Origin of the sequence: Flavobacterium terrisoli, from assembly GCF_030167905.1 — a bacterium.
Lineage (GTDB): Bacteria > Bacteroidota > Bacteroidia > Flavobacteriales > Flavobacteriaceae > Flavobacterium > Flavobacterium terrisoli.
Map to the genome: position 1 here is coordinate 1 of NZ_JARGNA010000004.1, position 57,671 is coordinate 57,671.

Here is a 57,671-nt window from a genome sequence, read left to right on the forward strand (position 1 = left end):
TAGCCCCGATGATTTGAAATTAAAAGAAGGACAGCCAGTGGCTGTCAGGTATTTTGCTTTAGCAAATTTATAAAATCCGAATGTCCACTGGGCATTCTCCTCTTAATATCAAATGTAGCGCGGACAGTGGGAGCAGAAGTGAAAGAATGCAAGATGGCCTGCTTCTCAAAATAAAAAAAATCCAATCAAGTAAACTTGTTGGATTTTTAATTTTAAAACGCAAACTGCGTTTGATGTGGAGCCGCCGAGAGTCGAACTCGGGTCCAAACAAGCAACTAAAGAGCTTTCTACACGCTTAGTCTTTACTTAGGTTTTCGACATCAGACTATGCTAAAGACAGCGATCCGATGCTTAGCTCTATGAGTATCAGAAAGGATTCAGAACATTACCTTTCCTAGGTTTACATTTACGGTTCCCCTAAGCCAGACGCCATAAACCAGGGCTTCTGAGAGGAATCCAGCTTCCCAACCTTGTTGGGACGAGGCAAATCTTACTATAATTCAGATTAAGCAGCTAAAGCGTAATTATTTTCGCCGTTTATAAGTTCGTACCCTTGGATTTACGAGCAAATGGTACCATGCTCGACGTGCTTACTGTTCAATTCGACTTGCTGTCAAAACCAGTCGGCCCCAGTTTTTTTATCCTGATTGTCAAAAATCAGGCCACAAAAGTAGTCAATTATTCGTCATTATCATCATTCAATTTGAACGGATAATCACCAAAAAGTGCGGCAAGCCTTTTGGATTGGTAAGTTTTCTTTGTATACTTATTGGAAAGCGTGATAATGGTAACTTTTTCTTTTCTCAGGTTGATTAAGGAAGAAGTGTTTCCGTGCCACCAACCATTGTGATAGAAAAACGGTTCGCCTTTATCAAATTCCATCATTCTAACTCCAAGCCCGTAGTTTCTTTTGCCTTTGCTTTCATAACTGTAGCCTTGGTATGTTTTTTTCAATAAGTCTGCATTAAGGAAGAATGGGGCATAACGGGCGGTATCAAACTTTAATATGTCTCTTGGGGTTGAGTAAATGTTTTTATCACCATAAACGGCATCCAGATAATCCGTACCAATTTCAACATTATTTCCTTTATAAGATGGCACTATATTGTCTCGATCTTTTTCAAATTCGCACACATAAGTATTGGTCATGCCCAGTGGTTTGAATATCATTTCTTTCATGGCATCGGGATACTTTAATCCGGTCACTTTTTCAATGATTAAAGCCAACATGGCATAATTGGTATTGCAATAACTAAAATGGGTATCGGTTTTGGTTTCCAACTGGATTTTCTTATCCACCATTACTTTGACAATATCTTCATTGGTCAACAATTTTTTCTTGTCCCAATTGTTGTTTTCAAAAGTGAAGTAGGCGTAGTTTCTCATGCCGCTTCTGTGGTTCAGCAATGTTTGAATGGTAACGTCCGGGTAAGGAAAGCTGTCGATTAAGGTGGTTACCTTTTGATCTAATTTGATTTTTTTGGCATCAATTAACATCAGTATGGCTGTAGCCGTGAATACTTTGGTAACAGAAGCAATATGTAAGGGTGTCTCTTTGGTTATTTTTTCATCGGCTCGTTTATTGGCATAACCCATATAATTTTCATAGATAATCTGGCCATTCTTAGCCACGAGAAAACTCACATTATCATTCTTTTCGGACCAGATTTTTTCAAAAAAGCGGGCAGAACCATATTTTTTATCATTGACAAAAGCATTGGAAAGTTTGGGCAATGGTTTTTGTAGCGGCATCATCACCGGAATTCCCTGATCATTCATCTTAATCACCGCATTTTCTTCAGATTTCTCTTGTTTTGAGCAGGAAGCAGTAATTAAAAGTAAAGAACAAAGGAGTAGTATATAATAGGGTTTTCTGATTTTCATTTTTGAGACTTATGGAATCACAAATATAATTATTCAGCTAAGTTGAATAGTTAATTTTTTGCAAAGCTTTCAACAGGTTTTTCACAATTTTTATTTTTCTAAAAAAGTTTTGAAAACGTTTTCGTTACACCTACTTTTGGGGCAGAAAAAAAATCTGCAGAATGAAATTCGGAATAATTAAAGAAAGAAAAAATCCACCAGACAGAAGAGTTGTTTTTACTCCTGAAGAGTTAGTAAGATTACAGCAAGAGCATCCTGAAGCCATAGTTAAAGTTGAAAGTTCTGATATCAGGATTTTTAGTGATGCCGAATATGAAAAGTTAGGCATTGAAGTCGCTGATGATATTTCAGATTGTGATGTGTTCTTTGGTGTAAAGGAAATTCCGGTTGATTATTTGATTCCGAATAAAAAGTATTTTTTCTTTTCTCATACGATTAAAAAACAAGTTCACAACCGCAAGTTATTGAAAGCGATTTTGGCTAAAAATATTGAACTTTATGATCATGAAACCATAGTTGATGCGAGCAATAGAAGACTAATCGGTTTTGGTCGTTATGCCGGAATTGTTGGAGCTTATAATGGTTTCAGGGCTTTTGGAATTAAATATGACTTGTTCACCTTGCCTAAAGCGGAAACCTTAACCGGAAAAGATGATTTAATCGTTCGTTTGAAACGACAAACCTTACCCAATATCAAAATCGTCCTGACCGGTCATGGAAAAGTGGGCATGGGTGCCAAAGAAATTTTGGATGGAATAAAAATCAAGCAGGTTTCTGCAGATGATTTTTTAAATAAAGTTTACACACAACCGGTTTACACGCAAATCGATGTTTTGGATTATAACAAACGCATCGACGGACAGGTTTTAGACAATAATGATTTCTATAAAAACCCACAGGAATACGTTTCCGATTTTGGTCGTTTTACCAAAGTTGCGGATATTTACATGGCCGGACATTTTCATGCCAACAGCGCACCGGATATCTTAACCCGTGAAATGCTTCAGGCCGCCGATTGCAAAATAAAAGTCGTTGCCGATATTTCCTGCGACGTTGATGGACCGATTGCCTGTACTATCAAGGCGTCAACTATTGCTGAACCTTTCTTTGGTTATTTGCCAAGTGAAAATAAAGAAGTTCCGTTTACACATCCCGGTTCAATCATGGTAATGTCTGTCGATAATTTGCCTTGCGAATTGCCAAAAGACGCTAGCGAAGGTTTTGGGGAAATGTTTATGAAACATGTGATTCCGGCTTTCTTTAACGGCGATAAGGACGGTATTTTAGAAAGAGCCAAAATCACTGAAAACGGTAAATTGACACCTCGATTTGCATATCTTCAGGACTACGTTGACGGAAATTAATCTTTGATTGTAATAAAAGGCATAAGTTTTTTTATTTTTGGGTATTAATCTTCCAAAAGTGAAAAATAAAATAACCTTTTTCTTTTTTCTGCTCTGCTCATTAACCCAAGCTCAGGAGTTGCTTCCCTTTGTGGAAAACTTTACTAAAAGCAATTATAATGGTGACAACCAGGTTTGGAGTGTTACGCAAGGGAATGATAATGCGTTCTATTTTGCCAATAATCACTATTTACTCCGATTTAATGGTGTTCGCTGGGAGAAATACAGTTTGCCCAACAAAACCATCATAAGATCTGTTTTCTCGGATGGTGATAAGATTTATTCGGGTTCCTATAACGAATTTGGTTATTGGAAAAGAAAGGATGGGATTTTGCACTATACTTCGCTTTCAAAAGACAAAAATTTCTTTAACGGTTCATCGATTAACGAAGAGGTGTGGAAGATTTTTAAGCATGATAATAAAATTTACTTTCAGTCTTTTAACGAGCTTTATGTTTTAGAGAACAATAAGATCCGGAAAATCAGGATTCCATTTCAGATTTCGTATTGCTTTTTAGTGGATAACATAATCTATGCAGCATCAGTTAAAGATGGTGTATTTCTCTTTGAAAATAATGAATTCAGGAAAATTGACAAATGGAATCTGTTAGAAGGGAATATCATCCATGCGATTGACAAAGCCAATGGGAAAATGTTCTTTTTTACCCAAAAAAGCGGTATTTATATTGAAGAGAACAATGCTTTAAGACCATGGTCACATCCTTTGAACGAATTGCTCAAGAAGGAGATTATTATTACCGCTAAAGCCATATCCAACAACAGATTAATCATCGGTACTGCGTTCCAGGGCGTTTATGTCATTGATTTAAAAAATAACAGTTACAACAATATCTGCCGAAAGAATGCGCTTAAAAACAACTCCATTTTAAGCATTGGACTGGATAAGGAAAATGATTTGTGGCTTGGACTCGATAATGGAATTTCACACATTGAAATCAATTCGCCCTATAAGATATTCTCGGATAATTCAGGGATTTTAGGTTCTGTTTATACTATGGCGCCTTTGAAAGACGGATTGTTGTTGGGTTCTAATCATGGTGTTTTTAAATACCAGAATAAGACTTTGACGTTGTTGTCCAATTCACAAGGGCAAGTTTGGGATATTTTAAAGGTTGGTGATCGTTACCTGATTGGCCACAATGACGGAACTTATGTTTATGAAAATAATGCATTGCAGAAAGTAAATGAAATAAGTGGCGGATGGAAGTTTTTAAAGAGTAATTTTCATAATAATTTTTTCCTGGCTAATTATTCCGGTATTGTGATTTATGAGAATCCGTCGGATCTCAAGACCTATAAATATTTCTCAAACCTTACCAAGCCAATAAAGAGCATTATTCAAAACAAACACAACGAACTTTGGGCAGTTGACAATTACAGGAGTTTATACCGAATCATTTTTGATGATAATTTCATTGTTGAGAAAATTGAGAACATCACCAAAAAGAACAAAATCCTCAATGATTATGGGGTTAAGATGGTAAATTTCAACAATGAAGTGTTGTTCTATATCAATTCAAAATGGTATAGCTATAACTCGATGTCAAGCAAGTTAGAACTCAATTCCTATTTTAATAAATCCTTCTCCAATATATCAGAGTTGATTCCGATAGATGATGAGAATTTTATCATCCTAAAAGACAAATCACTTTACGTAATTAACAGGATCAATAATAAGTTCGTTTGGCGACTGATTCCGGAAAAGTATTACGAAGGAAAAATCATCAACCAAGACACCAAGGTTTTCAAATCAAATGGGCAGTATTTATTAAATCTGGACGATGGTTTCTTTTCTTTTAAACTACAAAAGCCAAAGCCAAAACCTCATGGTAAAAGTGTCAGGCTCGAAGCCTTTGTTGATGGCCTTTTTGTGGAAAAATCAGCCACTATAGGTTATAATAAATCCATTAGTTTAGATGTCATTTCGGAATATTATGGCTATAACAAGCAAGAGTTGTTTTTTACGCTTGACGATACCAAAAAGTATAATTCCCTGAAGGATTCTAATATTATACTAAACAATTTATCCAGCGGAAGCCACGAATTGATTGTTTATTATAATGATGGTGAGCGCTATGTTCAACTGGCTTCGTTTAATTTTACCGTGGAAAGGCCTTGGTATATTTCATTTTGGATGGTATTGATTTATGTTTCGATTATTGTAGGCGCATTTTATTTGTATTATAAATGGAACAAAATCCGTTATATTGAAAAATTAAAGCTAAAAGAGGAAGAGTTAAAACATCAAAAGGAAATCCTTCACTTAGAAATGGAAGCACAGAATAAGCTGAAACTGCAAGAGTATGAAAAACACATTCTTGAAGTTCAAATTCAGGCCAAAGCCTCTGAAGTTGCCGGTAAGTCATTGTCCATTGCCAAACAGTCGGAAATGATAGAAAGCATTTTAAAAGCTTTGGAGTCTGAGACCGAAATCAGTAATTTGAAAAGCAGCATTAAGAAATCTATCAAGATAAACGCCATCAATAAAAATGAATGGGAGAGTTTTGAGAAGAATTTGCTGCAAAGCAATGAAGAGTTTGTTCAACGACTGTCTAAAAAATATCCTATCCTGACTTCAAAGGATATTAAGCTTTGCATTTACCTTAAAATGAATCTTTCCTCTAAAGAAATTGCCCCGCTAATGAACATTTCTTTCAGAGGTGTTGAATTGCATCGTTACCGTCTGAGAAAAAAATTAGGCTTGACCTCGGATGACAGTCTTTCTAAGTTTATGATAAATACATAATTTTATGTAAATTTTTATCAATGCAATAATTTTATTAATAGTATTTTACTAATTATTAACTCATCAATGCTACATCATTACTGATTAGTATCGATGAGTTTTTTGTAATATTATTTTATTTTAAATTATTGAAAAACAGATGATTATAATTTTTATTTTCAAAAAAGATGTAGTAATGTAGTGCAATTTGTACGATTACTATAACGATTTAGTTCACTATATTTACTAAAACAAAATCAAACTAGCCAAAATGAAAATTTTCTTAACTTATTTTTTGCTGCTTACCGCTGGCTGTATTGCTTACAGTCAAGAGATCAAAGGGAAAGTAGTTGATGAGAATGGTTTACCAATGCCGGAAACTAACATACTTATTAAAGGTAAAAGCATCAATGCCAAAACTGATTTTGACGGTAATTTTGTAATTCAGGCGGAACCAGGTGATTTACTTGAGTTTTCGATGATTGGATATGATAAAATTACCCAAAAAGCAGAACCTAATATGGTGGTTGTTTTAAAGGAAAGCAACCAATTGTTAAAAGAAGTTGTTGTCATTGGATATGGAACAAAAAAATTAGGATCTATAACAGGTTCGGTTTCGCAGATTAAAGCTACTGATATTGTCAAAACACCTTCTCAATCAGCGATTCAGGCGATTCAGGGCAAGGCAGCTGGGGTTAATATAGTCACTAACGACGAACCCGGTGCAAATCCGTCTATAAGGATTAGGGGATTGGGAACCATTCTTGGAGGTAGAGATCCACTTTATGTTATTGATGGTATTGAGGCCAAAAGTTTAAATGGTATAAGCCCTAATGAAATTGCCTCAATGGACATCCTGAAAGACGCTTCATCATTAGCAATCTATGGCCAAAAAGGAGCCAATGGAGTTATAATTATTTCTACCAAAAAAGGAAAAAAGGGAAAAATGAAAGTTTCCTATGATTCATATTATGGACAGAAATTCATTCAGAAAAAGGTAAAAATGGCAAACTCCTACCGTTTTGCATATTACAATAATACGGCTCAGGGTAATGCCAGTTATTTCAGTTTTGATCAGCCCTATAATACTGATTGGTTAGATGAAATTACTGATACAGGAGAAGTAATGAGTAATCACATTTCTATTTCAGGAGCCAATGAAAATGCCAATTATTATTTTTCAGCAACCAATTACAAGGAGAATGGGATCTTGTCAGGAACCCAATACGAAAGAAATAATGCCAATTCAAGAAATGAATTTAAGATCCTTGATGGTAAGGTTAAAATAGCACAAAATTTTAATTTGACCGTGGCAAACAATAGAACCAAGCCGCTTAGTGCTTTTACCAACGCCTACAAACAGTCACCGATTGTTCCGGTTTTCTTTGATAATGGAAGATGGGGTGTGCCAATACGTAATCCTAATACGGGACTTATTGATATTAACGGAAATGACCGATTTAATAATGTCGGAAACCCTGTTGCACAATTGTATTATACTAATGACAAGAATAAGGATGTGACTCTTTTTGGTTCTGTTTCTGCAGAATTTAAACTCACCAATGATTTTACCTATACTTCTAATTTTGGTGCAACCTATAACAATTATAAAGGATTCTCTTTTATTCCAAATGATCAAATTTATCTTTCACAAAATCCAACAAGCAGCATTGAAGATTATGAGGCTTCATTTGGGGGCAATGAGATAAAGTACAACACCTTACAACAAAAGAGAAACGATTCATACGAATTCAACTGGGATAACTATCTGACATTTAAAAGGACTTTTAATAAACACGACATAACTGCCGTTGTAGGTATGTCCAGAACAACAAAAAAGAAATTCGAAAATTTAGAAGGAACGCGATATAACGTTCCTGCGCAATCCAATTATTGGTCATTTGAATTAGCATCCTATAATAGTGTAACGGCTCCTGGTTCGATTCTGACTAACCATCGTGACACTCCTGTGGTTTCATTAGCTTATTTCGGAAGATTTGAGTATGAGTACAATGGCAAGTATTTACTTTCTGCATCCTTGAGACGTGAAGGAATCAGTACCTTTCAGGAAAGCAAAAAATGGGGAATTTTTCCTTCTGTATCTGCTGGTTGGTTGATAAGCGAAGAGAAGTTTTTGCAAAATATTAAATTTATTAATTACCTGAAACTGCGTGCCGGTTATGGAGAAATTGGCAATGCAAATTCCCTGAATTCCTTAAATATCCCAATTTTTTCACCTGGAGCAAATTATGCGTTGGGTAGTAATCAAGGCATCAATCCGGGAAGTTATCAGCCCTATGCAGTTGATCCTAACCTGACATGGGAAACAATGCAGGAAGTAGATTTGGGAATCGATTTTAAAGTTTTGAATAACAAATTGTCCGGTACAATTGACGTTTATGACCGAACATCTTCAGATGTAATCCTGCCAGTAGATCTTCCTGATGTTATATCAGAAGGAAGAACGGTTGTAAATACGGGAGACGTGAACAACAAAGGAGTTGAAGTTTCCTTAAAATGGGATACCAAAATTAATGACAATTGGAGTTACTGGGTTTCTGGAAATTACTCCTATAATAAAAACGAACTTTTAAGAGCCAATAACAGCTATTTCGCCACTTTAGTCGGTGGAGGTTTGAGTAATGGCTATACAACAAAACAAGTCCTTGTAGGAGAGGCTTTGGGTAGTTTTTATGTTTATCAGGTTACCGGAAAAAACTCAGACGGTGGCTTCACTTATAGCACTGAAAAAGTAGTAGCCGGTTCTTATTTGCCAACCTATACGTATGGACTTAGTTTTGGAATTAATTACAAAAAATTTGATTTTTCTGCTGATGCTTACGGCGTTGGAGGCAATAAAGTTTATAACGGTAAAAAAGCACAACGATTTGGTGGGGAAAATATCGAATATGGCTATCTCGATAGTTTTTGGACACCAACAACACCTAATGGCAGCAATCCGGCTCCATTCAATGAAGTGCCAATTCCTTCGACGTATTATATTGAAGATGGTGCTTACTTGAGAATCAATAATATAACCCTTGGCTATACCGTGCCTAAATTTTATGAGAAAATTGATAAAATAAGGGTTTATGTTACGGCTGTTAACCCTTTCATATTCACTAAATATTCAGGGTATTCACCTGAGGTAGTAGGTGGCGATAATGCAAATCCATTAGGAGGTGCCGGAATTGAGTTGGATGCATATCCAACAAACAAAACTTTTTTATTCGGGTTAAACATTAGTTTCTAAAAAAATGATTATGAAAAATATAATAAATAATAGATTAATAGTACTACTTATTCTTGCTTTAAGCTTAACGGCTTGTGAAGATGATTTGAATGTTGATCCAAATGACGTTATAGAAGTCGATGATTTTTTAAGTGATCCTAACAATGCTGTCCAATTAGTGAATGGAGTTTATAGTAAACAGTTGGATTACAATATGTATTCCTTTTCATGGATTGGAATAACCAGCATTACCTCTGATGATGCTGATAAAGGTTCTACACCAACTGATACAGGTTCAGATAAAAACAAAATGGATAATCTGACCTTCAGCAAAACCGATATTTCATTCAGCGATGTTTGGGAAGGCCGATATCAGGCTATCGGTAGAGCTAATACCGCGCTTTTTTACCTGGATCAATTTGCTATAGATCAAGCCCTGAAGGACCGGTATATTGGTGAAGTTAAATTTTTAAGAGCCTTGTTTTACTTTGATTTGGTAAGATGTTTTGGAGGAGTGCCATTAGTAACCTCTAAGATTGATATTAATGATTCCGAAGCCATAAACAATATTGTTTATGTGAGAAAAACAAAAGAAGAAACCTATGCACAGATTGAAGCAGATTTATTAGACGCTATAAACAGATTACCTCTTAAAGGCGAATATGGTTCAAGTGACTTGGGAAGGGCTTCGAAAGGTGCTGCTCAGGCACTTTTGGCAAAAGCCTATTTATACCAAAATAAATGGCAGCAAGCTTATGATATGGCAGGAGAAGTAATAGCTTCAAGTCAGTATTCTCTTCTTCCAAATTATGAAAACGTCTGGAGAGAAGTAGGGGAAAATGGATCAGAATCTGTCTATGAAGTGCAGGCAACGCTTACAAAAGGGTTGGTAGACTATACCAATGTTCAGGGACCAAGAGGAACACCTGATTTAGGCTGGGGCTTTAATACACCATCAATATCATTGGTTAATTCCTATGAAATCGGTGATTTGAGAAAAGCGGCAACGGTAATGTTTGTCCCTTCTGTTCTTTGGGACGGATTTATTGCTCCAACAACATGGAATAACCCAAGATACAATTATAAAGCCTATCAAAGCAGCATTATTGAATCGTGGGATGGCAATAAGGGCAACACTGCTAAAAACCTTCGAATTTTAAAATTTAGTGATGTGCTTTTGATAAGAGCTGAGGCAGGCTTCCATATCGGAATGCTTACAGAGGCAGCAGAAAGAATATCCGATATAAGAGTTAGAGCCGGTCTGTCATCGGTAACTTCAGTGACATTAGAATCAATCCTTAAAGAAAGAAGAGCTGAAATGGCCATGGAACATGACAGATGGTTTGACCTAGTTAGAACCGGACAGGCTCAGGCTGCTATGGCAGCAGATGGAAAAACATTCATGGTTGGGGTTCATGAATTGTTCCCAATTCCCCAAGATCAGATTGTTGCCAGCGCTAACAGGCTGACACAAAATCCAGGTTATTAAAATGAACATTAATATTAATCCAAACATTAAATATTTTAAATTATGAAAACAAACAAGATTTTATTTTCCGCATTTGCTTTAAGTGTTGCTTTTGCATCATTTACAAGTTGTAGTAGTGATTCTTCGTCATTACCGCCAATTGGAGGCTATAACAATGCAGACGAGGTTGCAGCATTATCCTTAAAAGCTTACTGGCCATTAGACGGAAACGGAAATGAAACCGTTTCAAATACACCACCTTCAGTTACTCAAAGTGTTACCTGGGTGGATGGACAAAAAGGTCAGGCAGCTCAATTTAATTTAGGCTGGTTAAAATATCCGGCAATTTCAAATATCACCGGATTGTCTGGAAGTATTTCTATTTCGTGCTGGGCGAAAATTTCAAATACAAAACTGGTTGATGGTGGCCCAAGCCATATTTCACCATTAATTTCTTTTACCGGAGGAGATAATGCCAATATTGGTAACTTATCTTTATTTGGTAATACACACGGATTAGTTTCCAGCGATTCTATTCAGGTTAAAGCGGAATACCATTTTAAAATGCCTGACGGAGTTTCTTCTTTTAACGGAGACTGTATCAACATGATCAAACAAGAGCCTTGGATGGATGCAACCCATACTTGGGCTGCTAATAAAATTGGCGGACAATGGGCTCATATTGTTTGGGTTTGGGATGCAACAAATGCCAACACCAGAATTTATGTAAACGGTGCTAAAATTTCTAATTCAGCATGGGAAAGCAGAAACAATGGAGATCCTATGCCATTTGATTTGTTTGAACCAACTCAGACAATCATTGGAGCGACGCCTTCCGTAGCTGACGGGACAAACATTGAAACCTGGAATTCAGCACTCCAGGGCGGAGTGGACGAAGTAAGGGTTTTTAGTAAAACTTTGACTTTAGCTGAGATAGGTGCTTTATACCAATTAGAATTAGCTGGTAGATAATCAAAAAAATACAACCCCGGCAGTCATAACCAACTGCCGGGGTTTATATAAAAGCAAGCCCATTTAAACATCAATCATGAATTATATTCCCAAAATACTATTTTCATTATCTTTTCTACTAATCTTCTGCTCTTTTTCTTGTTCGGATAAATCAACTGCGCAACCTGAAAATCCAATTCTTCTTACTGATGAAGAAATTCTCAACTTGGCCCAAAAAGATGCCTTAAAGTATTTTTGGGATTATGCTGAGACCAATTCAAAACTGGCACGCGAAAGATACCATACAGATGAACCGTTCGTTGATGAACATCTTGTGACCACAGGTGGTTCAGGATTTGGATTAATGACAATCCTTGTAGGTATTGAACGCGGCTTTGTTCCAAGAGGAGAAGCGGTGACCCGATTGACAACCGCGCTCACATTTCTTGAAAACGCAGACAGATTTCATGGGGCATGGCCACACTGGATCAACGGAACCAATGGTAATGTAGTTCCTTTTGGCACTGTAGATAACGGAGGAGACATAGTTGAAACCTCCTTTCTCTGCCAAGGATTAATCTGTATCAGGGAGTATTTTAAAAATGGCAACGCCGAAGAACAGGCTTTGGCATTAAAAGCGGATAACTTATGGAAAGGTGTTGAGTGGAGTTGGTATACCAAAGGCGAAAATGCAATGTATTGGCATTGGTCGCCAAATTATGAATGGCAAATGAATTTTAAATTGGAAGGTTATAATGAATGTCTGATTACTTACATAATGGCCGCAGCTTCTCCAACGCATCCTATTCCTTCAGCAGCTTATCATGAAGGTTGGGCCAGAAGTGGTGCAATTGTGAGTCCGACTTCCGTTTATAATATTCCTATAATTTTTAAATACAATGGTACTGCATCAGTCGGACCAATGTTTTGGGCACATTATTCTTATTTAGGACTTGATCCCAGAGGTTTAACAGATCAATATGCCAATTATTGGAGTCTGACTCAGAATCATGCTAAAATCATGTATACTTATTGCGCTACAAATCCATTAGGTTGGATCGGATATGGCGAAAATTGCTGGGGCTTAACAGCCAGTTATTCCCGAAACTCCAATGGAACTGTTGGCTATTCAGCACATCAGCCCAACAATGACAGAGGCGTAATATCGCCAACGGCAGCTTTATCGGATTTTCCATATACGCCCGTAGAATCAATGAAAGCATTGCGTTTCTTTTATGAAAATGCAGAATGGAAAGACAGATTGATTGGCGTTGCCGGACCGTATGATGCCTTTTCGCCTCATCACGATTGGGTTACCAAAAGATATTTGGCTATCGATCAGGGAACAATTGCTCCTATGATTGAGAATTATAGAACCGGGTTCTTGTGGAATTTATTCATGCAGGCTCCGGAAGTGCAAACGGGACTTCAGAATTTAGGATTTAGTTCCTCACAACACGGATTTTAAGTATAAGCCTAATAGTTATGAAGATTAAAATAGCACTTACTGTTTTCTTGATGACTCTCCCTTTTGTTGCCTTTTCACAGGAAATTAAAGGTTCTTTTTCTAAAGAAATCAAAATAAAACTGGAATTGAATTATATTCTTCAATTGCCTAAAAACCAAAAAGAAAAGTTTCCATTGATGGTTTTTCTGCATGGTTCAGGCGAAAGAGGAACCGATTTGGAATTGGTAAAAAGCCACAGTCCTTTTACCTATCAGCATTTGATTAATGCACCTATTGCGATATTGGCGCCACAATGTCCGGAAAATGTTTGGTGGGATACAGAAGCTTTATACCAATTGATAGTAGATATTTCTGCAAAATACAATGTAGATAAATCAAGGATTTATTTAACCGGTCTCAGCATGGGCGGCTGGGGAACGTGGAAACTGGCAGAGGAACACCCGGAAATGTTTGCTGCTGTAGCCCCGGTTTGTGCTCCAATAGACAGGATGATGTTATTTAATGCCGAAAAGCTTAAAGATACACCCATAAAAATATATCATGGTGCTTTGGACGATGTAGTTTCTCCAACACAATCGATAGACATGTATCAAAAACTGAAGGAAACAAATAAAACTGTGGAACTGATTATTTTTTCAAATGACAATCACAACAGTTGGGATTCAACATATTCAAATCCTAAGTTTTACGAATGGTTATTAGCACAATACAAATAAAATTAAGCGCACGAATGAGACTTTATAGAAACCTGATATTATCGTTTTTACTAATTACTTCTGTAGCTCTGGCGCAAAAGAAAACGCCTAAAGTGGCTATTGCTCCAAAGGAAATTTTTGTTTCCGATTTATTGTCCAAAATGACTTTGGAGGAGAAAATCGGGCAGCTGAATTTGCCAACCTCAGGTGATATAACTACCGGTCAGGCAAACAGTTCCAATATTGCCAGAAAAATTGAAGAAGGAAAAGTCGGCGGATTGTTCAATATTAAATCCGTTCAGAAAATAAAAGAAGTTCAAAAGATTGCCGTTGAAAAAAGCCGCTTAAAAATCCCATTGCTTTTTGGGATGGATGTCATTCACGGATACGAAACCACATTCCCAATTCCACTTGGATTATCATGCACCTGGGATATGAATTTAATTAAAAAAAGTGCTCAGATTGCCGCTCAGGAATCCAGTGCCGATGGTATCACCTGGACATTCTCACCGATGGTCGATATCTCGCGCGATCCGCGATGGGGAAGGATTTCTGAAGGTTCCGGAGAAGATCCGTATCTCGGAAGTCAAATAGCCAAAGCAATGGTTCATGGTTACCAGGGCGATGATTTGAGTAAAAACAATACCATTTTGTCGTGTGTTAAGCACTTTGCGTTGTATGGCGCACCCGAAGGAGGAAGAGATTACAATACGGTCGACATGAGTAAAATCAGGATGTACAACGATTATCTTCCGCCTTATAAAGCCGCAGTTGATGCCGGTGCAGGTTCGGTAATGGCCTCGTTTAACGAAATTGATGGCATTCCGGCAACGGGAAACAAATGGTTGCTGACAGACTTACTCAGAAAACAATGGGGTTTTAAAGGTTTTGTAGTAACCGATTACACAGGAATCAACGAAATGACCGAACATGGATTGGGTGATTTGCAGACGGTTTCTGCCTTGGCCTTGAATGCCGGCGTAGAAATGGATATGGTAGGTGAAGGCTTTTTGTTGACCTTAAAAAAATCTGTAGACGAAGGAAAAGTGACGATTCAGCAAATTGACAACGCAGTCCGATTGATTTTAAATGCTAAATACGATTTGGGTTTGTTTCACGATCCCTTCAGATATTGCGATGTTAATCGCCCTAAAACTGAAATATTTACTTCCTCCAATAGGAGTGAAGCCCGAAAAATAGCGTCCCAGTCATTGGTTTTATTAAAAAATGAAAACCAGATATTACCCCTAAAGAAATCAGGAACAATAGCGCTTATTGGTCCATTGGCAGACGCCAAAGAAAATATGGCAGGAACTTGGAGTGTGGCAACCAAACAGGAAAATTCCGTTTCACTACTGGATGGTCTAAAATCTGTGGTTGGGGTTTCTGCCAAAATATTATTCGCCAAAGGCAGCAATCTCGACTATGATGCTGTCTTTGAGGAAAAAGCTACAATGTTTGGCAAAACACTGCACAGGGACAAAAGAACCAACGAAGAGTTGCTTTCTGAAGCGCTCAAAGCCGCTAACCAATCGGATGTGATTATTGCTGCATTGGGCGAATCTGCCGAAATGAGTGGCGAATCCAGCAGCCGAACCAATCTGGAAATTCCACAAGCACAAAAAGATTTGCTCAGGGAATTATTAAAAACTGGAAAACCGGTCGTTTTGGTTTTGTTTGACGGTCGCCCATTGGTGATTACAGATGAAAATCAAACCGTTCCGGCCATTTTAAATGTTTGGTTTCCCGGTAGTGAAGCCGGTTATGCCATCGCCGATGTCCTGTTCGGAAACGAAAATCCATCGGGTAAGCTAACCACGACTTTCCCCAGAAGCGTTGGGCAACTACCGATTTACTACGCAGCCAAAAACACCGGAAGACCATTAGGAAACAAAGAAGGAAAATTCGAGAAATTTAAATCTAATTATTTAGACGAAAGAAACGAGCCTTTATTTCCATTTGGTTTTGGCTTGAGTTATACCACTTTTGAGTATGCCAATCTGAAATTGTCTTCGGCCAAAATGAGATCAGGTGAAACCATTAAAGCGACGGTAGATATTACCAACACCGGGAATTTTGACGGTAAGGAAGTCGTTCAGCTCTATATCAGGGATTTGGTTGGTTCTGTAACCAGACCGATAAAAGAACTAAAAGGTTTTCAGAAAATCGATATTAAAAAAGGCGAGAAGCAAACCGTCACTTTTGAAATCTCTGTTGAAGATTTAAAGTTTTACAATTCTGATTTACAGTTTGTTGCAGAGCCCGGAGAATTTGAAGTTTTTATCGGAACCAATTCCGATACGACAAATAAAATAAAATTTGATTTGGTTAATTAGTTTTATATGCACTTCGAGGAAAACCCTTTAGTCATTAGCTGAAGGGTTTTTTTAAAAGTGGCAAGTTATTTCTATCTTTATCAAAAATATACCTTATGAGAAATTTGTTAATCATCACTTTACTTTTGTTCGCTTTTGGCCTCAATGCACAAACGATTCAATCACCTTCAAAAGAACTCACACTCGATTTTAAATTAACCGAAAAAGGAACGCCTGCTTATGCGTTGACCTATAAAAACAAACCAGTGGTTTTGAAAAGTCTTTTGGGAATTTATCTCAAAGCCGATACCGATTTGGCGTCCAATTTTAAAATAGATAACGTTAAAATTGCTACTTTCAATGAAATATGGAAACCGGTTCTGGGTGAGCAATCTAACATTGTAAATCATTATAATGAATTGACCGTTGCCTTGTCCCAAATGGGAACCAACAGAAAGATGAATATCATCTTCAAAGTATATGATGAAGGCATGGCTTTTCGCTATGAATTTCCAAAGCAGGCTAACCTGAATTACTTTATCATATCCGATGAGAAGTCGGAATTTAACTTGGCCGGAAACCACAAAACATTCTGGATTCCTGGTGATTTTGACAGCCAGGAATATGCTTATAACGAAACTTTATTATCCGAAATCAATACTGATAAAATCGATTTAAATAACGGAATCGGTTTAAAATCTATTGCCGGAAAACATGTGGTACAATCGCCATTAATGATGAAAACTGCCGATAATTTGTACCTCAATATTTTTGAAGCAGCTGTTGTGAATTATCCAATAATGCACTTGGATTTAAATCCGGCTACCAATGCTTTGGTTTCCCGTTTGGTGCCCAATGCTATTGGTGACAAGGCCTATTTGCAAGCGCCATGTGTTTCACCTTGGCGTACAGTTATAGTCAGCGATGATGCCCGAGATATTGTAGGTTCCAAAATGATTTTAAACCTAAATGAGCCATCGAAAATTGCCGATACTTCCTGGATTAAACCAATGAAGTATGTTGGCATCTGGTGGGAAATGCACGTTGGGAAATCAACCTGGGATTATGCCGGAAGTCAAAATGCCCAAAATACGGAATCAAGAGAATTAATCGCCAGTGGCAAACACGGCGCAACGACAGCCAATACCAAAAGATACATAGATTTTGCGGCCAAACACGGTTTCGATGGTGTTTTAGTCGAAGGTTGGAATGCGGGTTGGGAAGATTGGTTTGGTAACTGGAAAGAAGAGGTTTTCGATTTTACAACACCATATCCTGATTATAATTTGGCTGAAATCAATGCGTATGCCAAATCTAAAGGCGTTAAGATGATTATGCACCACGAAACTTCGGGCTCGGTGGCGAATTATGAAAGACATTTGGACAGGGCGCTAAACCTGATGAAAGAATATGGTTATCCTGCAGCCAAATCGGGTTATGTGGGCAGAATTATTCCGCGTGGTGAATTCCATGATGGACAAACCATGGTGAATCATTTCAACTTTGTTGCCAGAAGATTTGCCGATTATAAAATGATGGTCAACTCACACGAAAGTTCACGCCCTACAGGTTACAGCAGAACGTATCCAAATTATATCGCAGCTGAAGCGGCTCGTGGAAATGAGTTCAATGCCTGGAGTAACGGAAATCCGCCAATGCATGAAACGATTTTACCATTCACCAGATTATTAGGCGGACCAATGGATTATACACCGGGAATTTTTGAAGTAAAAATGAATATTTATGACAAAACCAAAACCGCTCAGGTTCATACCACTTTGGCAAAGCAATTGGCCTTATATTTAACCATGTATTCACCATTACAAATGGCAGCCGATTTACCGGAAAATTACGAGAAATATCCTGATGCATTCCAGTTTATCAAAGACGTAGCCGTGGATTGGCAGGAATCAAAATATTTGGAAGCCGAACCGGGAGATTATTTGACTGTTGCCCGTAAGGACAAAAAATCAGAAAATTGGTTTTTAGGCGCTATTACGGATGAAAATCCTAGAAACACCGAAATCAAACTGGATTTTCTTTCACCCAATAAAAAATACAAAGCCATCATTTACCAAGATGGTAAAACCGCACATTGGGAGAAAAATCCAATCAACTATGAAATCAAAACGATGACCGTGACTTCCAAAACCAAGCTGAAACTAGTCTTGGCTGCCGGTGGCGGAACCGCTATCAGTTTTATGCCAATCAATTAAACTTACTTTTATGAAACATCGGATTGCCTTATTGTTCCTGTTATTGTGTTCTAATTTTGGAATCGCCCAACAAAAAACGTATTGCAATCCGATTAATATTGATTATGGTTATTGCCCGATTCCTAATTTTGTTACACAAGGGAAACACAGAGCAACAGCCGATCCGGTAATCACTTTCTTCAAAGGAGAATATTATCTTTTTTCCACCAATCAATGGGGTTATTGGCACAGCAAAGACCTATCGGATTGGAAGTTTATTTCCAAGAAGTTCCTTCGCCCCGAACACAAAGTCTATGACGAATTGTGCGCACCATCGTTGTCTTTTGTCAATGATACTTTGCTGGTTGTTGGTTCAACTCATGGCAAAGAATTTCCGCTTTGGATGAGCACGAATCCGGCAAAAGGCGAGTGGAAGGAACTGATCCACAAATCGGAAGCGGCCGCTTGGGATCCGCAGATTTTTTGGGACAAAGAAAAAGACGAAGTCTATGAATATTACGGTTCGAGTAATTTGTATCCGTTGTATGGCATGAAACTCAACCGCAAAACTTTCCAGCCTGAAGGTGAACGCATTCCGGTTTTAGCATTAAATGATGACGAACACGGTTGGGAGCGCTTTGGCGAACACAACGACAATACTTTTCTACAGCCGTTTACCGAAGGTGCCTTTATGACCAAACACAACGGTAAATATTATCTGCAATACGGTGCGCCGGGAACCGAATTCAGTGGTTATGCCGATGGCGTTTACGTAGGCAACAATCCACTTGGACCATTTGAATACCAATCCCACAATCCGTTTTCGTATAAACCCGGAGGATTTGCCCGCGGTGCCGGACATGGCGCGACTTTTACCGATGCCAACAATCAGTATTGGCATATTTCTACGATTGGCGTTTGTGTGAAAAACAATTTCGAACGCCGTTTGGGGATTTGGCCAGCCGGATTTGATAAGGACGATATTTTGTATTCGAATACGGCGTATGGTGATTATCCAACGTTTTTGCCTGCGGAAAATAAAGGTCATTTGAGCGAAAGCTTTGCCGGTTGGATGCTGTTGAATTACAACAAGCCCGTTCAGGTTTCCTCAACGCTTGGTGGCTTTCAGGCGAATCTTTCGGTGGATGAAGACATCAAAACCTATTGGTCAGCCAAAACGGCCAATAAAGGCGAATACCTGATTTCTGATTTGGGCGAAAAGAGTACCATCAATGCCATTCAAATCAACTATGGTGATCAGGATGCTGAGATTATGGGCAAACCCGAAACGACAACTGGTCACAAATACATCATCTATACGTCCAACGACGGTAAAAGTTGGAAAGTCCTGATTGACAAAAGCAAAAGCACCAAAGATGTGCCGCATGAGTATATCGAATTGCAATCGCCGGCATCGGCACGTTATTTAAAACTGGAGAATATCAGCATGCCAACGGGTAAATTTGCGATTAGTGGTTTTAGGGTTTTTGGGAAAGGAAGCGGAGAAAAACCCGGTGAAGTCAAAGGATTTGTGCCTTTGCGTTCCGGACCAAAAGTAAAAGGCGAGCGCAGAAATGTGTGGTTCAAATGGCAACAAGAACAAAATGCGGACGGTTATGTGATTTACTTTGGTAAATCGCCGGATAAATTATACGGATCGATTATGGTGTATGGCAAAACCGAATACTACTTTAACGGTTTGGATAAATCGGATGTTTACTATTTCCAAATCGAAGCTTTCAACAATAATGGCATCGGGCCCAAAAGCGAAATCAAAAAAGCGGATTAGTTTTCAGTTATCAACAAGCGCAAACGTTGTAATTTTTTGAAAAATCCGCAAAAATGACTTTAAGAAAACGATTTCGTTAATAACTAATTTTACGGCTATCATTAGTGTTTTACTTATAAATGTATATTTATCCAATCAACTCCTCGTTAATTTGTGGATATGATAATTTATCGACTTTATTTTTACACAAACAGTAACTATTAACAACCAAACCAAAAACAATAATTTATGAGTACACAAAATCTAAAGACCAATTGGGCACAGTTTATTCCACTAGTCACCGTATTTTTCTTCTGGGGATTTGTTGCCGCGAGTAACGATATCTTAATTCCCGTTTTCAAAAAAGCATTTGACTTAACCCAAGGTGAAAGCCAGTTGGTTTCAGTGGCATTTTACGTGGCATACACCGTAGGTTCTATTATTTATATGATTATTTCTTATCTGACCAAAGGCGATTTGATTAACAGAATTGGGTATAAAAATTCCCTAGCACTAGGTCTTGTCATTTCAGCCTTAGGGACTTTATTGTTTTATCCTGCGGCAAATACAGGTTCGTTTCCCTTAATGCTTTCCGGATTATTCATTGTTGCGCTTGGCTTTTCCTTGCAGCAAACGGTGGCGAATCCATTGGCGATTGCGCTTGGACCAATAACTACCGGTTCACAGCGTTTGACCATGGCCGGAGGAATCAATAACCTTGGAACGACGATTGGACCACTGATTGTAAGCTTTGCCATCTTTGGTTCGGCTACTTCAGGAAATACTGAAATGAGCATTGAAAGTGTAAAAACACCTTATTTGGTTCTTGGTGCTGCTTTCTTATTAGTGGCGGTCTTATTGAAATTCTCTTCCATTCCCGATAAACCTGCTGCGGTAGTTGAAGTGGAAGGCGAAGACAACAATGTGAGAAGTTCGGCTTTGAAATATCCCCAATTGATTTTGGGTATGATTGGTATCTTTGTTTATGTTGGAGTAGAAGTATCAACGGCAAGTAATCTACCGGCTTACATGGAAAAAAACTTAGGCTTTTTGACCAAAGATATCGCACCGTTTATTTCATTGTATTGGGCGAGTTTGATGATTGGCCGTTGGACCGGAGCAGTTGAAGCTTTCACTGATAATATGAGCACCCAAAAGATATTGCGTTTCATTGCGCCTTATTTGGCTTTTGGAGTTTTCCTGGCGGTAAATAAATTCATGAATCACGATTTGACACCGTTTTATGTGTATGCCTTAATCATTTTGGTATTGATTGCTGCGGATATGGCGAGCAAAGGAAACCCAGCGAGAATGTTATTGATTTTCTCTGTTTTAGGTATTGCGGCTTTATTAGTCGGGATGGCAACAGACGGTATGGTGAGTGTTTATGCGTTTACCAGCGTTGGTTTATTCTGTAGTACACTTTGGCCTTGTATCTTTACTTTAGCCATTAGCGGTTTAGGAAAACATACGAGTCAGGGAAGTAGCTTCTTAATCATGATGATTATGGGTGGTGGAATTGTGAGTTGGTTACAAGGTTATGTAGCCGATGTTACAACCATTCATGCCAGTTACATTGTTGGAGTGCTTTGTTTTGCTTATTTGGCTTTCTATGCCTGGAAAGTTACCGGAATATTAAAAAGTCAGGGAATTGACTTTGACAAAAAAATAAGCGGGGGGCATTAATTGTATTTGAATTTAGTTATATATCAAAAACCCCGCATCGTGTAAACTTTGCGGGGTTTTCTTCATCAAAACCTAACCAAAACAACTAACTTTTATTTTTTATCTTCAATCTTGGCTTTTGTGCCATCTTGTTTGTAGTAGTAATAATCATCATCGTCATCATTTCCTTGACTGTTTCCGGCATAATCATAATCATAGTTGCTATGATATACAAAACCTTGATTTCTGCCTCCTTTGACACTTCCAAACATTTCTACAATATCACCTCTACGGTTGTATACAATTTGCATTCCACCAATTTGTGTTAAAGCATATCTGTTGTATCTCATGTAAACCGTTCCAATTCGGCTTACTCTGTCTCGGCTGTCGTAGTTGATAAAAGTATTACCTACACGTCTTACTCTACCAAAACTATCATGCTCAATTCGGGTGCCATAGTTTACCGGTCTTCTTGCGGCTATAGTTTTTGCTCCTCTTTTTCCGGCAGTTCGGTAAAAATAATCACCTTCACTGTCTTGTGGACGGGTATTAAAATCAAAGTCTCCATTTGGAAAAACAAAAAACTCAATGCCTCTTTCCACAAATGAGATTGGCTCATCAAAGCTATATCTCGTTCTTACTTCTGTTGCATTCACTACGTTTCCAACCAGTAAAACGGTAGCTACTAAAAGTGTAATTTTTTTCATAATCAATACAATTTGAGTTTTGCTTACTCTTGCGATTTTCAGCTTCTTCGAACAGTAATTGTTGCTGTTGTTTGGTATATTTCAATCCACGTGCCAAAACCCGTAACTAAATTCTTAAGGTTTGATTAAGAAGAACTAATGGCCAGATTGATAAGCATTTATATTAACGTCACAGCTTGAATTTTAATTTACCATGCTATAAAAATGTTTAAAATTTTAGTACATTTGCTGACGAATTTGCAAACTAAACATCATAATTTTATTAAAATATCAATGAAAAACCTGCTATTTTCATTATGTGCTTTGTTTCTATTGGCTGAAGGATACAGTCAGACTTATATTCCTTATTATGGAACTATTGTTGACCAAGTGTCGGAAGCTAACGTGCTGAATAATTTAACCGAATTTGAAGCCTTGGGAGTCAAACGAAAAGGAACGGCACCTTTGCAAAATACACTCAATTGGCTCAAAGCGGAATATTTGTCTTATGGTTATACCGCAGCGCAAATGCAGGAATATAGCTTTACCAATGGTAATTCAACTTGTAAAAATTTAGTGGTAACCAAAGTGGGAACAGTGCATCCCAACACTTTTGTTATCATCTGCGGACATTATGATACCATTACCGGTACAGGAACAAATGACAATGGAAGCGGCGTAGTTACTATTTTTGAAGTGGCACGCTTACTCCAAAATATCCCAACAGAATATTCGATAAAATTCATCAATTTCAGTGGCGAAGAAGACGGATTGGTTGGAAGCCAAAATTTTGTTTCTTCAGTGGTGAATGCGACTTCGCCAAAAATGGACATCCGTTTGGTTTTTAATATTGACGAAGTTGGAGGAAGATCTACGATGGTAAACGATACGGTTACCTGTGAAAGAGATACCGGCAGCCCAACATCCAACAATGCTGCTTCAAATACCTTTACAAACGAGTTAATCAATTGTGTTGAGCTTTATTCACCGTTGAATACTTTTTTGTCTTATGCCTATGCTTCGGATTATATGCCATTTGAGGAAAACAATGAAATTATCACCGGTTTTTTTGAAAAAAACCAAACGCCGCATCGCCATACAGCCAATGACTTATTAGTCAATATGGATCCGGAATATGTTTATAATGTAGCCAAAGCCGCGACAGGTGCCATGCTTCATTTTGCAATCGCATCAACTACTCTTGCCTCTAGTGATTTTAATAATGATAATCAAGTAAGCTTTTATCCAAGTCCGGCCAAGGATGTTTTGAATATTAATTTAGGGACTTTAACCGATACACATTATTCCTTTTCAATGATTGATTTACAAGGAAAAGTGGTTTTGAATAAGCAAGTGGAAAACGCCAGCTTAATTGAGCCAATCTCAGTAAGTGGATTAACCAAAGGTATGTATCTTGCCGTGTTGGAAACAGCAGGAAAGAGAATCACCAAGAAAATAGTTGTTGAATAATTTTCCCAATTTAAAACTAATTACAATGAAAAACCGATTGGGACTTATAGCACTATTCTTTTTGTCTTTGACTGCAGCTTATTCACAAGAATTTATTCCGGGTTATGCAGCCGTGGTCAATCAAACCACTCAGGCCAATATTACAGCCAGACTGACAGAATTCCAAAATTTAGGAGTCAAACGAAGAGGAACAGCCCCATTGCAAAATACTCTGGAATGGTTAAAAAGCCAATACTTGAGCTATGGTTATACCGCTTCTCAAATGGTGGAAGATTCTTATTCGTATTCCGGCTTTACTTGTAAAAATCTTGTGCTGACCAAAGTTGGTACGCTTTATCCCAACACTTATGTGATTGTTTGTGGACATTATGATACCATTTCCGGAACCGGAACCAATGACAACGGGAGCGGAACAGCTATTATATTGGAAATTGCCCGTTTGTTGCAAAATATTCCAACTGAGTATTCCATAAAATTTATCAATTTCAGTGGTGAAGAAGATGGCTTGAGAGGAAGCCAGCATTATGTTACGTCTGTTGTCAATGGAACAACACCTAAAATGGACATCCGTGTGGTGTTTAATATTGATGAAGTTGGTGGTGTTGCCGGAGAAACTAATGACACTATCACCTGTGATGTTGATGAATCGTCTCCAACGTCCAATAATGCAGCATCAGTTACTGTTACGAATGAATTGGCGGCTTGTGTCGCTTTATATTCACCCTTAAATACCTGGATTAATTTTGCCGACGCGACCGATTATATTCCTTTTGAAAACAATGGCGAAGTCATCACCGGTTTTTATGAAACCAATATTTCATCCCATCCGCATACGCCAACGGATAACTTGGCCAATATGGATCAGGAGTATTGTTTTAATGTTTGCAAGGCCGCAATAGGAGCGACGATGCATTTTGCCGTTGCCGTCGTAGGTACATTAGAAAACAATTCGTTTAACGAAGAAAATCAAGTTAGTTTTTTTCCAAATCCTACCAAGAACTTTTTGAGTATAAACAAAGGAAATCTAACCGATACCGATTATACATTTTCGATAATGGACATTCATGGTAAAACGATTTTGAGTGAGCCTTTTACGCATGCCACTTTAATTGAATCCATAGATGTGAGTAAATTAAGTTCGGGTGTTTATTTAGGTGTTTTGGAAACAACAACCAATCGCATTACTAAGAAAATTATAATAGAATAAAAAAAGCCTTCCAATCGGAAGGCTTTTTTTATAGTTTATCTTTCAGATACTCAGCGGTAATTGATTTTTTGTTCTTTATAATCTCTTCAGGAGTTCCAACAGCGAGCAGTTGACCGCCATTTTCACCGCCTTCCGGTCCCAAATCAATAATCCAGTCGGCACACTTAATCAAATCCAGATTGTGTTCAATCACGATGATGGAATGTCCTTTTTCGATTAAGGCATCGAAAGAAGCCAATAATTTTTTGATATCGTGGAAATGCAGACCTGTTGTAGGTTCGTCAAAGACAAACAACGCTTTTTCCTTGGTCATGCCTTTGACTAAAAACGAAGCCAATTTGATGCGCTGTGCTTCACCACCGGAAAGCGTTGACGATGATTGGCCCAATTGTACATAACCCAAACCAACATCCTGTAATGGTTGCAATTTCTGTATAATTTTGTTTTGTTTGTGTTCGGCAAAGAAAGCAATCGAATCGTCGATGGTCATTGTTAGGATGTCATCAATGTTTTTGCCTTCAAAAGTTACTTCCAAAACTTCTTTTTTGAAGCGTTTTCCGCCACAAGTATCGCAAGGCAACGACACATCGGCCATAAAGACCATTTCCACATTGATGGAACCTTCGCCTTTACAGGTTTCGCAACGTCCGCCGTCAACATTAAAAGAGAAATGCTTCGCCTGATAGCCACGTACTTTCGACAATTTTTCTTTGGCATACAAATCACGAATATCGTCATAAGCTTTGATATAAGTCACCGGATTGGAACGTGAACTTCTTCCGATAGGATTTTGGTCCACATATTCAATGTGCTTGATATGCGAAAAGCTACCGGTTAATTCACTGAACTGTCCGGCTTTGTCTCCAATGCCTTCCAGTTTCTTTTGCATAGCCGGAAACAATATTTTTTTGACCAATGTACTTTTTCCGCTACCGGAAACACCGGTGATTACGGTTAAACTTTCCAAAGGAAAAGCAACATCAACGTTTTGCAGGTTGTTTTCTCTTGCACCTTTTATTTCGATAAAGTTATTCGACTTTCTGCGTTTTTTTGGCACAGCAATTTCCAGTTCTCCGTTTAAATATTTTGCGGTAAGAGAATCAGCCTTTAGGATTTCATCAAAAGTGCCTTCAGCAACCAATTCACCACCAAAAGTTCCGGCTTCCGGACCAATATCGATAATTCTGTCGGCTGCTTTCATAATATCTTCGTCATGTTCAACAACGATAACCGTATTGCCTAAATCACGTAGGTTTTTCAATACTTTGATTAAGCGCTCTGTATCTTTTGGATGTAAACCAATACTCGGTTCGTCCAAAATATACATCGAACCTACTAAACTGCTTCCCAATGAAGTTGCCAGGTTAATACGCTGGGATTCTCCACCCGAAAGTGTGGCTGAATTTCTGTTTAACGTCAGATAATCCAAACCAACATCGCTCAGGAAAGCCAACCGGTTGTTGATTTCTATCAAAAGTCTTTTGGCTACTTTGGCATCATATTCAGAGAGTGCAAGTTCTGTAAAGAATGGAATTAAGCGCTTAATAGACATATCCACCAATTCAGAAATGGTTTTACCGCCAACGGTGATATAATTGGCTTCTTTGCGCAATCTTTTCCCTTTACAGGTGCTGCATTTTGTTTTGCCGCGATAACGCGATAACATCACGCGATTTTGGATTTTATAATTTTTCTCTTCGAGTTCTCTGAAGAAATCATCCAAACCTGTAAAATAACTGTTGCCTTTCCAGATTAGATCTTTCTGTTCATCAGTTAACTCAAAATAAGGTTTGTGTATTGGGAAATCAAATTTATAGGCATTGTTGACCAATTGGTCTCGGTACCAGCTCATACTTTCGCCACGCCAAGGGAAAATAGTATTCTCATAAACCGAAAGCGAAGTATTCGGAACTACTAATTCTTCATCTATTCCAATAATGTTGCCATAACCTTCACAGGTTGGACACGCACCATAAGGATTGTTGAAGCTGAATAAATGTATGTTGGGTTCTAAAAATGTAATGCCATCGAGTTCAAAATTGGCACTAAATTCCAGACGTTTTTTGGTGTCCAATTCCTGAAGATAACAAACGCCTTTGCCTTCGAAGAATGCTGTCTGAATAGCATCAGCCAAGCGGTTATAGAAATCCTCTTCGTCCTTTACTACGATTCTGTCAATGATTAAAAGAATGTCTTTATTGTCTAACGAATGTTGGTCAATTTCATCCAAACGCACCATTTCATTACTAACCAAAATACGGGCAAAACCTTGTTGGAGCAATACTTTTAGCTTGTCTTCCAATTGTCTGCCTTCTTCCAGATGGATAGGGGAAAGGAGTAACCATTTACTGTCTAAATCAAATTGTTTTACTGCATTGACTACATCTGAAACCGTATCTTTCTTGACTTCGTTACCTGAAATCGGTGAAAAGGTCTTTCCGATTCGGGCAAAAAGCAGTTTTAAGTAATCATAGATTTCGGTAGAAGTTCCAACGGTTGATCGGGCATTGGTTGTGTTTACTTTTTGCTCAATCGCAATTGCAGGTGCAATTCCTTTGATGTATTCCACTTTAGGCTTGTCTAATCTGCCTAAAAACTGACGCGCATAAGAAGATAGGCTTTCTACATAACGGCGTTGTCCTTCAGCATAAAGTGTGTCAAAGGCCAAACTTGATTTTCCGGAGCCTGACAAACCAGTGATTACGACTAATTCATTACGCGGTATTGCAACGTCCAGATTTTTTAGATTATGAATCTGTGCGCCTTTAATCAGGATGTTTTTTTTAGGTTCTAGCGTAGCAATTTCTGTACTTTTCATAGCAAAAAAGGGAATGTCCGCAAAGTTAATCATTTCCGATGCGATTTGGTAACAAACTTATTCAGGAATTTATGTGAGATAGACACTTTTATAGGTTTTAAAATGATAAAAAAAATGTTCTATTTTTATTGGAAATGTTTTTTTAGCGTTAATTTTTTAAAAAAATAACTATTTTATTGTTGAGTAAATTCTTCTTTTAATTAAATTCACCACAACATGACCACAACATTTTGTTTTTTTAACAGTTTTATCATTGTCTTTTTAATTCACTATAATTACCTTTAATACCTCATATTTCAAACGATTGAGAAAGATTTGTAGTTGTATAGTTTTTATATAGTAAGGCAAATAATCAATATCGGTAAGTTATGATAAATTTGAAATGAACTTAAAAACAAATATTATGAAAAAAATTACTTTATTATTTATCTTAATAATCTCCGCATTAGGGAATGCCCAGCAGGTAGTGGTTCAAAATTTTGAGACACCGGCTTCGTATGTCTTCAATGGTTTTGAAGGTTTGGCCAGTGCGAGCATTGATGTTGATCCGGCTCCGGGTGGTACAAGACTTAATAATCTGAAATTGGTTAGTCAGTCTACCGGAAATCCTTGGCAGGGAGCAGAGGTTATTCAGCAAACTACATTCTTAAAATTGACAACCGATAAAACGGTTTCTGTTGATGTATATGCTACACAAGCCTTTACAATGTTGGGGAAAGTTGAATCAGGTACAGGCCCTATTTCTGCGGCTTCACAGTCCTATACAACGCCAAATACATGGCAAACCTTAACATTCACCTTTACACAATCATTAGATGGTACTGGTGTTGCTAACGGGAATTATCAAAAAATTGTATTTTTTCCAAACTGGAAAGCGACCAATGATGGTTTCAATCCTCCTGGAAATTTCACAGTTTATGTAGACAATATCACCAGTGAAGCAGCTTCAATTACGCCACCGGCAGAACCGGCTACTGCGGCACCAACACCACCGGCCAGACCAGCTGCTGATGTAAAATCAATATTTAGTAATGCATACACACCTATCTCTGTTATTGGCTACACAGGAGATGATAATACTTATAACAATTCATGGTGTGGTGGTAATACTACATTGGTGCAAATTGCAGGCAACGATACGCACAAAGTAACCAACTTAGGATGTGAAGGAGTAACTTTTTTAGCTGGTAGATTTGATGCTACGACTTTTACTCATTTCCATATGGATATTTGGACAGAAACTCCAACACTTGATAAAAGTTTTAATGTTAAATTTTCAAACTGGAATGGCGGAGCAGGAGAAGCCAATGCTATAGATTATTCTATCAATAACTCAAACTTTTTGACCAATCCAAATCCGGGAACTTGGATTTCTGTAGATATTCCTCTAGATAGTTTTACACCTATCAATGGTGCTGCCAGAAACGATGTAGTGCAATTCGTGATTACTTCTGATTTGGGAATAGTTTACTATGACAATTTATATTTACATAAAAATACTTTAGGAACACCTGATTTTATAGCTTCTAACGTTAAATTTTACCCTAACCCGGCTACAAATGTTTTAAATATTGAGTCAGACTTGAACATTGAAAAAGTTTCTATTTACAATGTTTTGGGTCAGGAAGTTGTTGTAAAAACGCCAAATAGCGAGTTGGTAACTTTAGATGTCGCTAATTTACAAAGCGGTGTTTATATTGTAAAAGCAACTATTGAAGGAAAAGTTACTTCATCTAGATTAGTTAAAGAGTAAGTTAATTATTTTCAACAAAAAGCACGTTCTCCGATGAACGTGCTTTTTTTTACTTTACTAAATCCGCTATCAATTCTATTTATTTTTTTATAATTAGTCAAAAACCACGATGCCAAAATACCACTTAACCAGCAAGATATCATTTCTGTTTTTCTTTATTACATTCCTTGGTTTCTCTCAGGAATTGCCTCCTATTGTAAAATATTCACCTTCTGTTTATGCAGCGGGTAATCAAAACTGGATGATTTCTCAGGATAACAAGCACTTTATGTTTTTTGCGAACAACGAAGGATTACTTGAGTTTAATGGTTCAAATTGGAATCTTTATCCTTCTCCAAATGAGACAATTATACGCTCTGTTAAAGTTATTGATGATAAAGTTTATACGGGTTGTTATATGGAATTTGGCTATTGGAAAAGACAAAAGAGTGGCCAGTTGAAATATTATTCTTTGAGTAAGAATATAAAAAATAAAATCCTGGATGATGAGCAGTTTTGGACCATTCTAAACTTTGATCAATGGGTTCTTTTTCAATCTTTAGACAGAATTTTTGTTTACGATACCAAGCAGGATAAGTTCACTATTATTACGCCTGAAAGTAACATATTAAAAGCATTTAAAACAGACACAGGTTTATATTATCAAACATTTTCCGGAGGGTTATTCGAAATCGAAAACGGTAAGAGTAAACTTATTTCAAATGATCCTATTGTTTCAAAAAATAAAATTGTTGGCGTATTTAAGAGCAACAGCGGTCTTTTGTTGTTGACACAAAGCAATGGTTTCTTCGAGTTGGTTAATGGTTCGATAAAAGCGTCTCTAACTAATGTAGATGCAGATCTTAAGGCCAGCAGCGTTTACAGCTGTCAAAAGTTATCAGATGGCGGTTATGTTTTGGGTACAGTTTCCAATGGTATTTTTATACTGTCAAGAGAAAAGAACCTAAGATTCCACATTACACAGAATAAAGGCTTGAGCAATAATACAGCACTTTCGCTTTTTGAAGACAATGATAAAAACCTATGGATTGGTTTAGACAATGGTATCAATTGCATCAATCTGCAATCTCCAATTAAGAGTTTTTCTGATGATACCGGAATATTGGGAACGGTTTATTGTTCTATTGTTTACAATGACAAGCTGTATATCGGTACGAATCAGGGATTGTTTTATAAATCTTTTCAAACCAATGAATTGTTCAAGTTTGTTCCCGGTACCAAAGGCCAGGTTTGGTCTTTGTTTAAGTTTGATGGAACACTTTTTTGCGGACATGATTCCGGAACTTTTATCATTAAAGACGGTTCGGCACAAAATATTTTTTACCAATCTGGAACCTGGAAATTCGAACCGATGCCAGGTAGAAAAGATGTTTTGTTTCAAGGGAATTACTTTGGTATTTCAGTATTGAAAAAAGAAAACGGCCAATGGGTTTATAAAAACAAACTCAAGGGTTTTGATTATTCGTCAAAGTATTTTGAAGTTACACCCGATTTGAATTTTTATATCAGTCATGAATACAAAGGTGTTTTCAGATTTCATGCCAATGCCACGCTTGACAAGGCCGAAAAGTTATTTACCTATACCAATCCGACTAAAGGGAAAAATGCCAGTTTGATTGAGTATAACGGGACCATTTATTATGCCTTTAAGGAGGGAATTCTTCGCTTGGATCCAAAAACAAAAACCTTTGTCAAAGATTCATTGCTAAGCAAAACTTTTGAAAATGACGAATATACCTCAGGAAAGTTAATTGTCGACAGGTCCAATAAAATATGGATATTCACTAAGAATTACATCAATTATTTTTCTTCGGGAAAATTAAGTTCCCAGCTTAAAAAGAGCATTATTCCGATTCCGGCTTCTCTCAGAAACTCAATGTTGGGCTATGAGAATATCAATCAGATATCCGATTCGATTTACCTGATTGGAACAACAGATGGTTACTATACGTTGAATATCGATGATTTGAGTTTTAAAAACTACAGTGTTTCCATTACGGCTGTGACCAGTAACAAATTGAATAAAAGTCTGGTCAATACCTTCATCGCCGAAAAAGGGGAATTTGCCTATGACGACAATAACCTTACGTTGAGCTATACCGTGCCGGAATACAACAAATACATCAATGCCGAATACCAATATTTGCTCGAAGGCTTACAGGATGAATGGAGTGAATGGAGTGCAAAATCTTCGGTTAACTTCAAAAACTTATCTCCCGGAACCTATACTTTCAAAGTAAGGGCGAAGATTGCCAACTCAGCTCCTGAAAACGTTGCGGTTTATGAGTTTACCATTTCAAAACCTTGGTACACTTCTAACTTAGCCATATTGTTCTATCTGGCGCTTTCAATTTATCTGGCTTATTTTATCAATAAGAAATACAAGGATTATTATCAAAGACAACGTGAGAAACTGATTGAAGAAAACAATCTTCTGTTAGAGATAAAAGAGTTGGAGAACGAGCAGCAATTGATGAAAGTGAGAAATGAGCAGTTGACTAAGGATGTGGACAGCAAAAGCAAGGAATTGGCTGTATCGACAATGAATTTAATCAAGAAGAATGAATTGTTATCGCTAATCAAAGAAGATTTAAAGAAAACCTCAGAAGAAGGAAATAGAAGTGTTAAATCGGTGATTACAACAATCAATAAGAATATTGATGAGGAAGATACATGGAATGTCTTCAAAGAGGCATTTGATAATGCCGATAAAGACTTCTTGAAGAAAGTAAAGCAGGCACATACTACATTAACCCCAAATGATTTAAGGCTTTGTGCTTACTTAAGATTGAATTTATCCTCTAAGGAAATTGCACCATTATTGAACATTTCTGTTCGTAGTGTAGAGATTAAAAGATATCGTTTGCGCAAAAAAATGGACCTGCCGCATGAAACAGGACTTGTTGAGTATATACTTTCGATATAGCCACAGCGCTTTATTCTTCAGTAAACTATACATTAACTATACAAAGCAGTTTTTTATATTTCGATGATTGCCCAATTAATCATTGAATTTACCCTGTGATATCTGTAAACCTACTAGTTTTTAAGTTGTTTTTTATTATTAACTATCTTGTATAGTTTGTATAAACGATAATTTTTTTGTGGATTTATAAAAAATGTAAATTTACTAAATCATAAATTTTGCTGTCGATTTTTGCCGATATCAAAAAAAAACAAAGCAATAATTGAATTTTAGGTAATTTATTTGCCTATACATTAACACTAATCATTTTACTATACAAACCAATAATTATTAAAACATGAGAAATTTTATTTTATTACTAACCATTATTCTTTTTTCACCCTCCGTTTTTGCTCAAGACAAAGTGACCGTGATGAGTAACAGTGACGGAATGAAGCTGAAGGTTAACGGTAAAGATTTTATGGTCAATGGGATGAACTGGGACTATTTCCCTGTTGGAACTAATTACACCTATAGTCTTTGGAGTCAATCAGACAAATTTATTCAGGAAGCCTTGGACGAAGAAATGGGGTTGTTGAAAAATATGGGTGTAAATACGATAAGAGTATACACCGGAATGCCTAAAAAATGGATAGAATACGTTTACAACACTCATGGTATCTATACAATGTTGAACCATCCGTTTGGTCGTTATGGTTTAACCATTGACGGTGTTTGGACGCCGAATACGGAATATTCGAATCCAAAAACACGTGAGCTTTTATTAAAGGAAACTAAGGATTTGGTGAATGAATACAAAGACACCAAAGGATTGCTTTTGTTCCTGCTTGGAAACGAAAACAACTACGGTTTATTCTGGGATGGAGCTGAAACAGAAAACATTCCGATTAAAGACAGAAAATCTACAGGTCGCGCTCATGCGATGTATAAGTTATTCAATGAAGCTGCCGTTTCGATGAAAGCCATTGATAATTCTCATCCAATTGCTATCTGTAATGGTGATTTGCTTTTCCTTGACATAATAGCACAAGAGTGTAAAGATGTTGACATCTTTGGAACTAACGTTTACCGTGGTGTTTCATTTGGCGATTTATTCGAGAGAGTCAAAAAGGAATACGGAAAACCGGTTTTATTTACTGAGTTTGGTGCAGATGCTTTTAATGTGATGACCAATCAGGAAGATCAAAAATCCCAAGCTTTCTATTTAAAAGGTACATGGAAGGAAATTTATGAAAATGCTGCCGGTCTTGGAAAAGCAGGAAACTGTCTTGGTGGTTTTACTTTCCAATTTAGTGATGGCTGGTGGAAATTTGGTCAAACCAAAAACTTAGACATTCACGATGATAATGCTTCGTGGTCAAATGGTGGTTACCAGAAAGACTTTACAGAAGGAGAAAACAATATGAACGAAGAATGGTTTGGAATCTGTGCTAAAGGACCAACCAATGATAAAGGTTTTTACCAATTGTATCCGCGTGCGGCTTATTATGTTCTGAAAGATATCCACCAATTGAATCCTTATGCCGAAGGAACGACATTGGCAACCATTAGCAGTCATTTTGACAAAGCACAATTAATGGATGCGAGTTTAAGAGCCAGAGGCGATAAAGCAGCACTTGAAGCCGGTAAAGGCGGTAAAATCTTTTTTAGCAGATTGTCTGCAGAGTTTACCACATATAATACCGGAGGTGATTTGATTACGACACCAGATGATCCGGATCCGGCAAACCCGGTATATCCAAACAAATTAGGTTTTGACCATATGCAGTCTTATTATATTGGAGTAGGAGCGAATCCTTCTTCAAATACCAATTTGAATGTTGAATTCAACATTTTAGGAAATGTGGCTTTAAATCCAATTGACCAAATATTTTATGAAAACAGAGGTCGTCCGGTAACGGTTAGCGGTGACAATGGCGATATTAGATTGGATTCAAATAACAGAGTTCAGGTTTACAGAGCAAGTTACAACTGGAACCACAATTTATTCAACTTAAATGGTTTCTACAGAACAGGTCATTACCACTGGGGTTATGAAGGCGATTTCTTCGGATTGTATCCAGAAGCGAATTACGGTCCTCAAATCGATACTTATAACGGTATCGCTCCTTTCGGTTTTGAAATGGAAGGAAAGAAAATGTTTAACGGTTTAAAATTAGCCTTTGGTCCACAACTTTGGTGGGGAGCGAATCCTGCTATATTATTGAAATATACTAAGAATGTAGGGAAGTTCAGTTTTACAAGTGTTTACCACGAAGATTTAGAACAACAGGGAACTACTGAAAGTTCTTTTGCCATCCCGCAACCAAAAACTAGAAGATTAACATTACATACGACCAGAAAATTTGGAAAATTCGGTGTTGATCTTGGTGGAATCTGGGCAGGACAACCATTGAATGGTAGAGATTACCAAGTGTCAAGAGGTGAAGAAGGTAACGAACAGGTTTTCCAACACCAAATTGAAGGTAAAGACAACTGGGGAGGTAAAGTTAAGTTTACTTATCTCGGTGGAAAATTCAATTGGTATGGTCAAGGTGCGGCTATGGGCTTAGTGGCTAATGGTGGTGCAGATTTGACACAAACATTCACTGGTTGGAGGTTAAAAGACAGTGGAAGCGGTAACCAATACAACTTCTTAAGTGGTTTCACTTATACTTTAGGTAAATTACAGATTGCACCAAACTTCTTATGGCAAAAACCTTTGGAAGGTCCAATGAGTAATACAGTTCCTGCACCTGGAAGACCAAGAAACATTTTGGAAGATCCATTTGTGGTTAGAGCCAACAGAGAGCAAGTGGCCGGTGAAATCTTATTCACTTATGACCAAACTCCCGGAACATGGATGTATGATTGGGACAACGACAGAACAGAGGATTCTAAATTTTCGGTAAGCGCCGGTTTTGTTTTCCGTCACTTGCCAACAACACAGGATGCCGCCATCGGAATCTTACCTGACGGAAGAACAACTTTTGCATTCCCTGGAGCTGCACCGGCCAAAGATTTATATGAGGTTAACGCCAGAATCGTTTCAAAATTGAGCAAAGACTTTGGTTTTGTGGCTACTGCTTATGCAGGAGATGCGCAAGCCAATGGTAGCGATGCCAGAACAATTAGCCGTTACGGTATGGATTTGAGAATGCTTTACAATCAATTTAAATTATCTACATCGGTTAAAGTAAACGATTGGGGTCCATATGATTACCACCGTGATTACAACTTAACATTCCCACTTCAATTAATGGCTGATATTTCTTGGTCAATTGGCAAACCGGATTGGTTTAACCTACCGGGAACAAGAATTGGCTTACGCGGAACATGGCGTTCACTTGACCAGTATTCTCCTAGATACAATCCAACACAGGTTTTAGACGCAACAGGAACATTAGTGCCGGATCCTACTGCTATTGGATTCGATAATGGTAGTGAATGGGAAATCAGAACTTACATACACATTAATATATTTAATTAAAAAAGATACTATGAAATCAAATTTTAAAACTCAATTGACAAATCTTCTGTCCTTATGGATGATTGCCATATTTGTCACCGGTTGTGAAAATGACCCAAATGATTTTGAAGACCCAACATATCCTAAGAACCCTGAAGTTTTTATCGATACGTTTAGTCCCGGACTTAACTATGCTGCCTTTGGAGGAACAGTTCCAACAGCTTTTCAGGTTGATACAGAGGTGACTTATAATAATTCTGCCGCTTCTATGCGTATTGATGTTCCAAATGTAAATGACGCAGCCGGAACTTATGCCGGTGGTAGTTTCTTTACGACCGTTGGAAGGGATTTAACCGGTTATGATGCGTTGACCTTTTGGGCCAAAAGTACTCATGCGGCCAGTTTAGATGTAATTGGTTTTGGAAATGACCTGGGTGAAAACAAATTCCAGGCTTCTATCTCAGGTGTTAGTTTGACTACAGCCTGGAAAAAATACATTATTCCAATTCCGGATCCATCAAAATTAACCCAGGAAAAAGGCATGCTATATTTTGCTGAAGGACCAGAAAATGGACAAGGTTATACTTTCTGGATAGATGAAGTGAAGTTCGAAAAATTAGGAACTATAGCTCACGGAACGGCCTCTATCCTTAATGGTGAAGACAGGATAGAAACTTCATTCATTGGTGTAGTTTCAAACATCGATGGTCTGATTTGTACTTTCAATTTGCCAAACGGACAAAACCAAGCGGTAAATATCACTTCGGCATATTTAGACTTTACTTCTTCTGATACTGCCGTGGCAACGGTTAACGAAGCTGGAGTAGTAACTACTGTAGGCGCAGGTTCTGCTGTGGTTACAGCAACATTAGGCGGTGAACCAGCCAATGGTTCCATGACTATTAATTCATCAGGTAATTTTACAGGAGCGCCAACTCCAACAGAAGATCCAAGTGATGTGATTTCCATTTTCAGTGATACTTACAACAATGTTACGGTTGATTACTACAACGGATATTGGGCACCATACCAAACGACTCAATCAGCTGACTTTACCGTTGGGAATGATAATGTATTGAACTATACCAACTTTAATTTCGTTGGAGTTCAATTTAGTGCGCCGACAATCAATGCAACTTCAATGTCTCACTTCCATGTAGATCTATATGTACCAGGAACTATACCTGCCGGAGCAAACTTCAGAATACAATTGGTTGATTTTGGAGCAGATGCTGCTTATGGCGGTGGTAATGATACGAGTTCAACAATGACCTATACAGCGCCGACTTTGGTTTCTCAAAGCTGGATTAGTTTAGATATTCCTTTCACGGCTTTCGCCGGATTGGCGAGCAGAGCTCATTTAGCCCAAATCATTTTTGAAGGAACAAACATTACAAACTTCTACGCAGATAATATTTATTTGTACAACAATGGAAGCATTATTCCACCGGTTCCGACTGTAGCTGCTCCAACGCCTACAACTCCGGCCGCTAATGTGACTTCTGTGTTTAGCGATGCTTATACCAATGTACCCGGAACAGATTTTAATCCAAACTGGGGACAAACCACTGTGGTTACACAAGTGCCAATTGCTGGCAACAATACCTTGAGATATGGTGGTTTAAATTATCAGGGAACGCAGTTTGCAACACCGTTAAATGTAACGAATAGAAACTTCCTGCACTTAGATTATTATACAGCCAATTCGACCAGTCTGAAAGTTTACCTTATCAGTCCTGGTCCGGTTGAAGTACCTTATGTTTTGACCGTGCCATCTCCGGGAGGCTGGAATAGTGTAGACATTCCATTGTCTTCTTTCGGCGCTGTTAATATGAACAATGTAATCCAAATGAAGTTTGATGGGAATGGAGATATTTATTTAGACAATATCTATTTCCGTAATTAATTCTAAAACAATAACTGATACAAATGAAAAAAACAGTAATAAAAAATATAGCACTATTCTCAATGATGGCCATCACTTTTGTCGGATGTGATTCTGATGACAAGCAAAGTGTAGGCAGTCGCAATTGGCAGCTATCTTGGAGTGATGAGTTTGATGGCGTAGCAGGAACATCTCCAGATGCTTCTAAATGGTCTTTTGATTTAGGGAACAGTGGTTGGGGTAACCAGGAATTACAAAACTATACCGACCGTCCGGAGAATGCTTCTTTGGATGGAAACGGAAATCTGGTAATAACCGCTTTAAGAGATAATTTTGGTGGTTCTCAGTATTCATCTGCCCGAATCAAAACCCGAAATTTATTTGCACAACAATACGGTCGTTTCGAAGCGCGTTTGATTACGCCTTATGGTCAGGGAATTTGGCCGGCATTCTGGATGTTGGGCGATAATGGTGCTGCTTGGCCACAATGTGGTGAAATTGATATCATGGAACTTAGAGGACAACAGCCAAGTCAGATTAACGGAACCATTCACGGTCCCGGTTACTCAGGAGGAAATGCCATCACGAGTATCTATTCCTTAACCGCCAATCGTTTTGACTTAGACTATCACATTTTTGCAGTAGAATGGGATGCCAATAAAATTGACTTTTTTGTAGATGGTTATTTATACAATCGCATTACTAAAAGTGACCTACCGGTTAATTCAGAATGGGTTTATGATCATTCGTTTTATATGATTTTAAATGTAGCTGTAGGAGGTAACTATGTTGGATTCCCATCAGCTCAGACTCCAATGCCTCAGAAAATGACAATTGATTACGTTAGGGTTTATACTGACGGAAACTAAATATTAATATAACAACAATAGAGAGATTATTCTATTAAAGAAATTGTGATGAATAAAATAAAATGCATCCATCAAAAATGAGTTAGAAAAAAGGATAAATAGGTAAACAATAAAGCAATTAAGGTTTACCAAATAATGGCATTCACACACACTTTGTTTTTTTAGTTTTTTCGGGAAGGTCAGTAATGCTCTGGCCTTTCCTGAAAATAAGTAATTTTTTTTTGAAATTTTTCTAATGAAATTCAACATACCAATATTTATATTCTGTACTGCCGGAGTACTATTTTCAAGCTGTTCTCAATCACAAACCGTTGTACAGAAAGAAAATAAATCACAGCGTTTTGATGTAAAAGTCGATTCGGTTTTAAAATTGATGACACTTGATGAAAAAATCGGGCAGCTCAACCAATACAATGGTTTTTGGGATGTGACCGGGCCAACACCTAAGGATGGTCAGGCGGCGTCCAAATACGATCATCTCAAAAAAGGTTTGGTTGGTTCAATGCTGAATATTAAAGGCGTAAAAGAAGTTCGCACCATTCAGAAAATTGCAGTGGAGCAAACCCGATTAGGCATTCCTTTGATTTTTGGTTTTGATGTCATCCATGGTTACAAAACGATTAGTCCAATACCGCTGGCAGAAGCTGCAAGTTGGGATATGGCTGCCATAAAAAAATCCGCCCAGATTGCTGCCGAAGAAGCTGCATCTGAAGGATTGAACTGGACATTTGCCCCAATGGTTGATATTTCAAGAGATGCGCGCTGGGGAAGAGTTATGGAAGGTGCCGGAGAGGACACTTATCTGGGAAGTAAAATTGCCGAAGCCAGGGTAAAAGGTTTTCAGGGCGATGATTTGTCTTCCGGAAAATCGTTGGCTGCTTGTGCCAAACATTTTGCCGGTTATGCCTTCGCTGAAGCGGGACGTGATTACAATTCGGTTGATGTGAGTGAAGCTACTTTACAAAACACCATTTTCCCGCCATTTAAGGCTTGTGTTGATGCTGATGTTAAAACGTTTATGAATTCCTTTAATGATTTGAACGGAATACCGGCAACCGGAAACAAATACCTTCAAAGAAAAATATTAAAAGGCGATTGGAATTTCAAAGGCTTTGTGGTTTCTGATTGGGGTTCCATGACCGAAATGATTGCCCATGGTTATGCCAAAGACAACAAGCATGCGGCCGAAATTTCAATGAATGCCGGTTCAGATATGGATATGGAATCGTATGCTTATGTTGCACATCTGTCTACTTTGGTTAAAGAAGGAAAAGTAAAGGAAAGCGATATTGATGAATCGGTAAGAAGAGTTCTTAAAGTAAAGTTTGAATTAGGTCTTTTTGATGATCCCTATAAATACTGTGATGAAGCAAGAGAAAAAGCAACTGTCGGAAAACCCGAATTCCACCAGACAGTTTTAGATATTGCCAAGAAGTCAATCGTTCTCTTAAAAAACGAAAATGAGTTGTTACCTCTGTCAAAGTCAGGCTTAAAGATTGGGTTAATTGGTACCCTGGCTAACGATAAAACCAGCCCGTTAGGAAGCTGGAGAATTGGTGCCGATGATAATACCGCTATTTCTGTTTTGGAAGGAATGCAACAGTATAAAGGAAATGCCCTAACGTTTGCCAAAGGTGCTGATCTGACTGTTGGTCCAACCAAATTTGGTAGTGAATTACACATCAATATGACCGACAAATCAGGTTTTGAAGAGGCGATTGCTTTGGCAAAAAAATCAGATGTAGTAGTAATGGTTTTGGGTGAACACGGTTTGCAGACCGGTGAGGGCAGAAGCCGCACCGATTTAGGTTTGCCTGGCGTTCAACAGGAACTTTTGGAAGAAATCTACAAAGTAAATAAAAAGATTGTCTTGGTTTTAAACAATGGAAGACCTTTGGCTTTACCTTGGGCAGCCGAGAACATTCCGGCGATTGTTGAGGCTTGGCATTTGGGAACTCAAAGCGGTAATGCCGTTGCACAGGTTTTATATGGCGACTATAATCCAAGTGGTAAATTACCAATGACATTCCCGAGAAGCGTTGGGCAAGTGCCAATTTACTACAACTATAAAAATACGGGAAGACCAACAATGAACGAACCGGAAAGCGTTTTCTGGTCGCATTATACAGATGAAAAAAACACACCGTTGTATCCTTTTGGATATGGTTTGAGTTATTCAAAATTCACTTATTCTGATTTGAAACTGAGCGCAGGTTCGTTTTCTAAAAACGGAAAGATTACGGTTTCGGTTACGATTAAGAACACCGGGAAAGTGACCGGAAAAGAAGTGGTTCAGCTTTATATCCGCGATTTGGTTGGTAGTTTGACCCGACCGGTAAAAGAGTTGAAAGGTTTCGAAATGATTGAGTTGAAAGCCAATGAGCAAAAGACGGTAACTTTTACCATTGATGAAAAAACTATAGAATATTATACGGCCAACAATAAATGGGAACCTGAAACCGGAGATTTCAAAGTCTTCATTGGAGGAAATTCAGCAGAAACATTAGAAGCCAATTTTAAATTTGAATAGATTATGACAAAGTATATTGCTTTAGTATTCGTATCATTTGCTTCTTTCGGGCAACCTAAGGGTCAAAAGTTAGTTTGGCAGGAAGATTTCAACGGTACTACATTGAATGAAAAGGAATGGAACTTCGAAATAGGTGACGGTTGTCCTAATATTTGTGGTTGGGGAAATAACGAAAAGCAGATCTATACTAAAAACAATCATATGATCAAAGATGGTAAACTGATCATCAACATCAGAAAAGAAGGTGAAGGATATACTTCTACCAGAATCACTACTGCTGCCAAAAAGGAATTTCAATATGGCAGGATGGAAGTAAAAGCTAAAATCCCAACCGGTAAAGGCATTTGGCCGGCATTCTGGATGTTGGGCTCTAACATTCCTAAAGTAGGTTGGCCAAAATGTGGTGAGATAGATATCCTAGAATATGTTGGTCGCGAACCGGACAAGGTTTATACTTCTTTGCATACACAAGACAGTCACGGAAACACCATAAATTCCAAAAAGACCGAGTTTAAAAACATTGAAGAAGGATTTCATTTGTATTCAATAGATTGGACAAAAGATAAAATCGAGTTCTTTGTTGACAATCAATCGGTTTACAAGTTTTCACCCGATGACAAAAATGAAAACACCTGGCCATTCAATCAACCGTTTTATTTTATCATAAATGCCGCTGTTGGAGGCAATTTTGGAGGTCATGATGTGGACAACAGTATTTTCCCTCAAGAATATTTAATAGATTATATAAGAGTTTACCAATAATAATTTGGTGATTTCATCGTTTTTTTAAGTTTTTTTCAGCTTTTATTTGTTTTTTAAATAAATTTTATGTTAAATTTGGCTTGTAATTAACTCTTAAACCCGATTTGCCTATACACGACAATTACTTTTTAGATTAAAATCTCTTTTTTAACCCTACACTAAAAGGTAATGTTATGGCTAAATCTCAACTTCCAGATGCTATACTAGTAGATAAGTATGTCGCAGGCGATGAAAATTCGTTGGCTATTCTTATTGATAGACATCAATCAAAAATTTATGGATATATCTATTCGAAGGTTTCGGATAGGGACGTGACCGAAGATATTTTTCAGGAAACCTTCTTCAAGGTGATTCACACACTCAAATCAAAAAAGTATTACAACGAAGAAGGTAAGTTCTTATCTTGGGTTTTACGTATTGCCAGTAATCTGATTATTGACAAATTCCGTAACGATAAAAAAATGCCATTGAATCGTGATACGGATGACTTATTGGTTTTCTCGAGAATCACGGATGACTCATTGAATATCGAACGAAAACTGATTAAAAATCAAGTCGAAATTGATATCAAAACCATCATTGAAAAGTTACCTCATGACCAAAAAGAAGTGATAATGATGCGCTACTTTTTAGATATGAGTTTTAAGGAAATAGCTGATTTTACGGGTGTTAGCGTGAATACTACTTTGGGTAGAATGCGTTATGCCATTACAAATCTGAGAAAGGTGATTGAAAAAAATAAAATTTATTTGCCTTCTTAGACAATAAAAAGTAATTTTTTGCGTTTTTATATAAACATCTCTAAACCAACAGATTTTATATATGGCAAAACTTTACTCTAAAAGAAAATTAGCTCCAAAAAAAATGTTACCTAAAAAAGAAACCATACGACTAATACTTCAATATTCTTGTGCATTGAATATTATTAAAGTAGGTAATATGAACTTCGAATCAATTGCTAATTGAGAAACATCCCGGTATAGTTATCGGGATGTTTTTTTATAGTATTCTTCCAAGACATCTTTCCTGCCAATAGTTTTGGTGATGATATCTTTGTCCAAATTCCAGCCTCGCGCCGGAGAATATTCCCTTCCGTACCAAATGATTTGCAGATGCAATTCGTTCCATAATTCCTTTGGAAAAATGGCTTTGGCATCTTTTTCTGTTTGCTGTACGTTTTTACCATCAGTCAGATTCCATCGATACATCAGTCGGTGAATATGGGTGTCTACCGGAAATGCCGGAACGCCAAAAGCTTGTGACATCACTACACTAGCGGTTTTATGACCTACAGAAGGTAATCTTTCCAATGCTTCAAAACTCTGCGGAACTTCGCCGTTGTGTTCTTCAATCAATATTTGTGACAAACCGTAAATGCCTTTGGATTTCATTGGTGATAAGCCACAAGGTCTGATGATTTCTTTGATTTCCTCTACCGTAAGTTTGACCATATCATAAGGATTGTCGGCTTTGGCAAATAAGAGTGGCGTAATTTGGTTCACACGGACATCAGTGCATTGCGCCGAAAGCAAAACCGCAATCAGCAGCGTATAAGCATCTTTATGGTCAAGCGGAATAGGGATTTCAGGATAGTATTCTTTTAACGTATTTATAACGAATGTTGCACGTTCTTTTTTGGTCATTTTAAACTAAATTTGAGCAGTAAAAATACTAAAATTAAACATAAAACCTTAAAATATGACAACACTGCAAAAAGGCGACAAAGCACCCAATTTCTCTGCAAAAGACCAAGATGGAAATACACACACTTTAGCCGATTACAAAGGCAAAAAGTTGGTGGTCTTCTTCTATCCGAAAGCCAATACGCCTACCTGTACGGTTGAAGCTTGTAATTTAAGAGACAATTTCGAACGCTTTAAAGCCAATAATTATGAGCTGCTTGGCGTTAGTGCTGATTCGTTAAAAGCGCAAAGCAATTTTAAAAAGAAGTTTGATTTGCCTTTTCCATTATTAGCCGACGAAGACCGAACTGTTATCAATGCTTTTGGTGTTTGGGGTCCGAAGAAATTTATGGGTAGGGAATTTGACGGAATCCATCGGGAAACTTTTGTAATTAATGAAAATGGAATTATTGAAGAAGTGATTTCCGAAGTAAAATCTAAAGAGCACGCGACGCAGATTTTGAAGTAATTATAAAAAAAGCCGTGAATTAATCACGGCTTTTTTATTTTATGCTTTTTCTAATATTCGATTCGGATCATAACCAAACAATTGGTGTTGTTTGATAATGTCTGAAATTCCTTGAGGCAATAAATTTTCCCATCCTGGAGTTCCGTTGCTAATCATTTTTAATACTTCACGAGAGAATATTTTTAAGTGATCTTTATCAAAGTCGGTGATGTCAACCACTTTTCCGTTATACGCAAAGAATTTATACAACTCTTTCATACGCGGATGAACTTTCAGGTTTTGTGAGTTTACGATTTCTCCATTTTCATCTTCCATTGGATACAAGAATACTTTTAAATCGCGGTAGAATAACTTACCGAAGGCTTCCAGAATTCCTCCACTCAAATGGCGATAGTATTTTTCGTCAAAAATATCAACCAGGTTATTTACTCCCATGGCCAATCCCATACGGGCTTTGGTGTAGTTAGAGAAGTATTCAACCACTTTATAGTATTCCTGGAAATTGGATATCATTACGGTTTGGCCTAACGAACAAAGCAATTCGGCTCTGTCCATAAAGTCTCTTTCGTCAATTTCACCTTCCGAACGCAGGTTGGAAAGCGTAATTTCAAAAATAACCAGTGTATTGTCTTTGTCAACTTTGCTTTCTTCAAGGAACATTTTCAATGATTTCTCATACATGTCCATGTTTACCTGAGTAACCGGACGGAAACTTCCTCTAAGCGCTAAGATGTTTTTCTTGTATAGGATAGAAGCAGGCAAAATGTTTTTCCCATCTGGGCCAAACATTACCGCATCGGTCATGTTATTTTTAACCAATTGCAAACTCATCAAACGGTTGTCAACATTGGCAAAACGCGGACCCGAGAAGTTGATGGTATCAATCTCCAATTGGTCTTTGTCTAAATGGTCATATAGATAACGCAATAGTTTTTTGGGATCGTTGTACTTGTAGTAAGCACCATAAATCAAGTTTACACCCAGAATTCCAAGGGTTTCTTGTTGCAAACGTGCATCGGTTTCCTTAAAGCGAATGTGAAGTGTAATCTCGTTGTAATCCTCATCAGGTTCAACCTGGTATTTTATTCCAACCCAGCCATGGCCTTTGAATTGCTTGGCAAAATCAATAGTGGCAACGGTATTGGCAAAACTAAAGAATATTTTATTCGGATGCTTGTCTCTTTTTAAACGCTTTTCAATCAGTTCAACCTCATGATTCAGCATTTTTTTCAAGCGGCTTTCAGTAACATAACGACCATCATCTTCAATTCCGTAAATAGCATCACTAAAGTCTTTATCATAAGCCGACATTGCTTTCGCTATTGTACCCGATGAACCACCGGCTCTGAAAAAATGCCTCACTGTTTCCTGACCAGCGCCAATCTCTGCAAATGTCCCGTAAATATTGTCATTCAGGTTAATTCGCAATGCCTTATCTTTGATAGCAGGAATTTGTTCAATGGCTTTATCGCCTTTCAATTTTATAATAGAAACAATATTGTCCATAGTGTAGCGTAAGTATTCTTTGCAAAGTTAGTAAAATAGCTATTTTATAAAAAGATAATTAAGTCTAAATTTGTATTTAATTACAGTAAAAGTCAAACTTTACAAGTATTTCATCAAAAACCATGCAATTATGCAAGTTTATTTTCTCGGTACAGGAACTTCACAGGGTATTCCGGTTATTGGAAGCCATCATCCTGTATGCCATAGTGAGGACTTAAAAGACAAACGTCTGCGGGTTTCAGTTTGGGTAATCAGCCGGGAAACTTCACTGGTTATTGACTGCGGTCCCGATTTCAGGCAACAAATGCTAACTTCTGGCTGTGAAAGGCTTGATGCTATCTTATTTACCCACGAACATGCTGATCATACTGCCGGTTTGGATGATATTCGTCCGTTCTTTTTCAGGCAAAAAGGTGATGTTCCGATTTATGCCCATCATCGGGTTTTGGACAATCTAAAAAAGCGTTTCGACTATATTTTTGAAACCGAAAACAAATATCCCGGTGCGCCAGGTGTTCAGACTTTTGAAGTAAAAAATGATGTTGATTTTGAAATTGGAAACGCCAAAATTACCCCAATCAATGTCAACCACGGAAATCTTCAGGTTTTTGGATACAGAATACAGGATTTTGTATATTTAACCGATGTAAAATCAATTGATGATGTGGAAATTGGAAAAATGAAAAATGTAAAAGTATTGGTCGTGAATGCCTTGCGGGAAGAAGAACACCACTCACATTTTAATTTGCAGGATGCGTTAGATTTTATACATTTGGTACAACCTGAAAAAGCTTATCTGACACACATCAGCCATCTTTTGGGTTTTCATGAAGAAGTCCAGAAACGTTTGCCTCCAAATGTATTTTTGGCCTATGACAATTTAAAAATTACAATTTAATACTATGAAGAAGTCTTTGTTTTTATACCTTTTTATCATTGCGGTTTTGATTAATGTTTTTACCTATAAATATTTTACTTCAAAAGAAGCAGGTGAGAAAAAACCAGAAACGGTTCAGGACAATAAAAAATTAAATGACAGCATTACCAAGTTAACAGATCAATTGTATGATGCCAATTATTTTTCTCTGGAAACCAATGACAGGGCGCAGAATTATCTAAATCAAAACGATATTAAACTTTTTTCAGATAAAGTAACTCAGGCACTTTTGGCATATAATGATGATCCGACTGGAAATAAATATACAGACCAGGTTACTATGGGAGAACAAAAATTTATCATCAACAAAGTAAAATTGTTGAATCATCGTTGGATTATTGCCAACTACAGCAACGGAACACTTTGGGGTGAGGTTATGTTGAAATATTTTATCAATGATGACCAAACTGTTTCATTTGAAATAATGAATTCCTATCTATACCCTGAACAATTAAATTAGCAATTAGGCATGAAAAAAATCTCTCTACTACTTATCGCCTCAATCGTTCTGTTTTCGTGTAAGTTAACCGACCAAAATGATGGTGAATCCGAAGATGAAAATCTTCCTTTAGCCGCCAAAGACTCCAGCGTTGTCAATGATAAAGACGAACACGGCTGCCTGGCAACCGCGGGCTATATTTGGTCCAGAATGAATAAAGAATGTGTTAAAGGTTATACCGGAATGCAATTGAACCCATCAGATAATCCCGAAAATGAAGACGAAACGTTAAGTGCTTTTGTGATTTTTAGTGAAGATCAAAGTAAAGCAGAAGTTTTTCTGCCGAATGAAGCCAATTCTGTTGTGTTGACGCGTCTAGCCGAAGGAAAGCCATGGGTTTTTGAAGATTGGCAACTCGTACCCTGGAAAGGTTATGTTTTGAAAAAAGGTGCTGATATCAAATTTGCCGGAGATGGCGAAATGGGAAAGAAGGTCACTGGAACCGATACCGAAGAATAACAAAAAAGTCCCAAGAATTGGGACTTTTTTTTATTGTGATAACCAATGTTTGAAATCAAAAAAGTTTTGTGGTGCAACGCCGTGACCAACCATGTATTCTTTAAAAACAATATCAATGCCTAAAACCTGAAGCACCGGAATTGATCGTCGAGCCCATTCTACCGGAATGACCTGGTCAACCGTTCCGTGTGAGGCAAATATTCTTAGCTTACTTAAATCATTTTGGGCGTAATCATCTACCGCAATTTCAGGGTTGAAATAACCACTCATTGCCACAACACGCTGTACTTTCTCAGGATATGAAACGGCAACTGCATAGCTCAAAATACACCCTTGGCTAAAACCAATCAGGGTTACATTATTAGCATCAATCGGGTATTCGGCAATCAATTCATCAATGAAATTAGCGATAATATCTCTTGAAGCTCGGGCTTGGCCAATGTCGGAAAACTTATTCTCATCCGCATCAAAATTAATCGCATACCAGGCATAACTGCCATACATCATATCAAATGGTGCGCGGGCTGAAATTACATAATACTCATCGGGTAATTCACTGGCAAACGAAAACAAATCTTCCTCGTTACTGCCATAACCGTGAAGCAATAGGAGTAAAGGGTTCTTGTCTTTTTTGTCTTTTGGTTCTCTGACTAAATGATGAAGGGACAAATTCATTATAAATTCTTAAACAGGTTTTGGAAAAAGCCACCAACAATAGGCAATTCTCTTTTTTGCCCTTGCAAAGCACCCGAAAAACCATAAATCCATAAGATAAAATAGAAAAGGTAAAAGGCAGAGGTTGCTGTCCAACTATTGGCATAGCCTACAAAATAACCCAACAAAAAGAAAGAAATAAACAATCCTAAAGCTTGTCTGATATGGAAAGAAGCCAATTCGGATTTGTTTTCTTCCTGATTCATAAAAATGGCAATCACGCTTCCAATGATGGTTAAGTAGGCAATAATTGCAGTGTTTTTTGCTTTTTCAAGATTTTCCATAATGATAATATTTTAGGCTAAAACTAGTTTTCCCTGATGGTATATTCCAATTACCTTTCCTTTCATGGCTTGTCCAAGTAAGGCAGAGTTCTTTGATTTTGACAATATGTTTTCTTTTGTAAATGTCCAGTCGGTATCAATTTGAAATAAGCTGAAACTGGCTTTATTTTTTATTTTAACGGTTTGTTTTTCAATATTTAAAATAGTTTTACCTGAAGTTAATTTCTCTACTGTTTTTTCTAAAGGTAATACCGTTAGCAAAGCACCAAATGCACTTTCCAAACCGATGGTTCCGTTTTTGGCCAAATCAAATTCCATCTTTTTGTGTTCGATATCCATTGGATTGTGGTCAGAAGTAATACAGTCGATGGTGTTGTCTAAAACGCCAGCAATTAAAGCTTGTCTGTCGGCTTCGGTTCGCAATGGTGGCGATACTTTGTATCTGGTGTCAAAACCATCCAGTTTTTCGTCTGTCAGGACCAAATGATGTACGGCAACGCTACAAGTCACTTTCAAACCTTTGGCTTTGGCTTCTTTGATTAACGCTACCGATTTGGTTGTAGAAATCGTTGGTATGTGCAATTTTCCACCGGTATATTCGAGTAAGAATAAGTTTCTGGCAACAGTTAGCTCTTCGGCTAAGTTGGGTATTCCCTTTAAACCTAATCTCGTGGAAACGATGCCTTCATTGGCCACACCATGGCCTTTGATGTTGTCATCCTGAGCAAATGCAATCACCAAACCGTCAAAATCCTGAACATATTGCAATCCTATTTTGAGCAGATTGGCATTCGCTAAACTTTTACCATAATCCCCGAAAGCCACAGCTCCGGCGTTTTTCATATCATAGAGTTCGGCCAAATCATGGCCTTCGCTTCCTTTGGTCAACGCACCGATAGGAAATAATTCGGTTACCGAGTTGGCGGCTTTTTGTTTTACAAAATGAACCTGTGACTGGTTGTCGATGACAGGACTCGAATTAGGTTGCAATGCAATTCCGGTAAAGCCGCTTTTAGCCGCCACATCCAATCCGTTGGCAATGGTCTCTCTGTCTTCAAATCCCGGTTCGCCAAGGGAAACACTGGTGTCAAACCAGCCTTGGGAAAGGTGCAAACCTTCGTGCTGGAATTCCTTATGCTTGTCTATGTTGAGGATGGAAGTACCAATTTCTTCGATAATGCCTTTCGTAATTTTCACATCAACAGTCTTGTTGTGAAACGGACTTTGTGGGTCAACAATTTTGGCTTTTCGGATGATTAGGTTCATTTTACAAATTTTTGAATGAGTAATTCTAATGCTAAAAAGAGTAGTGTAAGCATCACAAACCATTTCCAGATTTGTGTATCGGTTCGGTCGGTTTGTATCGTATTAAAAACCGTTTCTATATCGTCAATTTCCTTGTAATTAGCAGCAATATCGGTATTGATTAAACTCAGGTTGCTTTCCGTTCGTGAGTAATTAAAACTGATGTTTTGTGCCAAATTCGTTCCGTTAAAGATACCAAAATTTCCGGCTTCGGTCGGGTTGTCACCAAAAGTTATTTTGACTTTGGTATTCAGCAATTGCTGCACCGGAATAAAGCTTTCGGTGGTGTTTTTTACAGTTAAGATTTCGTCTTTAGACAATAAGGCATCCACCACAAACGGTTGATCTTCGCCAATGGTAATCGCATTCACGCCAGTTTTTTGGCTGCTTTGTGCCATATTGTAAAACGTTGGTACAATTAGCGGTGAATTCTGGAAATTACTGTTGGTTTTGTTGATTGGCGCCGCAAAAACATACACTGATGACAAAGGATTTGAAACCGAAGTCAGGAAAGCGCTTTGGTCTTCATAAGCCAAAATGGAAGGCGTTGTACTGCCGATTCCAAAAGCGGTTTTGGTAGACGGATATTGGAAGTTATCAATTTTCTTTTCAAACACATTGCTAAAGAGCGGATGATTGAAATTGATTTTGGTCACTTTTTTGTCGCCGGTTGTCATTGCTTCCAATCGGATAGCGCCAAAGTTGGCTAAAAATGCATTTAAAGCGGCCGCATTGCTTTGCTGCGCCGGAATGACCACTACGTTTCCGCCTTTGTTAACGAAGGCTTTTAAAGTGGTTTGCAACGCCTGCGGAACATCTGTCAATTCATTGATGATAATGGCATCCTGTTTTTCCAATAAGTTATAATCCAGATTGGCTATCGGAAAGTTATTGTAATTGAACTCGTCATTGGTATAAATTCTCGACAGGAAATTGCTCTTGTCTTTGTCGCCAATGCTGATTACGTTGGTTTTGCTTGGTTTGGAAATACTGAAATAATAAGTGTTGTCATAAGCCAAACCTTTATCCGTAATCGAAACATAGCCGTGAAAATCTTCTTTTGGAATCGTAAACTTTATGGTTTCGGAAGTGTTTTTGAAATCGATTAAAGTCTTTGCAGTCAACTTGTTTTGGTTGTACAACGCAATCGGAATCGAGGTAATTTCTTCGCCATTGGCAGATAATTTCACGCCGATTTCATAGAAACTATCCATCGTTTGCTGAATGTAAACGCTGTCGATAGACACATTATTCTTTTGTTCCGCTTCAGTAATGATGAAATACACATTGTCTTCTTTCTTAAAGCTTTTCGCCTGATTGGTTTCCAAGCCAACGGCATCAGTAATCACGATAATATCTTTGTTGAAGGCCGATTTTCTGGCATTGACTTTGGCAATCAGATTGTCCAAACGAAAAGGCGTAGCGCTGTATTTTAGATCCTGTAAATCCTTTTGAATTGATTTGATATCAGTGTTCCAATAGGTTTCGGAATTGGTAATCAGTGAAAAATTCTTGGTTTCCGGCGTATGTTCGAGTAAGTCTTGTACCGCACGCTTGAGCAATTCTCCTTTTTTGCCTTTGGCCTGCATGCTATAGGAATTGTCCAGTATGACATACATTTCGTTAGTCGCTTTCAGGCTTTCCTTGGCCGTAAAAAACGGTTGGGCAAAAGCCAAAATCAAACAGGCGAGAAGCAATAATCGCGTAAGCAATAACAACCATTTTTTGATGGTCGAACTTTTACGGGTTTGGATGGAAAGTTCTTTTAGGAATTGTACGTTGGTGAAGTATTCTTTCTTAAAACGTCGCAATTGAAATAAATGCACCAAAATTGGAATCACCAATAAGAAAAGAAAATATAGAATTTCCGGGTGTTTGAACTGCATTTCAATTATTGTTTGTCAAAAATAGTACTTTTTATCATTTCGTGAAGCCGTTTTAAGAATTTTAAATGATAAAAAAATGGAAACTGTCGGTATTCCGTTATTTTTGTCTTTCAATAATATTCTTATCATGACAAAATATTTCCTTCTGTTAGCCACAATATTTTTCAGTGTTTCAAGCCAAGCGCAGGATACTAAAGTCAATCTGTTTATCGGAACGTATACCAAAACCTGCGACAGTAAAGGAGTTTACCTCTACGAATTTGACACGGCAACGGGAGAAACGAAGATGAAAGCGGCAACAGAAAACGTTGTGAATCCGAGTTTTCTAACGCTTTCCAATGACAAGAAGTTTATTTATGCAACCAATGAAGATGGCGATAGCAGCAAGGTAAGTGCTTTTCATTTTAATTCGAATCAAAACCAATTCACGTTTTTAAATTCCCAAAAGTCAGAGGGAAATGATCCTTGCCATATTATTAATGATGACCAAAATGTTATTGTAGCCAACTATAGTGGCGGAAACATAACGGTTTTTGGGAAGAATAATGATGGAACTATTGGTAAGTACAAACAAATCATGAAACACCAAGTGCAATCGTTAAATGAAAACGAGCCCGAGCCTTCACACATGCACATGTTACAACTTTCACCTGATAGAAAATACCTTATTGCCAGTGATTTGGGAAAAGATTACCTTTATGTTTATCGTTACAATCCGGAAGCTAAAAGTGCGGTTTTGGAGTTTAGTTTTTTAGCCAGGGTGAAACACGCTGCAGGTCCGAGACATTTTACTTTTAGTCCGAACGGAAAATTTGTTTACTTGATCAATGAATTGGATGGCACTTTATTGGCTTTTAAATACCGAGAAGGCGAGTTGCAATTTATACAGGAAACTACCATTGTGGCTAAAGATTTTAAAGGAAAAACCAGTGCGGCCGATATTCACATTTCACCTGATGGAAAGTTTTTGTATGCGACCAATCGTGGGGATGCGAATACGATTAGTTGTTTTGAAATCAAAAAGAATGGAAAGCTAAAACTGAGACAAATAGCAAGTACATTGGGAAAAGGTCCACGTAATTTCAGTATAGATCCAACAGGCAATTTCCTTTTGGTAGCGCATCAATACACCAATGATGTCGTGATTTTTAAAATTGATAAAACCACAGGAGAACTGACAGATTCAGGGAAAAGAATCGAATTGTGTTCGCCGGTTTGTTTAGTGTTTGAGTAGAATTATTTCTTCTTTCTCTTCGCCGCTCTGTTTTTCAGGATATTTCTATTCACCGATGTGCCGGTTTTCTTTTTTGTTTTTGATGGTCCGCCAAGATTGACTTTGGTGTTTTTCTTCGCCTTTTCGTGAAATGAAGCACCGCCTTCCAACTTGTTAGTCTTTAGGATGACTTTCATTTTCTTCTTGTCTTTTTCAAACTCAAGTAAACGTTCCGCAATTACGACTTCTGAAGGCATTGGCAAAAACGTAAGTTCTTTTTCCATCAGCATTTCTGCCTCAATCATGATTTCTTCTTCTCTCGGGCTAATCAAACTAATCGCGATACCCGATTTATCGGCACGACCGGTTCTACCGATACGGTGAATGTATTGTTCCTGAATTTCGGGAAACTCAACATTGATTACGTGTGTAATGTCTGAAATGTCCAAACCTCTCGCCATAACATCAGTCGTTACTATACCGCGAATTTCTCCGGCCTGGAAAGTTGCCATCGTTTGCAGACGATAGTTCTGCGATTTATTCGAGTGAATTGTCCCGAATTGCTCCGGATACACTTCTTCTAATTTATCAGCCAGTAAATCGGCTGTTTTTTTATTATTGACAAAAAGCAAAACGCGTTCGTAAGCTTCGTCTTTTAGCAATTCAATGATTAAATTGACTTTCGTCAAAAAGTTGGGCACTTTGTAACCCAATTGTTCTATTTGTTCCAATGGTGTACCGCTTGGTGCCAAGGAAACTTCTTCTGGAAATTCAAAATATTCTTCCAGCATGCCATCAACCTCATCGGTCATCGTCGCTGAGAACAAAATGTTCTGGCGCTTGGTTTTTATCATGGCCAAAATTGAAGTCACTTGCGTGCGGAAACCTAAATTCAGGATTTCGTCAAATTCATCGATGACAAGTTTTTGCAAACTGTCAAAACGAATAACGTTGTCTAAAGCCAAATCCATGATTCTTCCCGGTGTTCCAACCAGAACGTCTATTCCCTGATAAACCGCTTTCTTTTGCGTATTGATATTGACACCACCGTAAACACCTAAAGTTCGCACCGACATGAATTGGGTCAGCTTTTCTACTTCGGCCGCAATTTGGACTACCAATTCACGCGTTGGCACTAATATAACAACTCGCGGTGTATCAGTGGCAACGAACTTCCATTGTTTTAAAATCGGTAAAAGATAGGCGAATGTTTTTCCGGTACCGGTTTGGGCAATTCCCATCATATCGCGACCCGACATAATCACAGAAAAGGATTTTTCCTGAATAGGCGTTGGCGTGGTCAAACCTAATTCGTCGACAGCTTTTTGTAATGATTTTGGAAGATTGAATTGCTCGAAAGTACTCATTGTTGGATTTATTTGCGGCAAAGGTAAGGAATTCTATTTTGGGAACATTTCAGCGGATTTCTTTTTGCTAATCAGCATGGTGTCAGAGAATTTGGTTTTTATTAATACTGACTTTCTTACTATTCAATTATTTTGTTATATTTATAAAAATATTCCATTTTTGGTTTAAGATTGCCGCCTCAAATACTGTAATAGTTTTAACCTACAGAACTAATTTAGTAACCAACTTAAAAAGTATAGTTGATGAGCACTACGCAATCTGTTTTGATAGTCGAGGATGAAATGATTATTGCTGCAAATATTGCAATGCAACTCAATAATTTGGGATACCAGGTAAACGGCATCATTCCCAGAGCCGAAGAAGTATTGCCACATATCAAACAACAAGTTCCCGATATTCTTTTGATGGACATCAACCTAAAAGGAGAAATGGATGGCATAGAATTGGCCAGCTTGATTCGGGCTGAGTATAAAATCCCAATCATTTACTTGACGGCGAATTCTGATGAAGCTCATTTTAACAGAGCCAAATCGACCAATCCTTATGCGTTTATCTCCAAGCCGTTTAAAAAAATCGATTTGCAACGCGCCATTGAATTAACTTTAATTCGTGTTGCCGAAGAGAAAAATACTAAAACTACTGATGTAATTCCGGATGATACTTTTGTATTGAGCGATGCCATTTTTGTGCGCAGTCATGATAAAATGGTAAAAATCAACATCAGTGACATTCTTTACATCGAAGCCGAACGCAATTATTGTAAAATCCATTGCAAAGACAAAGAACATTTGCTGGTTTCCACTTTAAAAGATTTGGAAGAAAAACTCACGGTTAATCATTTGATGCGGATACATCGTTCGTTTATGGTCAATTTATTCCACATCGATGAAATTGCCAACAGCCATGTGGTCATCGCCCGAAAGGCGATTCCATTGAGTGCCGATTTAAAAAAACAATTACTGCTTCACATTCAAAAAATTTAAGTGATGAAGCAATCGATTTTATTTCTATTTCTAATTATTTCTCCATTGCTGTTTTCACAAGCAAAGCAAAAATCATCTGTAAAAGAAGCCTTAGTCTTAAGTGATAAGTATAAAGAAAAAGCAAGTTGGTTTACCGATATGCCACAATACAATACTGACAGTACTGACTTTTATGTTAAAAAAGCCATTGGTGTTTTAAATCCAAAAGAGCCTACACATCGCAATAAATGGTTGCGATTGAAATTTGAATTGCATAGGAACAAACAAATTCCGAATGCAGAAAGGGATTCCATATGCAAAGCGCAATGGCCCGACTATGAAGCACTAGATACCGAAATTACCGATAACCGGATTTTACAATACGACTATTTGGTGGTTTGGGCCAATGTCAAACTCGAAAAAGGAGATTCAAAAGGCTCCTTGGATTTGTTTGAAAAGGCGTTGGCGCTAATTCAAAAAACTGACGCGCCCCATATACAAGCCAGGGCACTACTCGATAAAGGTCTGTATTATGGCAATTATGGTTTGGACACTGAAAAAAAATTGTCACACAAGTATTTAAAGCAAAGCCTGATCTTTTATAAAAAGAATCGCCAAAAATATCCTGTTGAATATTATATGATCAATGCCATGTTACAGTATCATTATGCCCTTAAAAATGATAACGCTTCTGCGCTTTATTATCTTGACGAAGTAAAAGCAATACTGAAGGATTTCAAAAAACCAGCGAGCCATATTTGGTATTACAACAATTTAGGATACCTTCAAGTAAGAGAAAAAAAGTATGATGACGCAAGGCGCAATATCATCAAAACCCTCGAACTCATAAAAGCCTACTCTTTTAATGATTACTATGAGTCTTGCCTTGAGCTATTGGCCGACATCGAGTACAATAGCAAAAATTACGATCTGGCCATTGCCAACTATACCAAAGCCCGTAACATGTATCTCAAGAATGGTAAACATTACAAAGCGATCAATATCTTAGATTATATTGCCGATATTTATGAAGCCAAAGGCGATTTAAAAAATGCACTAAAATTCAAAAAACAGTTTTACACCGAGTCGTTGGCTTCCCAAAAAGAACTGAACGACCGTAGCTTACGCGAAAGCGAACTCAAAGTCAATGTGTTAAACAAAGAAAAAGAACTCATACAAAAGAGCAACCAGCAAATTTTCTTTATCGTTGCCTTGGGTTTATGTGCCATATCATTGTTACTGATTTACCGCAATGTCAGACTCAAACAAAAAAGCAATTTGAAATTGGCCGCCGTTAACCATGAACTCGAAGATAAAAACGGTTTGCTTGACAAACGCAACGCCGAAAACGAATTATTGCTGAAAGAAATACACCATCGGGTGAAAAACAACCTCGAAGTGGTTTCGAGTCTATTGGCTTTGCAATCGGCACAAATTGAAGATCAGAATACTAAGGATACTATGGCTGAAAGTCAGAACCGAGTGAATTCCATTGGCATCGTTCATCAAAAACTCTATCAGGGAACCAATCTCGGCGCGGTAGAGATGAAAGACTATTTTTTAAACCTAAGCGAAAGCATACTCGAAAGTTTTGGCGCTGAACAACGCATCGATTTACAATTGGCGATGGACCACCTCGATTTAGACATTGATACCGCGGTTCCATTGGGATTAATTGTCAATGAATTATTGACCAACACCATTAAATACGCTTTCCCAAAAGGAGAAAAGGGAACAATTGTTATCAAACTCAACAAACAGGATAACAATATACTCACGTTGGAAGTTACCGATAATGGTGTCGGAAAATCGGGTATCACTCATGGAACCGGCTTTGGAGGCCAATTGGTTTCATTGCTCACCAACCAATTAAACGGAACCATGCGAGAAGAAAGCCAAAACGGCACCGCCATTATCTTTGATTTCAAATTAAAAGCAGCTTAGATTTTGTTCCGATAAATAAATCTACTGTTTCGGACAGTTTTCACACCGTTTCGTCCTAAGTCGCATTTTATTTTACATGATTATCAGTTATTTAGATTCGAATTTAAAACAAATTCTGTCTAACTCTAAAACCAATAATCATGAAAAAAAACTTTTATTCCGTAGTGAAGATTTCCTTTCTTCTATTATTATTAATCCCTTTTATGGGTATTGCACAAAACAAAAATGTGATATCCACTAATCGTGTGTTTCCTAAAGTTGATAAAACGCTTGAATTTGAAAAAGCCTTGGCGGCTCAC

39 protein-coding genes and 1 other RNA gene (1 of these 40 running past the window's edge) are annotated in these 57,671 nt (G+C 37.7%); 29 read left to right on the forward strand and 11 right to left on the reverse strand.

Annotated features, from left to right (window positions below; translation table 11 throughout):
* Window positions 1-233: 233 nt before the first annotated feature.
* Both ssrA and P1K33_RS05890 read right to left on the reverse strand, forming a co-directional pair.
* Window positions 234-631, reverse strand: a transfer-messenger RNA (tmRNA) gene (gene ssrA / locus P1K33_RS05885).
* Between the two features lie 47 nt (window positions 632-678).
* Window positions 679-1,884, reverse strand: a complete 1,206-nt coding sequence (locus P1K33_RS05890; protein WP_284651978.1) for a serine hydrolase domain-containing protein — start codon at window positions 1,882-1,884, stop codon at window positions 679-681.
* A gap of 161 nt (window positions 1,885-2,045) precedes the next feature.
* Here P1K33_RS05890 and P1K33_RS05895 point away from each other — a divergent pair, with 161 nt between their 5' ends.
* From P1K33_RS05895 to P1K33_RS05945, 11 genes are all read left to right on the forward strand, one after another.
* The gene (locus tag P1K33_RS05895) at window positions 2,046-3,248 is read left to right on the forward strand and encodes an NAD(P)-dependent oxidoreductase (protein ID WP_284651980.1); all 1,203 of its coding nucleotides are present in this window, start codon (window positions 2,046-2,048) and stop codon (window positions 3,246-3,248) included.
* A gap of 58 nt (window positions 3,249-3,306) precedes the next feature.
* Window positions 3,307-6,054, forward strand: coding sequence for a helix-turn-helix and ligand-binding sensor domain-containing protein (locus P1K33_RS05900; RefSeq protein WP_284651981.1), 2,748 nt, complete (start codon window positions 3,307-3,309; stop codon window positions 6,052-6,054).
* Window positions 6,055-6,304: 250 nt separating this feature from the next.
* Window positions 6,305-9,286: a SusC/RagA family TonB-linked outer membrane protein gene (locus tag P1K33_RS05905; protein WP_284651982.1), complete on the forward strand. Its 2,982-nt coding sequence runs from the start codon at window positions 6,305-6,307 to the stop codon at window positions 9,284-9,286.
* A gap of 10 nt (window positions 9,287-9,296) precedes the next feature.
* Window positions 9,297-10,754, forward strand: a complete 1,458-nt coding sequence (locus P1K33_RS05910) for a RagB/SusD family nutrient uptake outer membrane protein (protein WP_284651983.1) — start codon at window positions 9,297-9,299, stop codon at window positions 10,752-10,754.
* 42 nt (window positions 10,755-10,796) lie between these two features.
* On the forward strand, window positions 10,797-11,705 hold the full coding sequence (locus P1K33_RS05915; protein ID WP_284651984.1) for a LamG-like jellyroll fold domain-containing protein: 909 nt from the start codon (window positions 10,797-10,799) through the stop codon (window positions 11,703-11,705).
* Between the two features lie 76 nt (window positions 11,706-11,781).
* Window positions 11,782-13,152 (forward strand): glucoamylase family protein, encoded by a 1,371-nt coding sequence (locus P1K33_RS05920; protein ID WP_284651985.1) that lies wholly within the window; start codon window positions 11,782-11,784, stop codon window positions 13,150-13,152.
* 17 nt (window positions 13,153-13,169) lie between these two features.
* Window positions 13,170-13,868, forward strand: a complete 699-nt coding sequence (locus P1K33_RS05925; RefSeq protein ID WP_284651986.1) for a carboxylesterase family protein — start codon at window positions 13,170-13,172, stop codon at window positions 13,866-13,868.
* Between the two features lie 14 nt (window positions 13,869-13,882).
* Window positions 13,883-16,183, forward strand: coding sequence for a beta-glucosidase BglX (bglX, locus tag P1K33_RS05930; RefSeq protein ID WP_284651987.1), 2,301 nt, complete (start codon window positions 13,883-13,885; stop codon window positions 16,181-16,183).
* A gap of 95 nt (window positions 16,184-16,278) precedes the next feature.
* The gene (locus P1K33_RS05935) at window positions 16,279-18,378 is read left to right on the forward strand and encodes a glycoside hydrolase family 97 protein (protein ID WP_284651988.1); all 2,100 of its coding nucleotides are present in this window, start codon (window positions 16,279-16,281) and stop codon (window positions 18,376-18,378) included.
* Between the two features lie 10 nt (window positions 18,379-18,388).
* Complete coding sequence (locus P1K33_RS05940) at window positions 18,389-20,146, forward strand: family 43 glycosylhydrolase (RefSeq protein WP_284651989.1); 1,758 nt, start codon at window positions 18,389-18,391, stop codon at window positions 20,144-20,146.
* 228 nt (window positions 20,147-20,374) lie between these two features.
* Window positions 20,375-21,811 carry an MFS transporter gene (locus P1K33_RS05945; protein ID WP_284651990.1) on the forward strand — a complete coding sequence of 479 codons (1,437 nt, stop codon included), beginning with the start codon at window positions 20,375-20,377 and terminating at the stop codon, window positions 21,809-21,811.
* Between the two features lie 92 nt (window positions 21,812-21,903).
* On the opposite strand, the gene P1K33_RS05950 is transcribed toward P1K33_RS05945, so the two are convergent.
* Entirely contained in the window at window positions 21,904-22,497 is a 594-nt protein-coding gene (locus tag P1K33_RS05950; protein WP_284651991.1) for a hypothetical protein, read from the reverse strand.
* Window positions 22,498-22,770: 273 nt separating this feature from the next.
* Between P1K33_RS05950 and P1K33_RS05955 the strand changes: the two genes are divergently transcribed.
* Entirely contained in the window at window positions 22,771-23,946 is a 1,176-nt protein-coding gene (locus tag P1K33_RS05955; RefSeq protein ID WP_284651992.1) for a M28 family peptidase, read from the forward strand.
* 25 nt (window positions 23,947-23,971) lie between these two features.
* Complete coding sequence (locus P1K33_RS05960; RefSeq protein WP_284651993.1) at window positions 23,972-25,153, forward strand: M28 family peptidase; 1,182 nt, start codon at window positions 23,972-23,974, stop codon at window positions 25,151-25,153.
* Between the two features lie 28 nt (window positions 25,154-25,181).
* Here P1K33_RS05960 and uvrA read toward each other — a convergent pair whose 3' ends face one another.
* The gene (gene uvrA, locus P1K33_RS05965) at window positions 25,182-27,971 is read right to left on the reverse strand and encodes an excinuclease ABC subunit UvrA (protein WP_284652298.1); all 2,790 of its coding nucleotides are present in this window, start codon (window positions 27,969-27,971) and stop codon (window positions 25,182-25,184) included.
* 403 nt (window positions 27,972-28,374) lie between these two features.
* Between uvrA and P1K33_RS05970 the strand changes: the two genes are divergently transcribed.
* The 8 genes from P1K33_RS05970 to P1K33_RS06005 all read left to right on the forward strand — a co-directional run bounded on the left by P1K33_RS05970 (window position 28,375) and on the right by P1K33_RS06005 (window position 42,905).
* Entirely contained in the window at window positions 28,375-29,724 is a 1,350-nt protein-coding gene (locus tag P1K33_RS05970; RefSeq protein ID WP_284651994.1) for a T9SS type A sorting domain-containing protein, read from the forward strand.
* 109 nt (window positions 29,725-29,833) lie between these two features.
* Window positions 29,834-32,650, forward strand: a complete 2,817-nt coding sequence (locus P1K33_RS05975) for a triple tyrosine motif-containing protein (protein ID WP_284651995.1) — start codon at window positions 29,834-29,836, stop codon at window positions 32,648-32,650.
* A 337-nt stretch (window positions 32,651-32,987) separates the two neighbouring features.
* On the forward strand, window positions 32,988-36,119 hold the full coding sequence (locus P1K33_RS05980) for a glycoside hydrolase 5 family protein (RefSeq protein ID WP_284651996.1): 3,132 nt from the start codon (window positions 32,988-32,990) through the stop codon (window positions 36,117-36,119).
* A 10-nt stretch (window positions 36,120-36,129) separates the two neighbouring features.
* Window positions 36,130-38,004: a CIA30 family protein gene (locus P1K33_RS05985; RefSeq protein WP_284651997.1), complete on the forward strand. Its 1,875-nt coding sequence runs from the start codon at window positions 36,130-36,132 to the stop codon at window positions 38,002-38,004.
* Window positions 38,005-38,027: 23 nt separating this feature from the next.
* Window positions 38,028-38,852, forward strand: a complete 825-nt coding sequence (locus tag P1K33_RS05990) for a glycoside hydrolase family 16 protein (protein ID WP_284651998.1) — start codon at window positions 38,028-38,030, stop codon at window positions 38,850-38,852.
* Between the two features lie 235 nt (window positions 38,853-39,087).
* On the forward strand, window positions 39,088-41,382 hold the full coding sequence (gene bglX / locus P1K33_RS05995) for a beta-glucosidase BglX (protein ID WP_284651999.1): 2,295 nt from the start codon (window positions 39,088-39,090) through the stop codon (window positions 41,380-41,382).
* 3 nt (window positions 41,383-41,385) lie between these two features.
* Window positions 41,386-42,144 (forward strand): glycoside hydrolase family 16 protein, encoded by a 759-nt coding sequence (locus tag P1K33_RS06000; protein ID WP_284652000.1) that lies wholly within the window; start codon window positions 41,386-41,388, stop codon window positions 42,142-42,144.
* 173 nt (window positions 42,145-42,317) lie between these two features.
* Window positions 42,318-42,905 carry an RNA polymerase sigma factor gene (locus P1K33_RS06005; RefSeq protein ID WP_284652001.1) on the forward strand — a complete coding sequence of 196 codons (588 nt, stop codon included), beginning with the start codon at window positions 42,318-42,320 and terminating at the stop codon, window positions 42,903-42,905.
* Window positions 42,906-43,127: 222 nt separating this feature from the next.
* On the opposite strand, the gene P1K33_RS06010 is transcribed toward P1K33_RS06005, so the two are convergent.
* The gene (locus P1K33_RS06010) at window positions 43,128-43,787 is read right to left on the reverse strand and encodes an endonuclease III domain-containing protein (RefSeq protein ID WP_284652003.1); all 660 of its coding nucleotides are present in this window, start codon (window positions 43,785-43,787) and stop codon (window positions 43,128-43,130) included.
* A gap of 55 nt (window positions 43,788-43,842) precedes the next feature.
* Between P1K33_RS06010 and bcp the strand changes: the two genes are divergently transcribed.
* Window positions 43,843-44,295 carry a thioredoxin-dependent thiol peroxidase gene (gene bcp / locus P1K33_RS06015; protein WP_284652004.1) on the forward strand — a complete coding sequence of 151 codons (453 nt, stop codon included), beginning with the start codon at window positions 43,843-43,845 and terminating at the stop codon, window positions 44,293-44,295.
* 39 nt (window positions 44,296-44,334) lie between these two features.
* Here bcp and P1K33_RS06020 read toward each other — a convergent pair whose 3' ends face one another.
* The gene (locus P1K33_RS06020; protein WP_372508206.1) at window positions 44,335-45,801 is read right to left on the reverse strand and encodes a TonB-dependent receptor; all 1,467 of its coding nucleotides are present in this window, start codon (window positions 45,799-45,801) and stop codon (window positions 44,335-44,337) included.
* A gap of 130 nt (window positions 45,802-45,931) precedes the next feature.
* Between P1K33_RS06020 and P1K33_RS06025 the strand changes: the two genes are divergently transcribed.
* From P1K33_RS06025 to P1K33_RS06035, 3 genes are read left to right on the forward strand one after another with little or no spacing between them, the layout of a single operon-like run.
* Entirely contained in the window at window positions 45,932-46,699 is a 768-nt protein-coding gene (locus P1K33_RS06025; protein WP_284652005.1) for an MBL fold metallo-hydrolase, read from the forward strand.
* A gap of 4 nt (window positions 46,700-46,703) precedes the next feature.
* Window positions 46,704-47,198: a hypothetical protein gene (locus P1K33_RS06030; protein WP_284652007.1), complete on the forward strand. Its 495-nt coding sequence runs from the start codon at window positions 46,704-46,706 to the stop codon at window positions 47,196-47,198.
* Window positions 47,199-47,207: 9 nt separating this feature from the next.
* A complete protein-coding gene (locus tag P1K33_RS06035) occupies window positions 47,208-47,696 on the forward strand; it encodes a hypothetical protein (RefSeq protein ID WP_284652008.1) in 489 nt (162 codons plus the stop codon).
* A 30-nt stretch (window positions 47,697-47,726) separates the two neighbouring features.
* On the opposite strand, the gene P1K33_RS06040 is transcribed toward P1K33_RS06035, so the two are convergent.
* Genes P1K33_RS06040 through P1K33_RS06055 form a run of 4 tightly spaced genes read right to left on the reverse strand, consistent with a single transcriptional unit; the run spans window position 47,727 to window position 51,885 of the window.
* Window positions 47,727-48,371, reverse strand: coding sequence for an alpha/beta hydrolase (locus tag P1K33_RS06040; protein ID WP_284652009.1), 645 nt, complete (start codon window positions 48,369-48,371; stop codon window positions 47,727-47,729).
* Window positions 48,371-48,694: a DUF4870 domain-containing protein gene (locus P1K33_RS06045; protein WP_284652010.1), complete on the reverse strand. Its 324-nt coding sequence runs from the start codon at window positions 48,692-48,694 to the stop codon at window positions 48,371-48,373. The genes P1K33_RS06040 and P1K33_RS06045 overlap by 1 nt, the downstream gene beginning before the upstream one ends.
* A 12-nt stretch (window positions 48,695-48,706) precedes the next feature.
* Window positions 48,707-49,960, reverse strand: a complete 1,254-nt coding sequence (locus P1K33_RS06050; protein WP_284652011.1) for a dihydroorotase — start codon at window positions 49,958-49,960, stop codon at window positions 48,707-48,709.
* Entirely contained in the window at window positions 49,957-51,885 is a 1,929-nt protein-coding gene (locus P1K33_RS06055) for a BatA domain-containing protein (RefSeq protein ID WP_284652012.1), read from the reverse strand. Before P1K33_RS06055 ends, P1K33_RS06050 begins: the two co-directional genes overlap by 4 nt.
* Before the next feature lie 76 nt (window positions 51,886-51,961).
* On the opposite strand from P1K33_RS06055, the gene P1K33_RS06060 reads away from it, so the two are divergent.
* The gene (locus P1K33_RS06060; protein WP_284652013.1) at window positions 51,962-53,119 is read left to right on the forward strand and encodes a lactonase family protein; all 1,158 of its coding nucleotides are present in this window, start codon (window positions 51,962-51,964) and stop codon (window positions 53,117-53,119) included.
* Window positions 53,120-53,121: 2 nt separating this feature from the next.
* Here the strand turns inward: P1K33_RS06060 and P1K33_RS06065 are convergent, their stop codons facing one another.
* On the reverse strand, window positions 53,122-54,465 hold the full coding sequence (locus tag P1K33_RS06065) for a DEAD/DEAH box helicase (protein WP_284652014.1): 1,344 nt from the start codon (window positions 54,463-54,465) through the stop codon (window positions 53,122-53,124).
* A gap of 243 nt (window positions 54,466-54,708) precedes the next feature.
* Between P1K33_RS06065 and P1K33_RS06070 the strand changes: the two genes are divergently transcribed.
* The 3 genes from P1K33_RS06070 to P1K33_RS06080 all read left to right on the forward strand — a co-directional run.
* Window positions 54,709-55,449: a LytR/AlgR family response regulator transcription factor gene (locus P1K33_RS06070; protein ID WP_284652016.1), complete on the forward strand. Its 741-nt coding sequence runs from the start codon at window positions 54,709-54,711 to the stop codon at window positions 55,447-55,449.
* A gap of 3 nt (window positions 55,450-55,452) precedes the next feature.
* Window positions 55,453-57,372: a histidine kinase dimerization/phosphoacceptor domain -containing protein gene (locus tag P1K33_RS06075; protein ID WP_284652017.1), complete on the forward strand. Its 1,920-nt coding sequence runs from the start codon at window positions 55,453-55,455 to the stop codon at window positions 57,370-57,372.
* Window positions 57,373-57,512: 140 nt separating this feature from the next.
* Window positions 57,513-57,671 carry the 5' end (the start) of a hypothetical protein gene (locus tag P1K33_RS06080; RefSeq protein ID WP_284652018.1) on the forward strand. 585 nt of this gene lie beyond the right edge of the window, so only the first 159 of its 744 coding nucleotides appear in the window; the start codon lies at window positions 57,513-57,515; the stop codon falls past the right edge of the window.

What these genes read in the sequence shown, in the direction of transcription:
- P1K33_RS05960 (WP_284651993.1), top strand. Translation starts at nt 23,972, where the DNA reads ATGAAAAACCGATTGGGACTTATAGCACTATTCTTTTTGTCTTTGACT.
- P1K33_RS05990 (WP_284651998.1), top strand. Translation starts at nt 38,028, where the DNA reads ATGAAAAAAACAGTAATAAAAAATATAGCACTATTCTCAATGATGGCC.
- P1K33_RS06065 (WP_284652014.1), bottom strand. Translation starts at nt 54,465, where the DNA reads ATGAGTACTTTCGAGCAATTCAATCTTCCAAAATCATTACAAAAAGCT.
- bcp (WP_284652004.1), top strand. Translation starts at nt 43,843, where the DNA reads ATGACAACACTGCAAAAAGGCGACAAAGCACCCAATTTCTCTGCAAAA.
- P1K33_RS06075 (WP_284652017.1), top strand. Translation starts at nt 55,453, where the DNA reads ATGAAGCAATCGATTTTATTTCTATTTCTAATTATTTCTCCATTGCTG.
- P1K33_RS06030 (WP_284652007.1), top strand. Translation starts at nt 46,704, where the DNA reads ATGAAGAAGTCTTTGTTTTTATACCTTTTTATCATTGCGGTTTTGATT.
- bglX (WP_284651987.1), top strand. Translation starts at nt 13,883, where the DNA reads ATGAGACTTTATAGAAACCTGATATTATCGTTTTTACTAATTACTTCT.
- P1K33_RS05915 (WP_284651984.1), top strand. Translation starts at nt 10,797, where the DNA reads ATGAAAACAAACAAGATTTTATTTTCCGCATTTGCTTTAAGTGTTGCT.
- P1K33_RS06040 (WP_284652009.1), bottom strand. Translation starts at nt 48,371, where the DNA reads ATGAATTTGTCCCTTCATCATTTAGTCAGAGAACCAAAAGACAAAAAA.
- P1K33_RS06000 (WP_284652000.1), top strand. Translation starts at nt 41,386, where the DNA reads ATGACAAAGTATATTGCTTTAGTATTCGTATCATTTGCTTCTTTCGGG.
- P1K33_RS05950 (WP_284651991.1), bottom strand. Translation starts at nt 22,497, where the DNA reads ATGAAAAAAATTACACTTTTAGTAGCTACCGTTTTACTGGTTGGAAAC.
- P1K33_RS06055 (WP_284652012.1), bottom strand. Translation starts at nt 51,885, where the DNA reads ATGCAGTTCAAACACCCGGAAATTCTATATTTTCTTTTCTTATTGGTG.
- P1K33_RS05920 (WP_284651985.1), top strand. Translation starts at nt 11,782, where the DNA reads ATGAATTATATTCCCAAAATACTATTTTCATTATCTTTTCTACTAATC.
- P1K33_RS05975 (WP_284651995.1), top strand. Translation starts at nt 29,834, where the DNA reads ATGCCAAAATACCACTTAACCAGCAAGATATCATTTCTGTTTTTCTTT.
- P1K33_RS05945 (WP_284651990.1), top strand. Translation starts at nt 20,375, where the DNA reads ATGAGTACACAAAATCTAAAGACCAATTGGGCACAGTTTATTCCACTA.
- P1K33_RS05905 (WP_284651982.1), top strand. Translation starts at nt 6,305, where the DNA reads ATGAAAATTTTCTTAACTTATTTTTTGCTGCTTACCGCTGGCTGTATT.
- P1K33_RS06005 (WP_284652001.1), top strand. Translation starts at nt 42,318, where the DNA reads ATGGCTAAATCTCAACTTCCAGATGCTATACTAGTAGATAAGTATGTC.
- P1K33_RS05980 (WP_284651996.1), top strand. Translation starts at nt 32,988, where the DNA reads ATGAGAAATTTTATTTTATTACTAACCATTATTCTTTTTTCACCCTCC.
- P1K33_RS05890 (WP_284651978.1), bottom strand. Translation starts at nt 1,884, where the DNA reads ATGAAAATCAGAAAACCCTATTATATACTACTCCTTTGTTCTTTACTT.
- P1K33_RS06025 (WP_284652005.1), top strand. Translation starts at nt 45,932, where the DNA reads ATGCAAGTTTATTTTCTCGGTACAGGAACTTCACAGGGTATTCCGGTT.
- P1K33_RS06070 (WP_284652016.1), top strand. Translation starts at nt 54,709, where the DNA reads ATGAGCACTACGCAATCTGTTTTGATAGTCGAGGATGAAATGATTATT.
- P1K33_RS05910 (WP_284651983.1), top strand. Translation starts at nt 9,297, where the DNA reads ATGAAAAATATAATAAATAATAGATTAATAGTACTACTTATTCTTGCT.
- P1K33_RS06050 (WP_284652011.1), bottom strand. Translation starts at nt 49,960, where the DNA reads ATGAACCTAATCATCCGAAAAGCCAAAATTGTTGACCCACAAAGTCCG.
- P1K33_RS06035 (WP_284652008.1), top strand. Translation starts at nt 47,208, where the DNA reads ATGAAAAAAATCTCTCTACTACTTATCGCCTCAATCGTTCTGTTTTCG.
- P1K33_RS05985 (WP_284651997.1), top strand. Translation starts at nt 36,130, where the DNA reads ATGAAATCAAATTTTAAAACTCAATTGACAAATCTTCTGTCCTTATGG.
- bglX (WP_284651999.1), top strand. Translation starts at nt 39,088, where the DNA reads ATGAAATTCAACATACCAATATTTATATTCTGTACTGCCGGAGTACTA.
- P1K33_RS06020 (WP_372508206.1), bottom strand. Translation starts at nt 45,801, where the DNA reads ATGGACAATATTGTTTCTATTATAAAATTGAAAGGCGATAAAGCCATT.
- P1K33_RS05955 (WP_284651992.1), top strand. Translation starts at nt 22,771, where the DNA reads ATGAAAAACCTGCTATTTTCATTATGTGCTTTGTTTCTATTGGCTGAA.
- uvrA (WP_284652298.1), bottom strand. Translation starts at nt 27,971, where the DNA reads ATGAAAAGTACAGAAATTGCTACGCTAGAACCTAAAAAAAACATCCTG.
- P1K33_RS05895 (WP_284651980.1), top strand. Translation starts at nt 2,046, where the DNA reads ATGAAATTCGGAATAATTAAAGAAAGAAAAAATCCACCAGACAGAAGA.
- P1K33_RS05925 (WP_284651986.1), top strand. Translation starts at nt 13,170, where the DNA reads ATGAAGATTAAAATAGCACTTACTGTTTTCTTGATGACTCTCCCTTTT.
- P1K33_RS05935 (WP_284651988.1), top strand. Translation starts at nt 16,279, where the DNA reads ATGAGAAATTTGTTAATCATCACTTTACTTTTGTTCGCTTTTGGCCTC.
- P1K33_RS06060 (WP_284652013.1), top strand. Translation starts at nt 51,962, where the DNA reads ATGGAAACTGTCGGTATTCCGTTATTTTTGTCTTTCAATAATATTCTT.
- P1K33_RS06045 (WP_284652010.1), bottom strand. Translation starts at nt 48,694, where the DNA reads ATGGAAAATCTTGAAAAAGCAAAAAACACTGCAATTATTGCCTACTTA.
- P1K33_RS05970 (WP_284651994.1), top strand. Translation starts at nt 28,375, where the DNA reads ATGAAAAAAATTACTTTATTATTTATCTTAATAATCTCCGCATTAGGG.
- P1K33_RS05940 (WP_284651989.1), top strand. Translation starts at nt 18,389, where the DNA reads ATGAAACATCGGATTGCCTTATTGTTCCTGTTATTGTGTTCTAATTTT.
- P1K33_RS06010 (WP_284652003.1), bottom strand. Translation starts at nt 43,787, where the DNA reads ATGACCAAAAAAGAACGTGCAACATTCGTTATAAATACGTTAAAAGAA.